Genomic DNA, 57671 nt, shown 5'->3' with positions numbered 1-57671 from the left:
CGCCGGACAACGTGGCGCTGCGCGAGGTGGTGCTGGAGAAGATCCAGGGCGTGAAGGGCGTGCGCGGCACCCGGACCTGGCTCGTCTTCGAGGAGGACCCCGGCCTCGGCCCCCAATGGGCTTAACAAAAGCAAACGCCACATGCGCTTCCTATGTGGCATCTGGGCCCACATGGGAAGCGCATGTGAAAAAAAGGGAGGGAGTTAGGCGGGGAGCTCGGCCTCGACCAGGCGGGTGAGGCGGGGCACCAGGAGCGCCTTGAGGCCGATCAGGAACAGCGCGAACAGGCCGATCACCGGGAGCTGGGAGGCGAGGCTGGAGGCGGCCACGTCGTCGGCGCCGAACTGGAAGGCCAGCACGACCCGCAGCACGGCCTCGGCCAGCAGCACCAGGCCCAGGGCGGCGGTGCCGATCCGTTCGAGGCGGCGGAATTCGGCCGAGTTCCGCCAGGCCTGGTCGTAGGCGAGGTCGCGTTTGGGGTCGCCGGCGACGGCCATCGGCCGGGCCACGACGTACAGGAAGGCCTTGCCCCGGAACACCGTCGCGAAGACGTAGACGGCGGCGACGAAGGTGTAGAAGGCGGGGCGGGCGACCAGGAAGCGCGGGTCGCCGCTGGAGACGAAGCTGAGCGCGACGCCGAGGGCCAGTTCGGTCAGCACCAGCACGGCGAAGCCGTCCAGCCGGCGGCGGCGGATGATCGAGATGGCGACGCCGATGCCTTGCACCACAACGCCGGCGACCATGGCGACCACGGCGCCGGCGCCGGCGGCGTAGAGGCCGAACAGCACCGCCAGCGAGGCGATGGTGCTGGCCAGCAGCAGCACGGTGTCGCGGTCAGTGCTGTCGGACAGCTTGCCGAAGGCGGCCTTGCCGCCGACGAGGATGCCGCCGGCGGTCAGCGACAGCACCGATGGGACGCCGAGTGGTTGCAGGACAAGGTAAACCACCGTCGGCAGGACGATGTCGACCGCCATGTCCAGCAGTGCCACGAGTAAGATCCGGGCCTTGTTCATTCGTTCCCCCTGGCTCTGCGGCGGCCACGCTCGGGCCGCGATTCCTGTTCTTGTTCGCTCACGGCGGCCTTGCCGCGCTCGAACTTCCACAGCAGGCGGGTGAGCTCCCGGACCTCGGCCGGATCCCAGTCCGCGACGAACTTCTCGAAGCGGCGCATGCCGAACTCGGTCAGCTCGGCGATCTGCCGGCGGCCCGGCTCGGTCAGCTCGGCGACGAACGCCCGGCCGTCGCGCGGGTCGGGCCGGACCGCGACCTTGCCCTCGTCCTCCAGGTCGCGCAGCTGCCGGGTGACCAGCGACCGGTCCACGCCCAGCAGCTCGGCCAGCTCCGACGGCCGGCTGCCCTCGTTCATGGCGACGGCCTGCAACAGCCGCAGTTCACTGGCCTTGGGCCGCTGCTTGGCCGCCCGCGTCATGCCGTTGTTGACCGTGAACAGGGCGGCGACCAGGCCTTCGACATCCTTGCGGTCCACCATGCCGATCAGCGTACACGTAGTTGACGGAGTCCATCAACTAGATTCAGCCGACAGGGTGACCCGCCTCACAAGGTTGGTTAGTCCTACTAAGTGATACGTTCCGTGCACAACTGACTACGCGATGTCGGGAGGGGTCACCGATGACGCAGCAGGCCGACTGGGACATCGTCACCGATGTGGGCATCACCGCGCTGGGCGTCGCCGCCGCGCGGGCCATCGAGAGCCACCGCGAGAACCGGCTGATGTCGGATCCGTACGCCGAGCTCTTCGTAGCCGCGGCGCGGCCGCCGACGCCGATGCCGACCAGCCCGAAGGAGACGACCGCGGACGGGCCGTGGTCGGCGATGGCCGACTACCTGGCCGTGCGGTCCCGCTACTTCGACGAGTTCTTCGCCGCCGGGCCGACCGCCCAGACCGTGCTGCTGGCCTCCGGCCTCGACGTGCGCGGCTACCGGCTGGACTGGCCGGCCGACACCGTCGTCTACGAGCTGGACGTGCCCAAGGTATTGCAGTTCAAGCAGAACGTCCTCAGCGACAACGGCGTCTCGGCCCGGGCCGAGATCAGGCCGGTCGCCGTGGACCTGCGCGACGACTGGCCCACCGCGTTGCTGGGGGCCGGTTTCGACCGGTCCACGCCGGCAGCCTGGCTGGCCGAGGGGCTGCTGCCGTTCCTGCCCGACGACGCGGTCGAGCGGCTGTTCGGCATCGTCGACCGGCTCTCCGCGCCCGGCAGCCGGTTCGCCATCGAGCACGTCGACGCCGACCCGCGGGAACTGGCCACCCTGCCGCCGATGAACACCATGGCCGGGGAGATGGGCCTGACCGTCACCGACATGTGGCCGGCGGACAAGGTCTTCCCGCCGGTGAGCTGGCTGGCCGACCACGGCTGGCGGGTCACCAGCTCACCGATCGGGCCGGTCGCCGAGGGCTACGGTCGCCAGTTCGGGCCCAACAGCGCCGGCCTCCGCCACACCGTCCTGATCACCGCCACCAAGGGCTGAGCGATGCCAGGAAAGGCCCGATACCGGCGCAGTGAAAGGGCCTTTCCTGGCGTTTTTTGTGTCATGAAGGGCCCCATACTGACGTTCAGCGTGAGGAAGGGCCCCTTCATGACACCAGACGTCATGATGGGGCCCTTCCTGACGTTGAACGTGAGGATCGGTCCCTTGATCTTGAGGAGTCAGGCCCGGTAGCGGGCCACACCGTCCACTGTGGACGAACGCAGTCGGCCGTCGCGCACGAGAACGTCGAGGTGCGCCGAGGTCTCGCCGATCGCCAGCATCCGGTTGAAGCCGTCCATCTCGGACAGCTTGCGGTTGTGGCGGGTCCAGCCCAGCCGGCCGGCCACGTCCGCCGCCGTCGCCTCGTCCGAGCCGAGCGCCCGCTCGGTCTCGTCCAGGCGGCGGCGGTGGTGGTCGAGCAGCTCGTCGACCCGGACGTGCGTGGAGTCGGTGACGGGGCCGTGCGCCGGCAGCAGCCGCATGTCCGGGTGCTCGCGCACCAGGCGCAGCGAGGCCAGGTAGTCCCCCAGCGGCAGCTCCTGGCGGACCAGCTCGAAGCCGATCGACGGCGTGATGTGCGGCAGGATGTGGTCGCCCGCGAACAACAGGGACGATTCCTGGTCCAGGAACACCACGTGGCCGGCCGTGTGGCCCGGCGTCGGCAGCGCCAGCAAGGTCCGGCTGTTCAGCCGGATCTCCGTCGTGCCGCGAATCCACTCGTCCGGCTGCTCGTAGCCCTCGCGCCGGGCCCCGTCGCGTTCGCCCGCGCGCTCGGCCTTCTCGAACGCCCGACGCATCCGGTCGGCCATGTCCTGCGCGCCCCAGCGCACCAGGTCGGCGAGCTGGCCCTGCACCCGGCCGTTGAGGATCGCCTCAAGCGACGGCTGCTCTCCGATGCCCAGGCTCACCCGCATGCCGAACGTGCGGCGCAGCTGGACGCCCAGCGTGTAGTGGTCGCGGTGCACGTGGGTGACCAGGAACCGGCTGATGCTCTCGAAACCCCGGCCGATGCTGCCCAGCGCCTGTTCCAGCTGGTCGCGGGCCTCGTCGAGGGCCCAGCCCGAGTCGATCAGCACCAGCTCCTCGCCGTCGGCCACCGCGTACACGTTCACCGCGCGCAGGCCGTCGTTGGGCAGCGGCAGCGGAATCCGGTACACGCCCGGCGCCACCTCGAACGCCCCCGGCTCCATCCACGCCGACCGAGCCTCAGCGATATCAGTTGCCAAAGCCAACCTCCCTTTTCGGGAGTGTGCCACAGGGGCCCGGTCGGCCTCTTGCGGCTGTGACGGATATCCGTGTACCAGTACGGAGGAAAGCGCTCCCACAACGATGTCGGGCCGCCGCCGGGCTCGGGGTGGAGGAACAACCATGTCCAGCTCGATCTCCAGGCGTGCCTTCGGCCGCCTGGCCGTGTTGACCGGCGGGGCCCTGGCCGCCACCGGCGCGGCCGCCGCCACCGACTGGTCCAAGGCCGTCGTGGACTCGACCATCGCCCGCAACCCCGACCCCAAGTCGCTCGGCGGCTGGGGCTACACCCAGGGCCTGTTCCTGTACGCCACGTACCTCGTCTACCAGCGGCTGCGCACGCCGTCCTACCTGGCGTACATCAAGAAGTGGGTGGACTACTCGGTCGACGCCAACGGGCACATCAACGACCCGTTCAACAGCCTCGACGCCATGCAGGCCGGCAACCTGCTGCTGATCCTGCACCAGGAGACCGGGGACGCCCGCTACCGCACCGCCGCGCAGCAGATTCGCACCCGTGTCACCAGTTACCCCCGGACGAGTGACGGCGCCATGTGGCACTCCACCTCGTTCACCCAACAGCTGTGGTGCGACGGCCTGTACATGGCGCAGCCGTTCATCGCCCGCTACGGGCAGCGCTACAACGACCAGACCTTCTGCTTCCAGGAGGCCACCCACAACCTGACCACCTACTTCGGGCACCTCACCTCGTCCACCGGCCTGCTCTTCCACGCCTACTCCTCCGACGGCCGCGCCTCGTGGGCCAACGCCACCACCCACACCTCGCCCTACTTCTGGGCCCGCGCCATCGGCTGGGTCGCCCTGGCCCACTTCGACGTGCTCGACGTCCTGCCCGCCGCCGACTCCCGCCGGGCCGCCCTGATCAAGAACGTCCAGCAGCTCGTCAACGCCTTCGTGAAGTACCAGGACCCGGCCACCGGCCGCTGGTTCCAGATCGTCGACAAGGGCTCCGATCCCAACAACTGGACCGAGACCTCCGCGTCCTCGATGTACACCTACGCCATCTCCCGCGCGGTCCGCGCCGGCTACGTCCCCGCCACCCTCCAGTCCGCCGCCCAGAAGGGCTATGCCGGCGTCCTGGCCAAGGTCACCCTCGGCTCCGACGGCCGCACCAACATCGCCGACATCTGCCCGGGCACCGCCGTCACCAACTCCCTCTCCGGCTACTACAGCCGCCCCCGCACCGCCAACGACCAACACGGCCTTGGCACCTTCCTCCTGATGAACGAGGAGCTCACCCGCCCGTCCTGACCAGCGCATCCACCTGTGTCAACCGGGGATTTCCTCGGCTGACCGCCAACCTGGTCCCGTACCTGTCCCCGAGCTTCGGCCCGGTCCGCCACCGTCTCCAGCCGTGACGACAACCGAGCCGCCAGACGGCCGGACGGCATCGGTGACCCCTACCGTGTCAACTATTGGACGGTACTGTGCGCTGACCTGCGGAAACACAACTTCCACAGGTCAGCGCCGGTCCGTTCAGAGTCGTTGAATGCAGTTCAGAGCCGTTGGCCGCGTCCGCCTGCTCCCCATTTGCTCCCCAACGCTGCTCCCCAACGCCGCCATCACCTACCGGTAGCTCCCCTCTGTGGCCAAGTACCCTTCGACCGGGAGGCGCGCTGCCGGACTGGCTTGCGCCGACCATGGGCGAGGTTGGGCTCTGATCTGATCACGGCCTGACGCGACGAAACAGGCCACCGTTCTTCAGCATGTTGATGGTCAACGGCGGTTGGCACGACCGCCCGCCGGGTCAGAACGGCGAGTCGCTTCTCGTCCGGTGGAGCGAAGCCATCAGGCTGATGCGGTCGGACAGCGTCGTCGCGGACGAGGTGGACGCCTTGTTCGCGGAGGTGCCCTTCCCGGATGGCGTCCCGCGCACGATCGCCTACCAACTCGCCACTGCGGCAGGTGCTGACGACATCGGCATTCGCCTGAAGAGCGATCTTCTCGACCATCTGCGGGCCGTGGCGCCCGACCACGCCGCCACGGCCGCTGCGCAGCACCTCGTCGACGCCGCCGCGCAGGTGGCGAAGCGCATCCTGCTCACGTCCGGCAACCTGCTCCTGCTCGACAACGACCGATGGGGACACGGCCTTGAATCCGTCGTGGGCCGCCAAAGGCGCGACGACGGCACGATGCGCCTCAACCCGCGGGAACTATGGAGTGTGACGATCGGGTGAGCGCACGACCCCGGCAGTGCGCGAGCACAGCTGGGGGTGCCGGTCGCGGGCCCGGCCAAGTCGGTCACGATTCGCATGCTGGGCGGGAGATACGGGCCAGCCTGGCATTGGCGACGAACAGGTAGTCGCGAACCGCCAAGGCGATCGACCGATCGAGGCGGGCCGCATTGAAGTAGATCATCTCGTGGTCGAGCAGGCGCACGTCGACGAGCAGGTCGAGGTCGGCGTCGAAGGTGAACGGCGGGATCGAACCCACGACGCCGCGACCGTAGCGCTCGGCCAGGTCCGGTGGGGCAAGTGTGGCATCGTGGCGGCCATAGAGCCGTTTGATCGCCTTGAAGTCGACCCGTCGGTGACCCTCCACCACGGCGAGGACGAAGCGCGGCCGATCGACGCCCCTCACCTCAGTGATCATGCATTTGGCCGCGCTGCGAACCTCGTGTCCTCGGACACGGCTGGCCCGTTCGGTGTTGCCGACCGGGGAATGCCTCAACACTCTGTAGGGCACGCCGTGCAGATCCAACAGGTGCAGCAACGCCGGGAACCCATCGCCGTGGTCCGTCGATGGTTGGTCAGTAGACACATTCGACCTCGTTCATCGCCCAGGCGACCTCGTCCAGAACCTCCTCAAGGCCCGTCAATTTGCCGAGGTCGCCGTCCGTGGTGATCAGGCCTGCGCGAAACGCCTCGCCGGGCATGAGTTCTCGGCGGGCGATCCGGGCCGCGGTGTCGTAGTCGTACGACAGCCGCACGTCGGGATCGCTGTCCGGCCCTGGCCGTAACACGACGCCGTCGGGCGTGATCCGCAGGTTCATTCGGGCTGTGTCGGTGTCTGAGCTGGTCACGTCGATGTTCAGCCGGCAGTCGGTGCCCTCAGCGGAATCGAGGATATCGGTGTTCTCCGCGAGCACAGCTGCGACCTCGGCGGTCCATTCCGGGCTGAGGAATCGCATGGTGGTCACTTCCTTTGTCAAAGGTACTGCTCGACGACGGAGAGGATCGACCGGGCCTGGGCGCGCACATCGTGCTGCGTCCGTACGTACTCGGCGGCCTTGGCCCCTTTGCCATTGCCGTCGCGCCATGCGGTGCGGGCGGCACGAAGCTGCCGAATCCCGTCCTGCTCATCCACGAGCCAGTAGTTCCCGGCCGGTCCGTAGTTGGCGACGAAATCGGCGACGAACTCTTCGCCCGGCGCGTCCGCCGGCACGGTCTCCGAGCAACGGATCGGCCACGCCCATTCGTCATCGAGGTAGTCGAGCATGCCGGAGTTGCTGGCGCACACCAGTTCCATGCCTGATGCCATGGCCTCCATCGGTGGCAGGCCCACGCCCTCCGCCTTGGACGGCCAGAGGAAGCAGTCATGAGAGCGGTAGAGGTCGGCCACATCGGTCGGGCTGTCATCCGCGCGCCGGATGGAGATGCGCTGATCACCGGCGGCCGCGGCCTTGATCGCATGCTCGAGCTTGCCACGGTTGTGGATGGTCAACTGCCAGGACGGATCACCTTCGCTCGCCGCCTGGAAAATGCGGATCGCGCTCTCCACGTTCTTACGCGGTGTCAGCGCGCCGAGGATCAAGACCTTGAACACGTCGGCCGGCTGACGGTCGACGGGCGTGAAGACGTCGGTGTCCACACCGGACACCAGCACCGAGATCGGCACGGTCACGCCGGCCCGCGTCCAGGTCTCCCGTTGGAAGCTCGATGTCACGATCAGATGTGTGCACCGGTTGACCCGTTCGGCGAAGCACGCCGGCACGGTGTCGGTGTCGTGCTGGGTGATCGCGATCTTGATCGGGGACGGGTTCTCGTACAGGACCGGATCGAACGGCGGTGTCATCGCGACGGCGATTCGGGTCGGAGGCGCGGTGTGCCGAGCCTGCTCGATGACGAACTGGTCGACGTACTGGCATTCGGCCTGGTACTGCACCGAGTGCTGGTACTGGCTGGGGTGCAGGCGCGCTTCGACGCCCAGGTCGCGTAGGCCGTGCCACATGTCGGTGGACTGCCGTCCGTATCCACGGACTGCGTCGATCGCGCCCCACCAGTCGATCAGCGGCCGGCCGTCCGGCGTCCTGGTCGGCAAATCGTCGCTGATGGCGGACAGGTCGAGTTGCAGGTTGTGCTCGGCGCCGCGTGTTGCCAACGCGCCGGCCGGCAGTTCGGTCCACGCGCCCGGCTCGAGGACATGACCGTCCAATGTGGCCGGATGTGAGTTGCGGTTGCGTGCCCGGATGGTGCGACCGGCGGGCAGGCCGGTGAACGAAAGCCCGTCGCCGAAGGGCGCGTCGTGCTGCCGCCAGCCCAGTCGCGGTCGGTCCCAGTAGTACCAGAGCGGGCCGGCGGATGTCGTCGTGGTGGTCATGGAATCTCCTCGTGGTCGGTCATGGTGTGCCGGCACCGGTTGAGGAATTGGCTGACCTCCCGGCCGGTGGTGACGCGGTGGTCGAAGGTCGCCGTGATGGTGATCGGCTCGCCCGGTAGGACGCGGTCGCCGCCGAGGCCGATGGCCAGTGCCTGGCCGTCGTTGAGCAACGGTTGGAAGAACAGCACGTCTTCCATGGACAGATCGCTGACCGTGACACCACCACCGGTGACGTCCGACACGGTCAGCGCGCCGTTGAGATACCGGCTGATCAGCTCACCGACACGCGCCTCGGTCGCCGCCAGGTCGAGTTTGTCGGCGTTGTGCACCACGCCGACTTTCAGGCCGTCGTCGAGATCGATCGCGATGCCTACCTCAATCGTGGAATGGGCGCGCACACCGTCGTCGAACCACGCGTTGAGCGCTGGAAACTCCCGCAGGGCGCTCGCGATCGCGTGCACGACGATCGCGAGCAGACGCATCGACGGCACCGGTGCGCCCGCCGCGCGTTTGCGTACGGCGGCACCGTCGAACTGCACGGTGATCGACGCATTGAGCACGTTGGCCTTGGTGAGCCGCTCGACCTCAAGGGCCTTCGCTCGGCCCAGCGGTTCCGCGGCGGCAGAGGTCAGAGCCTTGGCTGCGGCCTCTGCGTCGCGAAGGGTCACCACGGAGGTGCCGTCGAAGGCGTCCAGCGGAATGCTGTGCTCCTGGACGTAGTCCAACGCGGCCGGAGAGAACCGTTGAGCACCGGCGTCGGACGGTTCAGCGGCGGCAGGCCGGACACGTCGTGTGCGAGCCTCGTCAAGGTCGTCGTCGTTCGCGCAAACGAACGCGACGACGTCGCCGACCTGCGCCTCGTGCCGCACGGGCACCGCGGGCACCACGTAACCGTCGCCCGGCGCGGTGATCTCCACCGTGACCTTGGAAGTCTCGATCTCCAGTAATGCGTCGCCCTCGGTCACACGCTGGCCGTCCACGACGAACCACGCCGTGACGGTCGCGCACGCGTCGTTCACGCCCTCCTGCTCAAGACGAATCTCGCTGATCATCCGTCCATCACCGCCAATGCGGCCGCCACGATGTCCTCGACCTGAGGAATCGCGTCACGCTCCAACTCCCGCGCGGCCGGGATAGGGGTCTGTTTGGGCAACACCCGACGGCATTGCAATGGGCTGTCCGGCCGTGCTTCCACGAGCTGCGCCAGCAGTTCGGCGCCGAAACCAGCGAAGCCCGGCCCTTCCTCGGCGACCACGACACCGCGGCCCTGCGTGATCAGCTCCAGCAGGCCCGCCCACTGCATCGGAAAGATCTGCATGGGACACAAGACCTGGGCCAGCACGTCGTACCGGGTGAACAACGTGTCGCAGGCTTCGAGCAACTGGTCGCACATGCCTCCGTAGCCGACCAGTGCGACATCGGCACGACCGTCAGCCGATACCCGAGCGAGCGGGAAAGGATCATCGGAGTGCTCCACCGTGAACCCCTTGGGAGCGGTCGATCCGATTCGACGGCCGTAAAGCAGCTTGTTCTCCAGCAGGATCGTCGGGCCGTAGCCGCCGCGTCCCAAGGTGGCCACGAGATCGGCCGGATCGACCAGACTGTTGGCCGCCACGACACGTAGTCCGGGGGTGCCGAGGAACAACCGGTCGAGGGTCTGGCTGTGGGTGGGACCGTAGCCGCGGCGGCCGCCCATCGGCGTGCGTACGACGACGTCGACGGGTTCGGCATCCAAGCCACGGAGAAAGGCGATCTTGCTGGCCTGGTTGACCAGTTGGTCGGTCGCGAGTGTCATGAAGTCGCCGAACATGATCTCGACGAACGCGCGCATACCGCGCAGGGCGAGCCCGGTGCCGACGCCGACGATCGCCGCCTCGGAGATCGGAGTGTTGCGGACTTTGCCGGGGTGGTCGTCGGACAGTTCACGGGTGACCTTGAACGCGCCGCCGTAGGGTGCCTCGATGTCCTCGCCGAGCAGCATCAGCTCGGGGTGGGTGCGCATGGCGGCGGCCAGCGCGTCGTGCAGCGAGTCGACGAACCGTCGGCCGTCCAGCTCGACCGGATGTAGCCGGAGCTCACGTGTCGGCTCGTCAGCCGGAACAGGCCTCGGCCTTGGCGCAATGCGGGCGGCGGTGGTGGCGTCGTCCACCTGGTGCTGCGCTTCGGCGCGAAGCCGTTCGATGTCGGACCGTCCGGTGGCGACGAGCCGATTGAGCGGGTCACGCCTTTCGTAGTGCGCCACCTCGGCCGCACATCGGTCGTCGTCCCCCTTGGAGTGCGCACGAAGCCGGTAGGTCGCCACCCGCAGGAAGTAGGGACCCCGACCGTTGCGGGCGGCGTCGATCGCAAGCCCGGCTCGTCGCCACAGCGTCTCCCAGTCCCATGTGTCGGCTTCTCCGGTGGGCACACCGAACGCCGACGCCCGCGCGGCAACGTCGCCGGCAAGAGCGTCGGACTGCGGCGTGGACTGGGCATAGCCGTTGTCCTCCAACACGAACACGATCGGCAGACGCCACAGCGACGCGATATTGAGCACCTCGTACAGGATGCCTTCGCCGAGGGTGCCATCACCGATGAAGGCGACTGACACCTGGTGACCGCCGCGTACCTTCGCGGCCAGCGCCGCACCGGCCGCGATCGGCAAGCCGCCGCCGAGGATGCCGGTGGACAGGAAACCGTCGCGGCACAGGTGCTGGCTTCCACCTCTGCCCTGGCACGTGCCGGTCGCGCGCCCCATCACCTCGGCGATCAGGCCGGCGACGTCACCGGTCGCGGCGATGTAGTGACCGTGGCAGCGGTGATTGGAGAAGACCAGGTCGCCGCCGCGCAGGTGGTCGCCGATCGCCGCGGCGCTGAACTCCTGGCCGATGCACGTGTGCACGGTACCGACCAGCTCACCCTCGGCGAACAGGTCGAGCAGGCGTTCCTCCACGGCACGGATGAGGAACGCGGTGCGGATGATGTCGCTGCGGTTGGGTGGACCCGATCCGTTGCTTCGTAAAGGCGTCGGGTCATGCCGGGCGGGGGTGGCAACCTCGGGCACGCGTGTCACCCCGCCTCCGTGGATCGGGCGGCCATCCGCTCCCGCAGGCTTCGTGGACGCATGTCCGTCCACACGCGATCAATGTGCGCCAGGCACTCGGCCTTCACACCGCTTGTGCCCTCCGCGCGCCAGCCGGCGGGGATCTCTTGATCGCTGGGCCAGATCGAGTACTGCTCCTCATGGTTGACGACGACGTGATAGCTGGCGCTGCCGTTGTCGGGCATGGTGAAAATCCTTTCGCTCGGGCCGCCGCCGAACCCGCCACGTCATGGCGTGGAACGGCGACCTGTCGTTTCCTCAGTTGGTGGCACCGACATCTGCGCGGAGGGGCACAGCGCGGCGTACGGCGACAGCTAGGACGGCAGTGGACAGACAGGCAAGGGACAGCACAACGGGCAATGCGAACGCGGCGCCACCGAGCAGCAAGCCGGCCAGCGCCGGCCCGACGATCTGCCCGATCTGGGTGGACAGGTTGAACACGGCGTTGTAGCGGCCACGCAAATGGTCGGGCGCAAGGTCGTTGATCAGCGCCGGCAGCGTGGGCGCGAGCAACGCCTCGCCCAACGCGAACACCGCGAGCATCAACACCAACACCATCGCAAGGTGAGAGCCGCCGTGCCAGGTCGTCAGGAGCAGCAGCCAGGACACCCCGAAGGCGATGCCGGCAGCGGCCGCTCCCGTGGTGCGCTTGCGGCCCCGCAACCACCGGATGACGAACAGTTGGCTCAGCGCGATCACCGCGGTGTTCACCGCGAACGCGACGCCGACGACGGTCGTCGAACTGCCGGCCGGCCCGGTGGCCCATGCGGGGAAGGCCACGGTGCTCTGGCTCAGCGCGGCGGTCCAGAACAGGGTGTTGAGCAGGAACGAGGCCAGCAACGCACGATCGGACAGAACCTTTCGATAGCCGACTGTCGCGACGGCCCGATCCCGTGCGACTCGGGGCGCCCGGGACTCAAGCATCACCAACGCGACGGCGAACAACAGGAAGGACACGCCGTCGGCGAGGAACACGATCGCATACGCATGCGGCGAACCTGCGACGACCACGAAGCCCGCGGTGAGTGCGCCGAGGCCGATACCCACGTTGTACGTCGTGTAGCCCAGCCCGAACACGGCACCGCGCTGGCCGGGCGGCACGATCACGGCGAGCAGGCTGGACAGGCCGTTCGTCGTGATGCCACCGGACATGCCCAGCAGGACGCAAGCCGCCAACGCACTGATCGGAGATGCCGCCAGCACGAACGCCGCGGTGCCGACTCCGCCGATCACCTGCCCGACGGCAAAAGTCTTGAACGGACCGATCCGGTCGATCAGGATGCCGGCGACGGGCATCGTGGCCAACCCGGCCACGCCGATCGAACCGAGTAGGACACCAGACGTCGCCAGGTCGATCCCGCGTACCGCGTGCAGATAGACGATCAGGAACGGCCGCGTCAGGCCGCTGCCGAGGCAGGAAAGGGTGTTCAGGCCGAGCACCAGCCACGCGGTGCGGCCGATCGCCGGCACCAGCCGCCGCATGCCGGCACCGGTTGTCGTGGTGTCAGCGGGCATCGAGCGATTCCAGGATCTCATCGTCAAGGCCGAGATCGTCGAACTCCGGTCGGGACCACAGGTCCAGTGCCGCCTGTCGACCGCGGCTGCGATAGGTGTCGATCAGTTCCGCGAACCCGGCGACCGACGGCGACTTCAGCCATTCGGCCGTCGGCAGGTCCAGCTGGTAGGCCCGGATGAGGCGTGCGACGAGCCGCGCGGCCAGAAGCGAGTTGCCGCCCAGTTCGAAGAAGCTCACTTCGACGTCCACGTCCCGCTCGTCAAGAAGGTCCGCGAAGATCTCGGCCACGGCCTCCTCCAGCGGCGTCCTCGGACCGGTTCCGGTGCGCCGTGAGGTTTCGGCTGGTCGGTCGAGCGCGGCCCGATCGACCTTGCCCTGTGGGGTCAGGGGCAGCGCCTCGAGGACGCGGATGCGGGCGGGCACCATGTGTGCTGGCAGACGTTCCGCGGCAAAGGCGGTGAGGTCCGTGTCGAGGCTCGTGCTGGAGGCCACCACGTGCGCCACGAGCGCGGCTCGGCCGGTGCCCCTGTCGTGCACGGTCACGGCGGCCGCGTGCACATCCGGATGGCTGCGCAGCACGCCCTCGATCTCCCCTAGCTCGACCCGGTAGCCACGCAGTTTCACCTGGTCGTCGGCGCGACCGTGGAACATCAGCCGGCCGACGGCGTCCCGGTGGACGAGGTCGCCGGTGCGGTAGAGTCGCGCGCCATCGCCGGACCAGGGATCGGGCACGAACGCGGCCGCGGTCAGCCCGGGGCGGCCGAGGTAGCCGCGGGCGACCCCTGCTCCTCCGATGTACAGCTCGCCGACCTCGCCGTCCGGCACCAGGTTCAGCTCGCTGTCCATCACATGCAGTCGAGCGCCCGCGATCGCGGTGCCGATCGGTACGGGTCCTTCGCCGGACTCGCCGGCCGGGAACTCGTAGGCGCAGCAGGCAACGGTGGTCTCTGTCGGCCCATATTCGTTGACCACCGCGACCTCCGGCGCATGAACGCGCCAGAACGCGACGGTCGGATAATGCAACGCGTCACCGCCCACCACCAGGCGGTGCGCCGCGGTCGGTGCCTGGCCCGGGGCAAGCGCATCACCGAGTATTTCCAGGTGCGCCGGAGTGAGCTTGACGAATCGGAAGCCACCGGCAGCCAGTGCTCGAGGTAGCGCGTTGACCGGTGGGTCCTCCTCGGGCAGCACGACGACCGGCTGGCCGGCCAGGAGTGGGACGAACAGCGACGTGACGCTCAGGTCGGTGTTGACCGGCGAGTGCAGCGGCACACCGCCGCCACCTTCCGCGCCGTAGGCATTCCTGGCCCAGCACAAGTAGTTGACCATGGAGTTGTGCGTAACCATGACGCCCTTGGGCGTTCCGGTCGAGCCGGAGGTGTAGATGACGTAGGCCAGGCTCGCCGGGTCTATCGGCACGCCGGGATCCGTGTCCGGCTGCGCGAGGATGGCCGACCGATCCTGGGCAAGGCGTTCCGTGGTGAGCGTCCGCAGCACGTCGGCGTCGCGCAGGATGAACCGCTTGCGTTCCGGGGCTTCCGCCGGATCGACCGGCAGGTAGGCCGCACCGGATTTCAGCACGCCGAGCAGAGTGACGACGAGAGCCGCCGTGCGCGGCAGGCACACACCGATCACGGCCTCCGGACCGGCGCCGAGACCGATCAGGTAATGCGCCAACTGGTTGGCCTGGCGGTCGAGTTCGGCGAAGCTGATCCGCCGGTCGCCATAGACGGCGGCGACGCCGTCGGGATCGCGCGCGGCACATGCCGCGATCAGCTCGTGCACGCCGCATGCGGTGGTGGCGTCGGTCATCGGTGGTCTCCTTCCGGCTGGGTGGTCGCAGGCTGGTCGGCCGGCCTGTTCTCGTGTCGCCACATGGATTCGATGTCGACGCGAATGCCTTCTGAGTCCGGGGTGCCGGCCAGAATCTCCGGCGCCTCTATGGCCTCGGCGAGTTGCTCGACCGAGGTGAGGGCGAAGATCGTCTCCACCGGTACGGCGACCCGCATCGCGCGCCGGATCTGGCGCATGGCCCGGACCGCGAGCAGCGAGTTGCCGCCGAGGTCGAAAAAGCTGGCGCGGATGTCGAGCTCATCGCGACCAAGGAGTGTGCAGAAAATCGCCGCCAGTTCGGCTTCCAAGGGTGTTCGTGGTCCGCGCGGCCTGTCATCGCCTGCCGCAGTGGCGGTCGCCGGACGTGTGGGTGCGGTCAGGGCAGCTCGGTCGAACCTCACCTTGGCATCCGGCTCGTCGAGCAGTTCCTCGACGATGTCGAGCCACTCGATCGCCATGCGCCGTGCGGTGTCCTCGTCGAACAGGTCGGCGTTGAACTCCAACCAGCCGTCGAGCGCGTCGCCGTCGGGGCGCAGCGCCAGCCGCAAATCGAACATGGCCGTGTCCCTGGGGACCTCACGTGCCGTCAAGCGCGCGCCCGGCAACTCGACAACGGGCGCCGGCGTGTTCTGCATCGCGAAGAACACCTGGAACAACGCGGACCTGCGCAGGTCTCGGTCCGGCGCCACCTGCGCGACCACCTGTTCGAACGGCACATCCTGGTGGGCGAAGTCGTCCAGGCTGGCGTCGCGGACCCGCCGCACAAGTTCGCGGTACGTGGGGTCGCCGGACAGGTCGGCTCGCAGCACCACGGTGTTGACGAACACCCCGATGCCACGTTCCAGCTCGGGCCGGCCGCGTCCGGCCACCGGAGTGCCGATGCCGAAGTCCGGCTGGCCCGACCGGCGGGCGAACAGCACCTGGTAGGCCGAGAGCAACACCTGGAAGGGCGTCGCCCGCTCGGTGGAAGCGAACCGGGCCACTGCGGCGGCCAACGGTGCTGGTAGGTGGACAGGTATCCGGCCACCGCGGAAGGACGGCAGGGGCGGACGTTCCCGATCGCTGGGCAACGCGAGCGGCGGTGTGTCGGCCAGCCGGGTCCGCCAGTAGGCCAGGTCCTCGATCAGCCCATCCGTCTGCTCGCGCTGCCACTCCGAGAAGTCCACGTATTGCAGGGCCGCAGCGGGCAATCCCGGCGGCCGGCCGGCCGCAATCGCACCATAGACAGTGGCGAGTTCGTCGAAGAAGACCGCGACGGACCAGCCGTCACACACGATGTGGTGCGCGGTGAACTGAAGCATCTGCTGGCCGCTGCTGTCGGTGAGCAGTCGCATCCGCGCCAGTGGAAGGGCATCCAGGTCGAGCGGTGGGTCGTCGGCGAGTTCTGCTTCCCACTGCCCGTCCGGAACGGCAACTGTGTCGACGGGCAGGCTTCCTTCAGGTTCCACGACCTGGCAGAGCTCACCGCCGAGCTGGCGCTCATCCTCATCGAACAGCACGAACCGGGTCCGCAGGACCTCGTGCCGCTCGACCAGGATCTCGGCCGCCGCACGGAGGACGTCGACGTCGAGCGTGCCGTCCACGTCGAACGCCCCGGACATGTGGTACGCGCGATGCGCCCGTGGATTGAGCTGGCACATGAACCACATCCGCTGCTGCGCGAACGAGGCCGGGAAGACGTACGCCTCGCTGCTCACGGCCAGGCGCCCGTTGCTGACGCTCATCGGGTTTCTCCCTCCGCCATTGCCACTCGATACGGGACACGACGCCGTCGGGTGATAGCCGGCGTACTGCCCCTGGACGCCTGCTGCCCACGGAGTGCCTCGGCGAGTTGGGCCACCGTCGGGTGGTCGAACAACGTCCGCAGGGTCGCCGGCAGGTGCAGCGATTCGGTGATTCCGCTGACCACGGCCGTGGCGGTCAGCGAATGGCCGCCCAGTTCGAAGAAGTCGTCGTGACGGCCGATCTCATCGCGGCCCAGGGCAGCCCGCCAGATGGCCGCGATGCCCCGTTCCAGTTCTGACGATGGCGGTTCGCTGCTCCGGCCACCGGTCCAGTCGGGCTCGGGAAGGCGGCTGCGGTCGAGCTTGCCGGTACGGGTGCGCGGTAGGTCTGACACCGGCAGCACACGGTCGGGCACCAGGTGCGCCGGAAGTTCGTTCCGCAGTTCGGCTCGTAGGGCGTCGGGGTCGATGTCGCGTGCGGCGACCACATAGGCCACGAGATGGTCCTCGCCACTCGGATCGGCACGAATGCCGACTCCGACGTCCACGATGCCCTTACCGGTGCGCAGGTGTGCCTCGACCTCAGCCGGCGCTACCCGACGGCCCCTCAGGTTGACCAGGTCCGTGCTCCGACCGATGAACTCCAGCGTCCCGTCCGGCCGCCGCCGGGCGACATCGCCGCGGCAGGCCGGCGACGCGCTGCCGCCCTGCCAGTAGCCGACGGCGACCTGCGGTCCCCGGCAGGCGAGTTGGCCGAACGGCTCGGTCGGTCGACCGTCCGGTCCGGTGAGGCCGATCTCGACGCCGGGCACGGCGGTGCCGATGGGCACCGCAGCGCGAAGCTGGTCGGCACGGTCGACTCGATGCAGGGCGGCGAGCGTGCATTCGGTGGCACCGAACAGGTTCCACAGCGTGCACCCGGCGTCGAAGCCGTCGGCGAACAGTCGTACGTCCGCCGGCCGGGTCTCCTCGCCGCCGAGCACGACGCTCCTGACCGGCACCGTCGGCCAGGCGTCATTGCCGTCCCGCAACAGGTACCGAAACACGGTCGGCGTCGAGTGGTACACAGTGACGCCCGCTTCGCCCAGGAACTGCGCGATGGTGGCCGCGCCGTCGTCCCGCACGTCCATCGGGCATAGCCGGGCGCCGGTCAGTAGGGCGCCGAAGATGTCCAGCACAGCCGCGTCGAACGTGATCGAGCTGAGCTGTGTCAGCCGGTCGTCAGGTCCGATGCCCAGCGCGGCAACGTAGTTGCGCACGTGGTGGAGTACATTGCGATGGTTCTGCAGGACCCCTTTGGGCGTCCCTTCCGAGCCGGACGTGTGCAGCAGGTAGGCGATGTCGTCCGGATGGCCACCGCTCAGCTGCGCGGCAACCGCTTCGAGCTGATCCAGCACCACCACCGGCAACCCCGGCGGTGTAGGACGGTCGACATGGTCGATAACGACGGCATCGAGTCGGGCTTCCCGGGCGCGCTGTGCCTGTCGCGCGGGCGGGTCGGCTGGATCCAGCGGCACATAGGCGTGGCCGGCGGCCAACACGCCCAGCAGCGCGGCCGGCATATCGGCGCCAGGGGTGCACAGGATACCGATCCGGCCTGCCGTGGGCATGGCGACGGCCGCGGCGACAGATCGTGCCCGGTCCGCGAGTTCGGAGTAGCTGAACGCGCGTGTAGGAGTCCAGACCGCGGTCCGCTCCCCATGATCGGCGACGACCTGCCGGAACCGATCGATGATCGACTGTTCGATGGGGAAGAGCGGATCTGCTGGCTCGGGACCAGGCTCCGGTGGCGTGCGAAGGGTCAGCTCCGCGATCTCTCGGTCGGCACCGGCCGGCAGTTGACGCAGCAGGGTCTCGAAGTCCGCCACCAATTGCCGGATGGTGGCCGGCTCGAACAGGTCACGATCGTACTCAACGAGCAGGTCGAGCCCGCCGTCTGTGCGATCGGAGAGGTAGACGTCGAGATCGAACTTGGTCGCCAGGCGTGGCGTGCTCAACGGCGTCGCGGTGACGCCCGCCAGCACTGGGCTTGTGACGGGTAGGTCGAGGTAGTTGAACATCACCTGCGGGAACGGGATACGGCCACTCGCCTCCAGTTCGCTTGCCACCCGCTCGAACGGGCAGTCCTGGTGTGCCAGGGCGTCCACCAGGATCCGACGTGTCCGGTCGACGACGTCGCGCACGGTGTCCTTCGGGGCGATCGAGGCCCGGATCACCGACACGGTGACGAACAAGCCGATCGCACGGTCGAAATCCGGACGGTCACGGCCGGCGGTCGGTACACCGACGGCGATGTCGTCCTGCCCGCTGTGTCGGTGGGCCAACACCAGGAACGCGGCCAGCAGCGTCATGAACGGCGTGGCGCCGGAAGCCGCGGCAAACGAACGGATCGAGCTCATCGTCGTCGCGGCCAGCTGTGTGCGCTCGACCCCGGAGGCGTAGCCGCGTTTCGGGCGCCGCGGCCGGTCCGTCGGCAGATCAAGCGGTAGCAGGCCGGTCAACTGGTGCCGCCAGTACTCCAGGTGCCGGTCGGCGTGCGCACGCTGCCACTGAGCGAAGTCTGCGTGCTGGATGACCGGTGCTGGCGGCACGCCCGTCGCAGAGTACAAGGTGGACAGTTCGGCCACGAACGCCGGCAGGGACCAACCGTCGCACACGAGATGGTGCGCTGTCAGCAGCAAAACCGACTGGTCCGGACCGGAACGGGCCAGCGTGGCCCGCAGCAGCGGCGGCCGCTCCAGGTCGAACGGCACGCCATCGGCTGTGGCCAGCTCCGCGACGCCTTCAATGCCGGCCACGGCTGATCTGGTCAACCGGAAGTCCACATCGGACAGTATTCGTTGCGTGATCAGGCCGTTGGCGTTCTCGAAACCGGTACGCAACGGTTCGTGCCGGCGGACGATCTCGCACAATGCCCGCTCGAGGCGATCGGCGTCCACCTCGCCGTCCAACCGCCATGCGGCCTGGACGGTGTAAGCCGTGTTCGCCGCCGGATCCAGTTGGGCCGCCAACCACACCCGCTCCTGTGCGTACGATGCCGGCAGGCGAACCACGCCATCGTCGCCGGCGGGCCGGTCGGCGTGTGGGATGCGGTCCGACCCGTCGTTCGGCCGGTCTCGCAGGGCCGCCGCCAGTCCGGCGACGGTCGGGTGGTCGAACACGAGCCGCACCGGCACATCCACGTCGAGCACCTCGTGCAACTGGGTGGCTGCGCGGGCCGCAGCGACGGAGTGGCCGCCGAGCCCAAAGAAGTCGTCGTCCCGGCCGACAGCGTCGAGCCCGAGCACCTGCCCCCACACCGATGCGATCATCTTCTCGTCGGCGGACCGGAAGGGTGCACCGGTCGGGTTCGCAGGCTTGGGCGGCACCGGATCGGGTAGAGCGGCACGATCCAGTTTGCCGTTGGGCGTGCGCGGCAGCTGGTCGAGCACGGTGATCACCGACGGCACCATGTAATGCGGCAGGTGGTCGCGTACCCAGTCCTGAGCTTGGTGCGGATCGACGGTGCCGACGACGTAGCCGAGCAGTTGGTCGCCCCTGGCGATCACCGCGGACTGTTCGACACCGGCAAGGCGGCACAGGCAGGACTCGACCTCGCCCGGCTCGACACGGAAGCCGCGCACCTTCACCTGGGCGTCGGTGCGGCCGAGAAAACCCAGCACACCATCGCCGTTGAAACGCGCCAGGTCGCCGGTGCGGTACAACCGCGCGCCTTCGGACGAACTCGGGTCAGGGACGAAGTGGTCGGCGGTCAGTCCCGGCCGCGCGTGATAGCCGCGGGCCAGGCCGACACCGCCGACGCACAACTCACCGACCGCCCCCGTGGGAACCTGGCGGCCAGCAGGGTTGAGCAGCACGATGTGCTCACCGGCCAATGGCCGGCCCAGTGAGATCGAGTCGGCATGCCCAAGAAGTCCATGGGTTGACCAGATTGTGGTTTCGGTCGGGCCGTAGACATGATGGACCTCTACTCCCGTGGCCAGAAGCTCATTGGCCAGGTCGGGTGGCAGCGCCTCTCCGCCGCACAGGCAGCGGATGCCGGCCGGGCGCCACGGCGTGCCGAGCAGCATCCGCCAGGTGGTGGGGGTGGCCTGAACGACGGTCGCGCCTACTTCGTCGAGACGCCGCCCGAGTGTCCACGGATCGGCAGCCACCTCGTTGTCGAGCAACGCGACCACCGCACCATGGCACAGCGGAAAAAACAGCTCCACGGCTGCGATGTCGAACGAGACAGTGGTGATAGCGGCGACCGTGTCGGCGGCCGATAGCGGGACCTCGGAGGCCAACGCGGTCAGGAACGCCGTCAGCGAACGGTGCGTGACGGCGACTCCCTTTGGCGTTCCGGTCGATCCCGAGGTGTAGATCAGGTAGGCGAGATTGTCCGGATGCACGTCGACGCCGATCGGATCCGTCGGTTCGTCCACGGTGCTCGCCACGTACTCGTCATCCACGACGAGCACCGCACCGGAGTCGGTCAACACGAAGCCGGTGCGCTCCGTCGGCTGCGTCATGTCGAGCGGCAGGTATGCCGCACCCGCCTTGAGCACGCCAAGCAGGGCGATCATCAGCCCCGACGACCGGGACATTCGCACAGCGACCACGTCTTCCGGCCCGATCCCGGAGTCGCGCAACCGGTGCGCGAGCTGATTGGACCGACGGTTCAGTTCGCCGTAGGTCAGCACCCGGTCGATCGCGACCACCGCCTGCGCCTGCGGTGCGCGGTCGACCTGCTCGCCGATCAGGACCGGCAGAGAGCGGTCGATGTCGCCGATGGCCGGGCCGGTCCCCCAATCATGGAGCAAGGCCTGTCGTTCCGCCGCACTCATGATGTCCAATTCAGACACTCGGCGGTCGGGCTGGGCGACGGCGGCGCGCAACAACGTGCACAGGTGAGTGACCAGCCGACCGGCGGTCGCGCGGTCGAACAGGTCGCTGTTGTACTCCAGCCATCCCTCGGCGCCGTCCTCGACAGGGGTGACCGACAGCCACAGGTCGAACTTGGCGGTCTTCGACGGTGGTTCGGTGACGGTCGCCGCCACGTCCGCGAAGTCCAGTCGCCATCGGGGCGTGTTCTGCAGCGCGAAGAAGACCTGGAACAGCGGCGTCCTGCTGTCCGCCGCAGCATCCGCTTCGGCGACGACGCGTTCGAAGGGCACGTCAGACCGGGAGAACGCGGCAAGGCTGGTCGCCCGCACGCGGCGGACGAGTTCGCGGAAGGTGGGCTCTCCGCTGAGGTCGGCTCGCAACACCACGGTCTCGATGAACAGGCCGATGGCGTGCTCGAGGTCGGAGTTGCCGCGGCCGGCGACCGGTGTTCCCACACCGAAGTCGACGCGGCCGGACCACCCGGACAGCACCGACTGGAAACCGGCCAGCAGCACCATGAACAGCGTCGCACCGGCCGACAGTGCGAGCTCGTCCAGCGCGGCAACCAGATCGGACGGGAGCCGTAGCGGAACTCGATCGCCGCGATAGGTCTGGTGGACGGGCCGTGGTCGGTCCGTGGGCAGGTCGATCGGCTCGAGTCCGGCGAGCTGGGTTCGCCAGTAAGCGATATCCGCCGCGATTTCGGCCTGGCTTGCCCGCTGCCATCCGGCGAAGTCGGCATGCTGGACGCGCAGTGCCGGCAAGGCTTCCGGATCGTCGATCTGGTACAGAGTGGACAGTTCTTCGAACAGCACGGACAGCGACCATCCGTCGCAGATCGCGTGGTGCGCGGTCAGTAGCAGGACGTGCGTGTCCGGGGCGAGCTTCGCCAAGGTGGCTCGGAACAGCGGCGGCACGTCGAGGTCGAACGGGCGCCGCTCGGCTGCCACCAGCCCATCGAGCTCGGCCGCGCCAGCAAGCGTAACCCGCACGACGACAAGGTCGCAGGACGGCAGTATGTGTTGCTGCAGCTGCCCGGCACGGTAGACGAGGCCGGTACGCAGCGGCTCGTGCCGGTCGACTACTGCCCGGAGCGCACGGACGAGTCGGTCGCCGTCGAGCGGTCCGGTCAGTTCCAGCGCACCCTGCATCAGGTAAGCCCGATGAGCATCGTCGTCGACGGTGCTGAGAAACCAGAGCCGTTCTTGGGCAAAGGACGCGGGCACCGAGTCGCGAGGCACCGGAGCCGGCGCAGTCCGAGCGTCGCGGGCGCGGGTGGTCAGCGCCGCAGTCAGCGTGCGGACGGTCGGATGCTCGAACAACAGCCGCATGGAGACGTCGACGTCCAGTGTCTCCCGGAGCCTTGAAGCAACCCTGGCGGCAGCGAGGGAGTGCCCACCGAGGCGGAAGAAGTCATCGTCCACGCCGAGCGAGCCGAGGCCGAGCACCTGTGCCCAGACAGCGGCGACCACCTCCTCGACGCCAGTGCGCGCAGACGACGGGCCCGCGTCCGATCGGGCACACATGGGCTCGGGCAGGGCGCTACGGTCGATCTTCCCGTTCGGTGTCTCGGGCAACGCATCGATCACCAGCACATCACCGGGCACCATGAACGCCGGCAACCGTTCCCTGGCGAACGCCAGCACCGTCTCGGCATCGACATCCCCGGTCACGTAGCCGACGAGCGCGGCGCCGCGCACGACCACAGCCGACCGGCGGACGCCGGAACACCGCGACAGACACGTTTCGATCTCCCCGAGTTCCACCCGGAAACCACGCACCTTGACCTGCGTGTCCGTGCGGCCGACGAAGGACAGCTGACCATCCGGCCGGTAGCGCACGAGGTCACCGGTCCGATAGAGCCGGTGACCGCCGGGCCTGAACGGATCCGGCACGAAGCTCTCTGCGGTTCGGCCAGGACGGCCGTGGTAACCGCGCGTCACACCCACACCGCCGATGCACAGTTCTCCGACGGCGCCGGGAGGCACCAGCCGCAGCGCGCCGTCCACGACATAGACCCGCTCGCCGGTCAGGGGCTGCCCGATGGGCGGCGGGTCGTCGGCCGCGGTGACCAGGGTCCCGGTGGAGTAGGTCGTCGTTTCGGATGGGCCATAGAGGTTCCGGACGCGAATCGCCGGATCCTGAGCCTGCACCGCGGCGACGAGCCGATGGGAAAGTGGTTCCCCGGCCAGGTTGACCGCACGCAGGGTGGCCGGCAGAGCTCCCGCGGCGAGCAGTTCGTCCAACACGGACGGAACCGTGTTGAGCAGGGTCACGTCGTGATGCTGCCCCGCGGTGAGAGCCCGCACGGCGTCCGTGTCGGCGAACACGACGGTGTGCCCACGGGACAGCGGCACGAAGCACTCGAAGACCGACAGGTCGAAGCAGACTGATGTGGTGGCGAGCACCCGGCGCGTGTCGTCCGTGTCGAAGCACTCCTGCGCCCAATCGACCATCGCGCTGGCATTTCGGTGAGTTATCGCCACGCCCTTGGGCCGGCCGGTCGATCCCGAGGTGTAGATCAAGTAAGCCAGGTTGTCCGGCAACGCGCCAACGGCCACCGGCCCGGCCGGATACCGATCCAGGGCGTCGCTCGTCACGTCCTCATCACCGAGGACCAACCGCGCACCGGCGTCCGCGGTCATGAAGTCGATTCGCTCGGCCGGATAAGCCGGATCGATCGGCAGGTACGCCGCCCCGGCCTTCAGGACGCCCAACAAGGCAACCAGGAGCCAGGACGACCTGCTCATCCGGACACCGATGACGTCCTCCGCCGCCACCCCGGCCGTCCGCAGGCGGTGGGCCAGTCGGTTGGCCCAGCGATCCAGCTCGTCGTAGGTCAGCGTGGCATCGGCCGCCTCGACCGCCACTGCAGCCGGTGTGAGGGCTACCTGTCGGGTGAACGAATCTGTCAGGCACTTGCCATCACCAGCGAGCTGTGCGCCGCTGCCCCAGGTGTCGACGAGACGGTGTCGTTCGGCACCGGACAGCAGGTCCACTTCTGACAGTGGGCGATCCGGCGCGGTGGTCATCGAGCGCAACGCCTGCACCAGGTGCCCGAGCAGGCTCTCGACCACGAGGTGATCCAGCAGGTCACGGTTGAACTCGGCCTCGATCCGCAAGCCGTCCTGCCACGGCCACACGTGTAGCTCGACGGGATGGCGCACCTCCGCGCGCGGAAAGGGAACCGACTCCAGCACTCCATCGGCGAACGGGAGTTCATCCCTCGGGTAGGTGTGCATGACGAGCAGTGCTTCGAACAGCGGCTGCTCCGGGCGCAGCACCTTGACCACCTGCTCGTACGGACAGCTCTGGTGGCGGAAGGCGGCGAACGTCGAAGCACGGACCCGGCCCAGCAGCTCCCGTATGGTGGGTGCACCGGTCAGGTCGGTCGGCAGCGCCAGCGTTCTCGCGAAAAGGCCCACCGCCCGGCGACGATCGGCGCGTGTCCGACCGGTCACCGCACAGCCGACGGTGAACCTCTGTCGGCCCGACCAGATCGACAACACCCAGTCCAGCGCCGCCATCATGATCACGAATCGAGTCACGCCCTCGGCGTCCGCCAACTCGGCCATGCCATCGACCACATTGGCGGGTACCTCGATCTCGGCAGTGCTGGCCGAGAACCCGCGCGCCGCTGCGCCGTTGCTCGGCGGACCCGCCGGCGCGCTGTCCGCCAGCAGGTCGCACCAGTACGCCAGATCGCGCTCCGCCACTGGCTCCGATCGCTCCTCGGAGCCCTCGGCGGCGTCGGCGGCGTCGGCGGCGTCGACACCGGCTCGGTACAACGACGCCAACTCGTGCATGGCGATGTCGAGGGAGGCCCCGTCGCACACGAGATGGTGAGCTCTCAGGAGCACGAAATAGTCGTCAACCGCGACCTGATAGACGGTCAGGCCAGCCAGGGGGCCGTGTTCGAGGTAGAACGGAGCGGCCGCGGCGGCCGCGGCCACGTGCACAGCTGTCTCGACCGGATCGCCGGCGTCGCGCAGGTCTTCCCACACAACGTGGATGGGATCGTCCCGTGCGACCCGGCGGGGCCCGTGCGGTCCCGACTCGAATGTGCTGCGCAACGACTTGTGCCGGGCGGTGAGCGAGGCGAAGGACCTGTCGAGCACCGCGCGGTCGAGTGGGCCGCTGAATCGCCCGAAATGGGCCAGCGTGAAAACCGACGTGCCCGGGTTGAGCTGCTCGAACAGCCAGATCCCCTCCTGCGCCGAACTCAGTGTGCTCGCGTGCGCCCGAGCGCCCGCAGCATGGTCGGTCCGCTCCGTCATATCGATCTCCATTGGTGACGCCAATTCCCGGAACGTCGGTCAAAGCCGCGAAAACTGTCCATTGTGGACGGCATGAGGCGGGCCAGCCGTGGAAACGCTGCAAGGAAGCAGTTCGACCAGCTACAGAAACGTGTGATTGACATGCCTCACCGACTGCGGAAGGCCTCCTCTCACAGCGCCCTTCCCCAGTACTGGCAACACGTTCAGGTCATGTCGGTACCGTGTCTCGATTGCTACCGGCACGAAGCGTCTGCCCCCATGTCAACCTCCCATGACCATACGACTCCGATCAAAGGTGTCAACCCGGCCAAGATCGGGACATTAATTGTCAAGATCTTCTTGAGGCGGCCCGCGTTCACCGCAACAGGCTAGTTTGAACAGACCGAGGCCGTGACCCACACCACAGCGCGCAATCAAGTCACTCCGCCGTTCGGGTTAAAGATCGATCCAATGGACACCATCCGTGGCGGCAGACACTGATCGAGTGCGGCACATGTTCACTCGATCAGCCCATTGCCGAGTTGACATTCCCCGTATCGAGGGATTTCCTCGATACGGGTCTCCTCTCACTCCGCCGTCCGGCGTCGCTCGGCGCCGGCGAGGCAAGGGGTGGGCAGATGACGGAAACCGCCGCGAGAACCGATGCCGACGGACAGATCCGTGGCCGCATCGAGGAACTCATGTCGGCGCACGACGTTCCCGGCGCGAGCATCGGTGCGCTCGCCCACGATGCAGAACACTACTGGGCGTCGGGTGACCGAGGCGGACGCCATCCAGGTCCCATACGACCGGACACGCCGTTCCGAGCGGCATCACTGAGCAAGACCGTCGTCGCGACTGCCCTGATGCGACTGTCCGAAGTGGACGAAGTCGACCTCGACCGGCCTGTCCGCGCTTACCTGCCGGACTTCGCCGTCCGCGATCCTGCCGCCACCAGCGCCGTCACCTTGCACCACCTCGTCACGCATCGGGCTGGATGGTCGCCCAACCTGGACGAACGGCGGCCGCCGAACGAATGTGACGCAGGCGCACTCGCCAGGGCTGTCGCCGATCTGGCCAATGCCGACCAGATCAGTCCGCCCGGTCGCTTCTACTCGTACAGCAACACCGGATTCACCGTGGCGGGCCGGATCATCGAGGTCATCACCGGCATGTCGTTCGAGGACGCGGCGGACGAACTCGTGTTCAGACCGGCCGGGATGACCGACACGCACTACCCTACCGACGCCGCGCCACCCTCCGGCCTGGCCGCCGGCCACACCGGCAACCCGGCTGCCATGTTCGAGCCGTGGAGCCGATCACGCGCACGATCGCCCTCTGGTGGCCTGGTCACCACTGCGGCCGACCTGCTGCTCTTCGCTCGCGCACTGCTGGACACGACTGTGATCGGCAGGCATACGGTCACCGAGATGTGGCGGCCACGGGCCGAAGCGGTCGGTTTCGCCGAGCGGATCGCGGTCGGGTGGAACGTCGACCACCTTTGCGATGGCACGGAATACGTGGGCCATGCCGGCAACAGCGACGGGTACCTGGCCGTGCTGTCGGTCGTGCCCGCCCGCCGGTTCGCGGTCGCGGTGCTGCTGAACTCCACGTCATTCCCACCTCTGGCCGGCATTGCGCAGGACCTCGTCACGCAGCAGTTTCTGGGCGCAGCGCGGCCAGAAGCGGCCTCCGTACCGTTCTTGCCCAAACCGGACGTACTGCCATATCTCGGCGACTACACCGACGGACTGGCCAACGCCACCGTCGCCGACGCGCCCGACGGCGTGCTGCTGAGTTCGGCTCCGGGCTTGCCGACCGCACCGGTCTTGTTCACCGGCCCGGACGAGGGCGTCGCCCACGTCGGTGGTGCTGACCTGGTGGTCCGGTTTCTCCGCGACGCGGGCGCGGTCCGTTGGCTGCGGGTCTCCGGCCTGGTGTTCCGGCGAAAGGACACCACGTGATCACGATGGACTATCGCGACTACCGACAGCACGACGCACTCGGATTGGCGGCGCTGGTCCGAGCAGGCGAGGTCTCACCGGCAGAGCTGCTGGCCGTCGCGATGCAGCGCGCACGCGACGTCAACCCGACGATCAACGCGATCACCAGCTATCTCACCGAACCGGCCGGCGAACGCGCCTCAGGGCCCCTGGGCGGGCCATTCGCCGGCGTGCCCTTCTTGATCAAGGATCTCAACCAGGACTACTCGGGTACGCCGACCTCCCGGGGAAGTGGGGCGTGGCGACATCATGTCGCCGACGAGCACTCGGATGTGGTGACACGCTGGCTGGACGCGGGTCTCGTTGTGTTCGGCAAGACCAACACGCCCGAGTTCGGTGCCAAGGCGACCACCGAGCCCACAGCGTTCGGCCCGACCCGCAATCCCTGGGCTCCGGATCGCACTCCGGGTGGTTCGTCCGGGGGCGCGGCCGCCGCGGTCGCGGCCGGCATCGTGCCGGTCGCGGGTGCCAGCGACGGCGGCGGCTCGATTCGTATCCCGGCAGCGTGTTGTGGGCTGTTCGGGCTGAAGCCCGGCCGTGGCCTGGTACCGGCCGGCCCCGCCCACGCCGAGTTGGCACACGGCGCAACCACGCACGGCGTCATCTCGCGCAGCGTGCGCGACACCGCCGCCATGCTGGACTGCTTGGTTCGGCCGCGCGAGTCGTATCTCGAAGCGCTGCACGGTACCTTGCCGCGTCAGCGGATCGGCTATACCGACACGTCATTCCGCGGCCAACCGTGCGACCCGACCGTGGTCACAGCAGTGCGCGGCGCGGCCGAGCTGCTCACCGGCCTCGGACACGACGTCGAACAAGTAGATCCCGGCATCGACGGGGACGCACTCGCCGCCGACTTTCTCACCGTCTGGTACGCCCGGATCGCCGCCACGGTCGCGGAGACACGGCGTCGCGTGGGCAGTGTCCGCGGGCTGGAAATAGACACGATCCTTGCGGCGGCCATCGGGCGTGCCATTCCCGCGCCGGCTTATGTTGCCGCACACGGGCGCTGGCACGACCACACGAGGGCCATGACCTGCTTCCACCGCCGATACGACTTGCTACTCACGCCGACGACGGCAGCACCACCGGTCCCACTCGGCGCACTCGAACCACCTACTTGGATGCGTGCTGTGGGTCGGACCATGCACCTGCTCGGCCTGACCAGAACAGCTGTTCGCAGCGGCCTGGTCGACCGGATCGCCCGCACGACACTGCGGTGGGCGCCGTTCACCCAGCTCGCCAACATCACCGGCAACCCAGCGATGTCCGTGCCGGTGCACTGGTCACCGGACGGACTCCCCATCGGTGTCCACCTGATGGCGCCGCCGGCCGGTGAGATCACGCTGCTCCATCTGGCCTCACAGCTCGAACAAGCAAGGCCCTGGGCCGATCGGCAGCCACCCGAGGCGCCAGCCGCCCAGCCCTCAACCGAGGTCCCCACCGCACCAGAACCCGGAGGAGCCCATGCCGGCCGATGACCAGTCCCATCCCGCCCCACGAACCCTGTTCCTGACCGGAGCAACCGGTTTCCTCGGGGCCTTCATCCTGGCGGAACTGCTGGGACGCACTGCCGACACCGTGCATTGCCTGGTACGCGCGAAAGACGATGCCCATGGCATCGAGCGCATCCGTGACGGCCTGACCGGGTTCGGAATCTGGCGTGACGAGTACCAACCTCGGATCCGGCCGGTGCCCGGCGACCTGACGCGGCCGCTGCTCGGCATGTCGGAGCAGACGTTCTCCCGACTCGCCTCGGACATCGACGTCATCTACCACGCCGGTGCCCAGGTCAACTTCGTCTACCCGTACGCGGCACTCAAAGCCGCGAACGTCGGTGGCACACAGGAAGTCATCCGCCTGGCCGTACGCCACCACGTGAAGCCCGTGCACTACGTTTCCGCCATCGACGCGATGGTGAAACTCGGCGAGGTGCGGGTCAAGGAGGACGATCCGCTGCCCCTCAGCCCGATCCCACACGGCTATGTGCAAAGCAAATGGGCGGCGGAGCGCGCGGTCGCCGCCGCACAGGCCAAAGGCCTCCAGGTGTCCATCTATCGACCGTGGCTCATCGGGGCGCACTCACAGACCGGTGTCTGCCATACCAGCGACTACGTGCTGCGATTGCTGCACGGCTGCCTCGAGGCCGGAATCGTGCCCTCTCACGAGGAGTCGCTCAACATCAGCACGGTCGACTTCTTCAGCAGTGCTCTGGTGCACATCTCGCTGAACGACGAGAACATCGGCAAGCCCTATCACTTGGCCAATCCCCGAGGCGAGCCGTTGCCGGACCTCTACGAGCGCATCAGGTCTTTCGGCTACCGCCTCGACGAACTGCCGTACGAGGTGTGGCGGGACCGTCTCAACCGGACTCTGCCGCCAGCCAGCGCGGCCTACTCCGTGCTGCCGTTGATACCGGAGCACCCGGCGCCCGAGGGAGCCCGCCACCCCTCGATCGACTGCACCCGTTCGCTCGCGGCGCTGGAGGGGACCGGTATCACGTGCGCCCCACTCGACGAACGACTTGTCCACCTGCAACTCGGTTACCTGGTGGACGTCGGTTTCCTGCCGCCGCCCGAACACACCGGCCGCGCCGAGCTGACCACCACCTCCACCGCGCGGGCGTGACGAGAGCAGGGAGATGATCGCCATGAACGGCCCGGAACTCACCCTGACGGCGCGCACCGACGCCGGCGCGAAGTTCGTCTCACGATGTGAGGAGCACGCAGATGATTTCCGCACCCGTGCGGACCAGCATGACCGGGAAGCGTCCTTCCCACACGAGAACTTCGCGGCGATGCGGGAAAGCGGCGTGCTCGCCGCCGTCGTGCCGGCAGAACTGGGCGGCCTCGGCATCACGTCGATCGAGGACATGGTCACCGGCATGAGCCGGATCGCCGGGGGCGACGCGTCCACCGCGATCGCACTGTCCATGCACTTCGGGCCCAGCTGGTCGATCAGCAGGGCTCGGCGCCAGCCCGAAGCCGACCCCGCCGCGACCGATGCCTACCTCCGGTTGATCGCCGAGGGCCAGCTGGTCCTCTGTGGCGCGGGCACCGAAGCGGGTACGCACACCCGATTCCCACTCAGCGAGTTGACCCGCACCGAGCAGGGTTGGCGGCTGAACGGCAACAAGATCTTCGCCACGCTCTCGCCTGCCGCCACCGCATTCCACGTATTCTGCCGCACCCGCCGCACGGACGGGTCGTGGGCCGGCGCGAGGGTTTGGCTCGCGCGTGACACCCCGGGGTTGGAGATCGTGGAGAACTGGGACGCTATGGGCATGCGCGCTTCCGGCAGCCACGGCCTGTGCATGCGCGACTGTCCGGTGCCGGACGAACTGGTGAGCGTCCGCGGCGACTGGGGCGACTGGAGTTCGGCGGAACTCGTGCACTCAGCCGCCGGCAATCTCACGTTGCTGTCCACGTACCTCGGCATTGCCGAGGAGGCCCGCGACCAGATCCGACGCTCGCTCATCAAGCGTCGCAAGGCGCCGAGCGACCGCCTGTTGGCCGATCGTCATGCGATCCAGACGCTGTTCGCCCGCATCGAGGCCCGGCTGTTGGTGTGCCGGTCCGTGTTGCAGCGTGTGAGCCGCCTGTGGGACGATTATCTTGACACGCATACCGACACCGATGCGTCTCTCGCGGACGCACACGAGTTGATGGCGGAGTACCAGTGCGCCAAGGCAATCGTGGAGCAGAACGCGATCGGCGCTGTGGATATCGCACTGACGGCGTCAGGCGGTTCCGGCTACCTGTCGGCGAATCCGCTGTCCCGGTTGTACCGAGACGTTCGCGCCGGCCCCTTCATGCAACCTTTCTCACCGGTGGAGCTCTACGAATACGTAGGCAAAGTTCGACTTGACAGGGAGCCCGTCGTTGACCTCTGACGATGTGCGGGCGCTGATCGCGGCGACCGGACTGTGCAAGCGGTTCGGTCGCCGGGTCGCGGTCGACGGGATCGGCTTCGCCGTACAGTCCGGTGAGGCCTTCGGGTTCCTCGGCCCGAACGGTGCCGGCAAGACCACCACGATGCGCATGATCTCGTGCGTCTCGCCGCGCAGCGGCGGTTCGCTGCGCATGCTCGGCCTCGATCCCGACACCGACGGCCCGGCGATCCGGGCGCGGCTGGGCGTCGTGCCACAGCGTGACGCACTCGACCGCGAGCTGACCGTGTTGGAGAACCTGATCATCTACGCCAGGTACTTCGACATTCCCTGGCGGGCGGCCAAAGATCGGGCCAGGGAGCTGCTCGACTTCGTACGGCTGGCGGACCGCATGGACGAAGGGGTCGACGGCCTGTCCGGGGGTATGAAACGCCGGCTGGTGATCGCTCGCGCGCTGATCAATGAGCCGGACGTGATCATCCTCGACGAGCCGACGACCGGGCTGGATCCACAGGCTCGGCACCTGATCTGGGACCGCCTCTACGCACTCAAGCAACGTGGCGTGACGCTGCTGCTGACCACGCACTACATGGACGAGGCCGAACAGCTGTGCGATCGCATCGTGATCATGGACGGCGGTCGGATCATCGCCGAGGACTCCCCGGCCGCACTGATCCGCGAGCACTGCACCCGCGAAGTCGTGGAGCTGCGGTTTCCAGTAGGCCAGCGGCCGAACATCGACGGCCAGTTCACCGGCCTGACCGACTGGACGGAGCAGCTGCCGGACCGCGTGCTGCTCTACACCGATGACGGCGACGCACTGTGCGCCCACGTGGCGAGCCGCGGCTATCGACCGGAGAACACCGTGGTACGAAGGGGAAACCTGGAGGACGTGTTCCTGCGCCTGACCGGGCGAGAGCTGGTGAGGTGACCGTGACACTGCCCGCCATCCGCGTCGTCCAGCACAACCTTCACACATTTCGGCATATCTGGCGCTCCTACCTGAGTTCCGTGGTCGGCCCGCTGTTGTTCCTGATCGCCCTCGGCGCCGGTGTCGGTCAACTGATCGATCAGCGGGGCGGGGTGGACGGCTTGTCCTACTTGAATTTCCTGGCGCCGGGGCTGATGGTCGGTGTCGCGATGCAGACCGGCGCGCTCGCGGGCTTCGGGCCGATCCTCGGGCGCATCCGATGGGACCCCGTGTACGAGTCCATGCTGCATTCACCGTTGCGGGTCCCCGATGTGTTGCTCGGCGAACTCCTCTGGATCGGCCTGCGCCTGACCGCGACCTCATCCGTGTTCCTCGCCGCCATGGCCGCGCTCGGCGCGACGTCGTCTTGGTGGAGTGTGCTCACTCTGCCGGTCGCCGTCCTGACCGGACTGTCCGTTGCCGCTGTGTTCGCGACCATCGCCGCGCTGTCTCCCAACGGATACACCTATGACGTCGTGTCGCGGGTCGTGATCGTGCCGCTGTTGCTGTTCGGCGGTGTGTTCTTTCCGTTCGATCGGTTGCCGTCGTTCGTACGCGTGGTTTTCGACCTGACACCGCTCCCCCATGGCGTCATGCTCGCCAGGGAACTGGCCGCCGGCACGTCGATGCTCATTCCGAGCCTCGGGCACCTCGCCGTGCTGGTCGCCTATCTGGTCGGCGGGTTTCTTCTGGCGAGGCACGCCTTCCAAAGGCGGTTGGTGCCATGATGCTCCTCAGCACGCGCTGGTTGCGGCTCGTCGAACGCAATGCGCTGGTATACCGCCATGTCTGGCCGGTGTTGGTCGCCGGCTTGGTCGAGCCGTTTCTGTACCTGCTCAGCATCGGTTACGGCATCGGCGGATTGGTCGGCTCGGTTCAGGTCGGCAACCAGGCCCTGCCGTACGCCGTCTTCGTTGCGCCGGCGCTGGTCGCGACCGCGGCGATGAACGGGGCGATCTACGACACGACGTTCTCGGTGTTGCACAAACTCCGCTACGAGCGCATCTACGACACGATGCTCACCACCTCGCTGAGCCCGCGTGACATCGCGGTCGGCGAGGTGTCGTGGGCGATGGTCCGCGGATGCATCTACACGGCAGCCATGCTGGTCATCACCACCGCATTCGGTCTGACACCCCTGCCCTGGGCCCTGTCGATGTTGCCCGCCGCGTTGTTGATCACCTTCTGTTTCGCCGCCATCGGCTGTGCGGTCACCACCTTCCTGCGAAGTTGGCAGGACATCGAGAACGTCTACCTCGTCCAGACGGTGATCTTCCTCTTCTCGGGCACATTCCTGCCCGTCGACCGGTACCCCACCGCGATCCGCTGGCTGACCGAGCTCAGCCCGCTCACCCGCGGCACCGACCTGCTCCGCGGCCTGAACACCGGCGCACCAGGTGTCGCCCTGTCCGTCGTCGACGTCCTGTTCCTCGCGATCATCGGCGTCATCGGCCTCCGCATCGCGATTCGACGCCTCGGTCGACTCATCCTCACCTGAGGGTTTCGACATGACGTCCACGGAGGAACCAACGCGAGGAAAGATCACCGTCAACGACGTTGAGGAAGCCGAGACGAACCGCCGAGGTGTACAGCCGACACGTATGTGATCGCCGGCAGAAGCAAGATCGGCACTACGCCGTCAACGTGGGTTTTGCCATCTGGATCCCCCAACCCAGCTCCAGGAGCTCCCGGTGTGACGCCCCCGCTTAGCGGCGGGCCTATTTCCGGGACCACTGGTCCAGTGGCGCGATGACCTCAACGACGAGCCTGGCACCGCCGCCTGGTTCGCAAGAAGTGGACGTTTCCGCACCGGACAGGTCGCCCGCCGATCGCCGAGGAGATCCGTGAGCTGGTGACGCGTCTGGCGCGCGAGAATCCGACCTGCGGGCACCGGCGGATCCTGGGGAACTGGCTCGACTTGGTCATCAGGTTGGCGCCGTGGCAGTCCGTCGGATCCTGACCCGTGACCGAACAGGCCCGCCACCACGAGGCGTGGACACGACGTGGCGGGCATTCCTGCGCAATCAAGCCTCGGGCTTGCTGGCCTGCGACTTCTTCCACATCGACACCACCGGGTTACGCAGGCTCTACGTCCTGTTCGTGCTGGAGGTCCGAACCCCCAGAGTGCATATCCTCGGTGTCACGGCCAATCCGACCGCATCATGGGTCACCCAGCAGGCGCGCAACCTGCTGGAGGGGCTGGGCGAGCGGGTCGCCTCGTTCCGGTTTCTCATCCGCGACCGAGACACGAAGTTCACTACAGGATTCGACGCTGTATTCGTCGGTGAAGGGATCGAGCCCGTCAAGATCCCGCCACGGACACCTCAAGCGAACTGCTACGCCGAGAGGTTCGTACGCAGCGTCCGAGCGGAGTGCACCGATCGGATGCTGATCTACAACGAGCGCCACGCCGTCGCCATCCTGGGCGAGTACGCGCGGCACTTCAACGACCACCGACCACATCAGAGCCTCGATCAGCGGCCACCGAACCATGATCCGGCGGTCGTCATCCCCCTGGAAGCTCCGATCACGCGCCGGAAGGTCCTCGGCGGCGTGATCAACGAGTACCGGCGTACCGCCTGACCTGACTGCCAAAACACCTGGTCACAGCCTGCGCATCGACTTTTGGCGCGGTACTACGGTTAGCAGTCCACCTTCCACGCGCATAATCGGTCAGCTACATCCATTCCCCGCGCAAACGGTCGACTACGTTTCGCAACCCAGGGAGGGAGCCTGAAATCTTCTTCCTCTTTGCGTACGATTCTGCACGGTCAACCGACATCTCGAGCAGTTTGAAAAGGTCACGGTTCAGATCCGCGCTCACCTCTTTCGGTACGGCAGCCTGTACCACCAAGAGCGCTTCGTCGCTAGAGTAACTTCCCGTTCGCACACCCACAAATTTAGGCGCAACCCAGTCGCCCGCTATATGAAAAACCACATTCAGCCTCAAAGGCGACTCGTCATCACCCAAAACTTCACGAACCTTACCCGTTAGAGCTATTGCAGCCTTGTCCCAAGCATTTCCCGAGGCCGTGCCGTCAACGACAATACCTATACTAAGCACTGGAATATTACCGGCTTCGGTCGACACTACCTATTCTCCTCGTCCGCCATGGCCGCCACGAACGCCGCCCAACCTTTGTCGTTTTTTCGGCACCCACATAGTGACACACAGCAACCTCCGCCGCCGACGGCCTGACCGGGGCTAGAGCAGCCTGGCCAGGGCGTCGGCGGAGGGGGTGCGCCTGGGTAGCAAAATTGTATCCAGGTGGGTACTGTGACGGCCATGGACATCAAGGGAGCAGTCGCGCTGGTCACGGGCGCGAGCCGGGGCATCGGGCGGGCGTTCGCGCGGGCGCTGCTGGAGCAGGGGGCGGCCAAGGTGTACGCCGGGGTGCGGGATCCGGCGACGGTCACGGACCCGGATCTGGTGCCGCTACAGCTGGACGTCACCAATCCCGACCACATCGCCGTCGCCGCGGCGGCGGCCGGCGACGTGGACATCGTCGTCAACAACGCCGGGATTCTGGGTGACCGGGGCAACCTGCTGGCCGGCGACCTCGACGTGGCGCGGCAGGTCATGGAGGCCAACTTCTTCGGCACCTGGGCGGTCTCCCGGGCCTTCGCCCCGGTCCTGGCCCGCAACGGCGGCGGCGCGCTGGTCACCATGCTGTCCGTGGCCTCGTGGCGCGGCTCGGCGCTGACGCCCGGCTACTCCGCGTCCAAGGCCGCCCAGTGGTCGCTCACCCAGGCGCTGCGGGATGGCTTGCGGGAACAGGGAACCCTCGTCGTCGGCGTGCACGTCGGCTTCGTCGACACCGACGGCGCCGCCTGGGCCGACGGCCCCAAGGTGTCCGCCGCCGAGGTGGCCGAAGCCACACTGAAGGCGTTGCGGGACAACCAGGTCGAGGTCCTGGTCGACGAACGCGCCCGTCAGCTCAAGGCCGCCCTCTCCCAGCCGCTCTGAGCCGGCCCTTGGTGCCACACGCGCTTGCCGTGACGCAAGCGCATGTGACCCAAACTCAGATGTTGCGGCGGTACTGGCCGCCGACCTCGAAGAAGGCCTCGGTGATCTGGCCGAGGGTGCAGACCCGGGCGGCGTCCATGAGGACCGCGAAGACGTTCTCGCCGGTGGTGGCGGCGGAGCGCAGGCGGGCCAGGGCGTCGGCGGCGTCGGAGCGGTGGCGCTGCTGGAAGTCGAGGGTGCGCGAGACCTGGGACTCCTTCTCCTGCTCGGTGGCGCGGGCCAGCTCGATCTCCACCGGGCCCTCGTCGGCTTGCGGGGCAAGGAAGGTGTTGACGCCGATCAGGGGCAGCGAGCCGTTGTGCTTGCGCTGCTCGTACAGCATCGACTCGTCCTGGATGCGGCCCCGCTGGTAGCCGGTCTCCATGGCGCCGAGCACGCCGCCGCGCTCGGAGATGCGGTCGAACTCGGCCAGCACGGCCTCCTCGACCAGGTCGGTCAGCTCGTCGATGACAAACGAGCCCTGCAACGGGTTCTCGTTCATCGACAGGCCCCACTCCTTGTTGATGATGAGCTGGATGGCCATGGCCCGGCGCACGGAGCTCTCGGTGGGAGTGGTGACGGCCTCGTCGTAGGCGTTGGTGTGCAGGCTGTTGCAGTTGTCATACAAGGCGCACAGGGCCTGGAGGGTGGTGCGGATGTCGTTGAAGTTCATCTCCTGCGCGTGCAGCGAACGACCCGAGGTCTGCACGTGGTACTTGAACTTCTGCGAACGGTCGTTGGCGCCGTAGCGGTCCCGCATGGCCACGGCCCAGATCCGCCGGGCGACCCGGCCGATGACGCTGTACTCGGCGTCCATGCCGTTGGAGAAGAAGAACGACAGGTTGGCCGCGAAGTCGTCGATGTCCATGCCCCGGGCCAGGTAGGACTCCACGTAGGTGAAGCCGTTGGCCAGGGTGAAGGCCAGCTGGCTGATCGGGTTGGCCCCGGCCTCGGCGATGTGGTAGCCGGAGATCGACACCGAGTAGAAGTTGCGCACCCTGTTGGCGATGAACCATTCCTGGATGTCGGCCATCATGCGCAGGCTGAACTCGGTGGAGAAGATGCAGGTGTTCTGGCCCTGGTCCTCCTTGAGGATGTCGGCCTGCACGGTGCCCCGCACGTTGGCCAGCGCCCACGCCCGCAGCTCGTCGTGCTCGGCGGGCGAGGGCTCCCGCCCGTGCTCGGCACGGAAGGCGTCGACGCGCTGGTCGATGGCGGTGTTGAGGAAGTAGGCCAGGATCGTCGGCGCCGGGCCGTTGATCGTCATCGACACCGAGGTGGTCGGGGAGGTGAGGTCGAAGCCGGCGTAGAGGGCCTTCATGTCCTCCAGCGACGCGATCGAGACGCCGGAGGTGCCGATCTTGCCGTAGACGTCCGGCGGGGTGTCGGGGTCGCGCCCGTACAGCGTCACCGAGTCGAACGCGGTGGACAGCCGGGTCGCGGCCGAGCCCTCGGACAGCAGCTTGAACCGCTTGTTGGTGCGGAACGCGTCGCCCTCGCCGGCGAACATGCGGGCCGGGTCCTCGCCGTCCCGCTTGAACGGGAAAACACCGGCGGTGTAAGGGAACCGGCCGGGCAGGTTCTCGTTGCGCAGCCAGCGCAGCAGGGTGCCCTCGTCGTCGAACCGGGGCAGGCTGACCCGGCGGACCTTGTTGCCGGACAGGGTCTCCCGGGTCAGCGCGGTGCGGATCTCCTTGTCCCGTACGGTGAACACCAGCTCGTCGCCGGAGTACTGCTCGACCGTGCGTGGCCAGTCGGCCAGCAGGTCGGCGCTGTCCCGGTCCACCTCGCGCTCGCTGGCGTCGACCAGCTCGGCGATGTCCGAAGTGGACTTGTCAGCGGCGTCCAGGGCCTTCTGCGCGGCCACCAGATGCGCGTGCTTGCGGACGGCCTCGACCTGCTCGTCGGTCCGCTTGTGGTACGCGCGAACGGTGTCGGCGATGTCGGAGAGGTAGCGGGCCCGCGCGGCCGGCACGATGGTCGACGCCGAGGTGGACGTCTTGCCTTCCACCACCGGCAGAACACCGTGCTCGAACCCGAGCGAGGTGACCAGGTGCTGGTACAGCGCGGTGACGCCGTCGTCGTTGAAGGTGGCGGCGCTGGTGCCGTAGACCGGCATGTCCTGCCAGGTGGCGCCGAAGGCCTCGCGGTTGCGCACCAGCTGGCGGGCCACGTCCCGGCGGGCGTCCTCGGCGCCGCGGCGCTCGAACTTGTTGATCGCCACCGCGTCGGCGAAGTCCAGCATGTCGATCTTCTCCAGCTGCGACGCGGCGCCGAACTCCGGCGTCATCACGTACAGCGAGTGGTCGACGAAGGGCACGATCGCGGCGTCGCCCTGGCCGATGCCGGGCGTCTCCACGACGATCAGGTCCGCGCCGGCGGCCTTGCAGGCCAGGATGGCGTCGGCCAGGCCGTCGGGCACCTCGGCCCCGGCCCGGCGGGTGGCCATGGACCGGAAGAACACCCGCTCGCGGTCGAGGCAGTTCATCCGGATCCGGTCGCCCAGCAGCGCGCCGCCGCCGCGGCGGCGGGTCGGGTCAACGGCCAGCACCGCGATGTGCAGTTTGTCCTGCTGGTCCATGCGGAATCGGCGGACCAGCTCGTCGGTCAGCGAGGACTTGCCGGAGCCGCCGGTGCCGGTGATGCCCAGGACCGGCACGTGCCGGTCGCCGACCGCGTCGGTCATGGCCGACCGCAACTCCGCGGGCAGGTTGCCGGCCTCGATCACCGTGATGGCCCGGGACAGCACGTCCTGCGCGCCCGTGAACAGGCCGTCCCAGCTGCTCGGCACCTGCGTGGACAGGTCGTAGTCGCAGGCCTCGACCATGGTGTTGATCATCTGGGCCAGGCCCATGTGCTGGCCGTCGGCCGGGGAGAAGATCCGCGCCACGCCCCGGGAGTGCAGCAGCTCGATCTCACGCGGCACGATCACGCCGCCCCCGCCGCCGTAGACCTTGACGTGCCCCGCGCCGCGCTCGTTGAGCAGCTGCACCAGATAGGTGAAGTACTCCACGTGGCCGCCCTGGTAGGCGCTGATGGCCACGCCCTGGGCGTCCTCCTGGATCGCGGCCGTGACGACCTCGTCCACGGACCGGTTGTGGCCCAGGTGGATCACCTCGGCCCCCTGCGACTGCAGGATGCGCCGCATGATGTTGATCGCGGCGTCGTGCCCGTCGAACAGGCTGGCGGCGGTGATGAACCGGACCGGGTTGCTCGGCGTGTGGAGAGCAACGCTTCCGTTCGCTGCGGGCGTCTCGCTGGCGCTCGCCGTCCGCGCTCGCGGACGCTCTGCGTTGAATGGTTCGCTCGCAAGCTCGCTCACGGTCGACTCCTCAGGGGTGGCCTCTCCAAATACTTTGCCTTCCTACTATCGGGAGTGCAACCAACTCGGGATGCGGCCCCGCTCACATGCCGCCCCGACCTGGGCAAATGCACCGCAAACGGCATCAGGGACAGCCGAGGAGGCCGCGTGGTTAACGGCGTTCATCCATCTGGCTACCGTGACACTGCGGTTATCGGTGGAGACTGTCGCCGCGTGCCTACCCGCCCGTAGGGTCCATGCCGGGTGCCGCCACACCCCGGTGATCACATGAGGACTGAGGAGATCGCTATGCGGGTGAGCAAGGTGGCGGTGGCGGTGCTGGCGCTGCTGGGACTGACCGCCGGGACCGCGACGGCCGACGGCACGGGATCGCTGCGGCTGTCCGAGGCCACCACCGTGGGCATCCACAACACCTATGACACGGCCGCCTACCAGTACCTGGCCCAGTCGCTGGACGCCGGGGCCAACCTGGTCGAGCTGGACGCCTGGTTCAACGTCTTCACGCACAAGTGGAACGTCAGCCACAGCAACCCGATCGGCAGCGACAACAACTGCGTGCAGGCCAAGACGCCCACGGCGAACCTATACACCGGCACGCGCAACCAGAACCTCAACGACTGCCTGGACGACATCAACGTGTGGCTGGGCCAGCACCCGACCGCCGGGCCGCTGACCGTGAAGATCGAGCTCAAGGCCGGCTTCGACCAGACCATCGGCATGGGCCCGGCCAGCCTCGACAGCTACGTGCAGACCAGCCTGGGCAGCCGGGTGTTCCGGCCCGTCGACCTGCTCGGCTCGTACCCGACGCTCGACGACGCCGCCAAGGCCAACAACTGGCCGACCCGGGCCGCGATGACCGGCAAGGTGCTGGTGGAGATCATCCCGGGCACGGTCGAGGAGCAGAACCCGACCGACCACCTGTGGACCGACGTCGAGTACGCGCAGTACCTCAAGGGGCTGGCCGCCAGCGGCAACCTGGCCCAGGCGCAGATCTTCCCGGCCGTGCACAACGCCGCCGCCGGCGACCCGCGCACCCGCTACGCCGACACCACCCTGCGGCCCTGGTTCGTCGTCTTCGACGGCGACGCCAGCGCCTACATCGACGGCGGCATCGACACCTCGTTCTACGTCGCCAACCACTACTACCTGATCATGACCGACGCCGAGAACGTCAAGCCGGCCATCGACGACGTCAACCCGACCGTGCAGCAGGCCCAGGACCGGGTCGCCCTGATGGCCGGCAAGGGGGCCAGCGTCGTCGGCACCGACTGGCGGCAGCTCACCACCGTGCTGCCCGAGGTGCTCCCCCGCGGCTGACGTGCGGTTCCCGCCGGACGCGCCTTCCACCCGGGAGGCGCGTCCGGCGTGTTCAGGGAAAGGCTGTAGAGCGGCGGCCACCGACACTGAACAACGCGCATCAGCTAGACCTGCGCTCTCGGATACTCGACGAGAGGCTTCGGCATGCGTGGATGGAAAGTTCTGGCCGCCGGGATCGCGCTGGCGCTGACGGCGTTCACCGCCGGCACCGCCCAGGCGGCGCCGCTGCGGGGTCAGCTGATCCAGAACCACAACGGGTTGTGCATCGACATCGGCTCCAACGCGCCCGGCACGATCATCGGCATCACCGCCTGCAACGCCAACCTGACCAGCCAGTGGTGGTACCTCGTCGGCGACTCGATCAAGAACTACAACAACCTGTGCATGGACATCGGCTCCAACGCCCCCGGCACGCTGGTGGGCATCACCGGCTGCAACTCCAACCTGACCAGCCAGCGGTGGTCCCAGGTCGGCCTGGCGATCCAGAACTACAACGACCTGTGCATGGACATCCGGTCCAACGCCCCCGGCACCAAGGTCGGCATCACCGGCTGCAACCTCCAGCTGTCCAGCCAGTGGTGGAGCTTCATCTGACCTAGAACGCGTCGTGATCCTCACGGAGGGCGGCGGCCTCGACTCGTAGGGCCGTCGCCTCCGCGGGGTCGACGAGGTCAGCCAGCGATTCGACACATTCGATGACGAACCGCGGATCACCTTGCGTGGCAATGCCTTCACGGAACCGGGCGGCGGCCTCCGCGTCGGCTCCCCGGCGGAGGGCGACCCGGCCCAGGCCGGTCAGGGCGTGGGCCATGCCGGCGTTGTGGCTGATCCGGCGGAACAGGCCCAGGCCTTCCTCGTAGCAGGCAGCGGCGGCGTCGAGGTCGCCCCGTGCGCACTCGACGTCGCCGAGCGACACCAGCCCGAAAGGCACGCCGTAGCCGCTGTTGCTGGCCCGCGCCTGAACCAGCGTCCGGCGTTCCAACTCGGCGGCCCGCGCGTAGTCGCCTTCCTCGTAATACGTGACGCCGAGGTTGTGCTCGGCCGCCACCCTGGTTGCCGACAGGGTCGAGTCGCACCTGGTCATGCACGCCCGGAACAGGTTCTTGGCGGTGTCGTGGTCACCATGAGCACGGGCGACCATGCCGGCCCAGAGGCACAGCTCGGGATCGTGTCCGACCACGTCGATCATCCGCGGCAGCCACCGGTTCAGCGGTCGATACCGCCACAGTCGACGGCCGAAAGCCATGCAGGCGGCGGCATCCTTCTGCTCGACGACGTGACCGAGAGCCCGGTGGATGTTCGCCCGCTCGCGGTCCAGCAGCTCCCGGTGCGCCAGCTCGTCGGGACCGACCAGCTCGACGCCGTCGACGAGCTCACGGTAGTAGCCGGCATGCCGGTCCGGTGCGGTGCGCCCGAGCCGGGTCGCGAAGTCGCGGACGGTCTCCAGCATGTCGAACCGACCGGCGGACACTGTCAGCAGACTCATGTCCGCCAACGAGGTCAGCTCGGCCAGGGTCGCGTCGCACACGGCGGCGGCCGCCCGTTCGGTGAAACCGCCGGCGAAAACGGCGAGGGTGGCGAACAGCTCGCGTTGCCTCGGGTCGAGCAGCTCGTAGCTCCACCGAAGCGTCGCCGCCAACGTGCGCTGCCGGGGCGGGCTGTCGTGGGGTCCACCGGTGAGCAGGGCGTGGCAGCGGTCCAGCAGCTCGTGCGGCGGCAAGACCCGCAGCCACGGCGCGGCCAGCTCGATGGCCAACGGCAGGCCGTCCAAGCGATGGCAGATCGGCCCGACAGCGGCGTCCGTGGTGAAGCCGGGCACGACCGCACGGGCCCGTTGCTCGAACAGCGCGACGGCGGTCGACGCCGGTAGGCAGGCGACTTCATAGCGGTGCTCGCCGGTCAGGTTGAGGGGGGTGCGGCTGGTGACCAGAACCTTGGTCTCGCCCAGGAGATCCGGCACGACGCACCGGGCTGCCAGCAGATGCTCGAAGTTGTCCAGCACGAGCAGCCCGGGCCGATGCCGGCGTACCCGTTCCACCTCGGAGGCCACCTGAGCCGGTTCGGACAGCTCGGCCAGCGAGACGAAGGCGGCCCCGAACCGGGCCGCCACCGCCAGCGCGAGCCGGGTCTTGCCCACTCCCCCGGGTCCGGTCAGGGTGACCAGCCGGGCCTCGGACAGCAGCTGCTCGATCTCCGCCAGCTCGCGGTCCCGGCCGAGCAACGGCGTCGGTGGCGTCGGCAACGGGAACGCCGGCCGTCCACGGGCGATCTGCCGGAACGTCCCGGCGTCATCACCGGCCAGGCCGAGCGCCGTCACGAGCTGGTCGACGGTGTGGCGTTGCGGCCGGCGCCGCTCGCCCCGCTCGATCAGGCCGATGGCGTCCACGCTCAGACCGGCACGTTCGGCCAGTTCCTCCTGGGTGAGGCCGGTGCGGACGCGGTGCGCGCGCAGCAGGCCGGCCAGGTCCATGCCGGCACGGTAGCGGTTTGTCGGGGCGGTTGTCGGTGGTTCGGCCGCCCGCCACCGGGCAGCGTGACGGGCATGGACGAAGTGCGGAAGCTGATCCGGTACTACCTGACCGGCGAGGAGTCGCTGCTGGCCGACGACCACCACGACCACGTGAGCGGCCTGCGCGGCCCCGGCATCTACCGCACCGTCCGAGGATGGCTCGCCACCACCTTCGCCGACCTGGCCATCGACCTGCACGCGGTCGGCGTCGACCAGGATCTGGTGCTGGCCTGGTGGACGGTCAGCGGACGGCACGTCGGCAACACGTTCCCTCAGCTGGCCTCGCGCCGGAAAGCCGGTGGTCGGGCGGTGACGTGGCCGGCGGTGCACGTGTTCCGGTTGGCCGACGGCAAGTTCACCGAACACTGGGCGGTCCGCGACGATCTCGGTCTGCTCCAGCAACTCTGATCAGCCGAACGTCCACTTCGCCCGGTCACGCCACGAGGCCGGCGCGCCCGGGATCCGGTTCCACAGCTGGAGATAGAGGGTCGCCGGCGGCCCGGCGATCAGCCGGCCCTCGAAGCGCACGCCGTCATCGGTCGGCCAGACGTCCAGCCCGCGGACGCGACGCAGGTACGTCGCCAGCTCGTCGATCCCGTCGGCCGCGAACGCCTCGTCCGGCTCGGTGACGGGCAGACCCGCCGCCAGCTCCAGGTCGACCCGGTGGATCGTCAGCTCGTGGGCGTGCCGGCGCGACCAGAACTCCAGCGGCGACGCGCTCGGCCACACCGTCCAGCATCGCGGGCCGGGTTGGGCCGTGGCCAGGACGTCGTCGACGCGCCGCAGCTCGTCGAGGTCGTAGGGCGCGAACCAGTCGGCGATCTGGGCCGGCGTGGGCGGGCTCGGGCTGCCGGTACGGATGTACCAGCCGGCGCCGCGGGCCAGGCCCACCACGTGCGCCACCAGCTCCGCGACCGTCCAGCCGGGGCAGGCCGGCACCGCCGCCGAGGGTGGAACACGGGTGGCGGCGGCGATGAAACGTTCGGTCTCCAGTCGGGCGATCCCCAGGTGATCCATGAGCCGATCCTGGGCGCGGGGCCGCCCGGCGACCACCGACAACCGCACCGACAAAAGGGCTAGGGGCGTTTGGCCGCGCGGCGGGCGGCGCGGCGGAGTTGGAGGATGCGGCCGTAGCCGGGGATGGCGACCAGGAGCACGCCGCAGATCGCGGCGGCGAGCAGGGCGACGCCGAGGGGCAGGGCGAAGGACCAGCCGAAGAAGTAGATGGTGGCGTCGGTGTTGTTCTGCACGATGAAGACGAGCAGGAGCAGCAGCACGACGGCGGCGACGGTGACGCCGATCCAGAGGCCGCTGATGCGGGTGCGCTTGAGCAGCGCGAGTTCGGCGGCGGGCTCGGGTTTGCCGGTGTGGGCGGGGTCGGTGGCGCGGGGGTCGACGACGGCGCCGCCGCCGGGCATGGCGGGACCGCCGGCGACAGCCGCGGGCTCGCCGGACGTGACGCCGCCAGCGACCGACCCGCCAGGTGTGTCGGAACCGGCGTCGCGCATGGGCGGGACCGAGGGCTTGTCGCGCTCGGCGGCGGTGCTGGGCCGGTGGCTGTGGGACGGCTCGGTCATGGGGCCCACCTCCTCGCAGGAGTGTTCCCACTGTTGGTACCCGCGAACCGGCCCGGGCGCGAGGGGAGGCTAGCCCGTTCGGGTGTCGCAGACGGTGAAGTGGCTGACGACCCGGTTGCGGCCGCCGCGTTTGGCCCGGTAGAGGGCGGCGTCGGCGGCGTGCACGAGTTCGTCGATGCCGGCGGCGGCCGAGGGATGGGTGGCGACGCCGATGGAGGCGGACAGGGTGGACAGCACGGTGGGGCCGCCGGCCAGCGGCACCCGGAGCTCGGCGATGGCCCGCCGGATGCGTTCGGCGACGGCCAGCACGTCGGCGCTGGGCAGGCCGGGCACCAGCACCACGAACTCCTCGCCGCCGAAGCGCCCGACGCAGTCGTAGTCGCGGACGGACCGCCGGACGGTGGCGGCGACGGCCTTGAGCACCTCGTCGCCGGCCAGGTGGCCGTGGGTGTCGTTGACCCGCTTGAAGTGGTCGAGGTCGACCATGAGCACGCCGGCGGTGTCGGCGGCGGCCAGCTCCCGGGCGGCGACCTCGCGCCAGGTGGCGGCGTTGAGCAGCCCGGTCTTCTGGTCCTTGGTGGCCAGCTCCCGGAACTGGGTGACCAGCACGCCCCGGTGCAGCACGAACAGCGGCACGAACAGGAACACCAGGGCGATCGGCTGGTAGACGAGCACCAGGCCGATGACCGCGCCGAGGCAGATGGTGGCCAGCTCCAACGCGTTGTCGTCGGCCGAGCCGAACAGGTCGGCCATGGTGCGCTGCCGCTCGTCGTCGACCAGCAGGCTGACGGCGATCAGCAGGGCGTCGACGGCGAAGAACACCACCGCGGCCAGCGCGACGACGGCGATGGGCGCCGCGGTCAGCTGGGTGGCCTGCGTCAGCACCGGCACGTCGCCGGTGTCGAGCACCAGGTGCGCGGCCCCGGCCGCCAGCAGCATGGCGGCGGCGTTCATGATCTTGCGGTGTGGGAAGCCGCGCTGGCTGCGCAGCGTGTCGTGCAGGGACAGCAGCACGGTCAGCACCGCCACCCAGGCCAGCGGCAGCGTCAGCACGGCCGCGAACACCCACATCGAGATCATGTTGATTCGCACGGACCCGTTGCGGATCCGCCGCGCCCGCTCGATCCGGCGCGAGGCCTCCACCTGCACGGCCGCGGCGGCCAGGATCGCCACCGCCACCGCGGGCGGCACGATGTCCACCCCGGGCCGCACGAACTCGGCGGTCGTCAACGCGACCGCCGCCAGATCCACAACCAGCACGTACCAGACCGACAGCGCCGGCCGCTCCCACAATGGCCATTTCCCGACCCGGGCCAGGCCGAGATCACTCCCCCGAGTAATCGCCATGGCACTCCCCCCACGGTTCACACCGAGTATGGGGGGACGCCGCGTGACCGTTCCGGTGAATTGATCGAGACCACCCGGCTAGCGCAATGACCGCCGAACGCTGCGTGGCGCGACCACCTGATCAGGGCAAGGCCAGCCCGCCGTTCGGGCCGTGACCGGCGGCCGTTCGTCGCCCATCGTGCCCGGCGGGGTCAGCCACCGTACCGTGTCCCGGCCAGATCCGTCACCGCCGCCTCGGAGCCGAGCCGCCGCAGCACGTCGGCGATGTCGGCCTCGGCGTGCCGGCAGGCGGCCTCGAACACCGCCAGCCGGGCGTCGTAGCGGTCGTCGTCGTACGGCTCGACGTCATCGGCCAGCCGGTGCACGGCGTCGGCCTTGTCGAACACGATGCGCTCCACCGCGTCGCAGGCCACCCGCAGGGTGTCGGCGAAGCCGCCGATCCGCTGCCACACCGCCCGCTGCCACGGATCGTGCCGCACGTCGAGCATGTCCGAGCAGAGCGACTCCAACTGCTCGGCGTCGGCCCGCAGCTCGGCCAGCGGAATGCCGCGCTGGGTGGCATAGCGGCGGCCGATCTCGGCCTCGAAGTCGAACTCGCGGTGCTGCCGCCGGGCCCGCTCCGGACCGTGCCGGCGGAAGTACTCCAGGCCGTCCGCGCCGGCGTCGAGAATGGGCGTCGAGGACGGTTCCCCGGCGCTGCCGAACACCTCCAGCCGCGCGGCGATCTCGGCCAGGTAGCCGCTGCGGCCGCCGGCGACGGCGCAGTGCGCGAGCAGTTCCGCCAGCTCGGCCCGGGAATCCCCGATCCGCTCGTCGAACACCACCCGCATGCGCACCGATGAGTCGTCCATGGCCGTGCCCCCCAAACGTGAACGTGCCCCATCACCATGGCATGACGGGCCCGCGGCTGGTAGGACCTTTCAGACAGGTCCGAAAGGTGTGGCCGCAGGCAACGGCCGTCCGGTCGAGGACATGTCACTGTCAGGGGGTGGGGACCATGGCCGGCACGCTGCGGGTGCACTTCACGGCCGAGGATCTGCTGCGCACCCGGGTGCTCACCGAGCCGGACCCGATGTGGGAGCTGGTGTTGAGCCTCCATCACCTCGTGCCGGCCGGCGAGCCGGACCGGCACGCGGCGTGGCGGCGCGACGTGGGCCCGCGATTCGCCGATCCCGAGACGGCGCACGCCTTCCGGCTGCTGCGCCGCCTGGTGCCGGCGCGCGGCAACTTCCCGGACTTTCTCACGCCGCTGCCCACCGGGGACGGTGTCGACGGCGCGTTCGACTTCATCCGCTCGACCCCGCGTTCCCGGCTGGCGCTGGACCTGAGCCCGGCTCGGCTGCGCCGGGTCGAGGACTCCCGGTTCTGTCACGGCCTGGCCGACGGCGGCGCCGAGTCGATGGCCGACCTGCTCGGCGCGCTGCGCCGCTATCACGACAACGCGATCGCGCCGATCTGGGACGAGGTCGGGGACCGGGTCCGGGCCGACGGCGAGAGCCGCGTCCGCGAGGTGCTCGACGGCGGCCTTGGCGGCATGTTCGCCCGGTTGGGGCCGTCTTTCCGCTGGCGCTGGCCCTGGTTGGAGACGGACTATCCGCGCTCGCACGAGATCCGGCTGGGCGGCCGCGGGCTCACGCTGGTGCCGTCGTTCTTCTGCGTCGGCGATCCCGTCACGCTGATCGACGAGGAACTGCCGCCGATGCTGGTGTTCCCGGCCCGGCCGCTGCGGCGCGATCCGGCGGCCGAGGACCGGATGCTGTTCCACCTCTCGCAGGTCATCGGCCGCACCCGGGCCCGGATCCTGGTGGCGTTGCGGACCCCGCGGTCTACCTCGGAGCTGGCCGAGACGATCGGCATGTCGCTGGCCTCGGCCAGCCAGCAGGTGACGCTGCTGCGCAACGCCGGCTTCGTGGCCAGCCGCCGGGACGGACAGGCAGTGCGCCACTCCGTCACCCGAAAGGGTAAGGCCCTGCTGGAGTCGAACTAACGAATCCGCCCGGCGGTACGACTATGCGTAGGTCCCTGACGACGAAGCCGGGAGAGAGATGACCCACGTGGTCGACGACGCCGTGCAGGCTGGGCCGCTGTCCGAACAGGCCGAGTCGGCAGCGCTCGACGGGGACCTGGACGCCGCCTCCCTGCTCGCCGACCAGGCGATCCTCGACGGGGACAAGCGGGGCGCGGAGGTCGCGGCGGCGGTGTTGGCCCAGCGCGGCATGCTCGGCGACAGCGTCGCGCTGTACCGGTGGGCGGAGAGTGTGGACGGCTCGGTCTCGGGTTTCGCCGTGGCGGCGCTGCTGGGGACCGGGGGCCTGCCGCAGGCCCAGGCCCAGCTGGCCGCCTTCGACCGGGCCGTGCGCACGCCCACTTCGCTGTCCACTGTCGAATCCCTTGTGGCGCATGCCTTGCACGAGTCGGTGACCGGAGCGCCGGTGGCGGCGCTTTCGCAGCTGGTGCAGGCGGCCGCGGTGCTGGAACCCCACGCCGGCAAGGTGTTACTGCCGGACACACCGTCGGCGTTGGCCGGCCTGATCGCGCTGCACCTGGGGCAGCTGGACATGGCGGAATCGGCCGTCGGCGACGATTCCACCCGTCATGCGCTGCTGCGGGCCTGGATTTCGTTGCAGCGCGGCGATTTGGCCGCTGCCGACGTGCCGGCGCAGTGCCCCCGGCCCCGGGACGAGCTGTTCGCGGCGGCGATCGCGATCGGCGTGGCACGGCGGCGTTCCGACCTGGCCGGCCTGCTCGACGCGTGGCCGCGGGCGCGGGACGCGGTGATCGCGCACCCGGTCGACCTGTTCGTGCTGCAACCGCTCGGGGAGATCGCCGTCGCCGCCGCGCGCCTGCACGAGGACGAGTGGCTCGCGCCCCGGCTGGCCGAGGCCGAGGACCTGCTGGCCCGGCTGGACCGGCCGGCGCTGTGGTCGGTGCCGCTGCACTGGTTCGGGTTGCAGGCCGCCGTCGCCTCCGAGTCTCCCTCAGCCGCCGCCCGGCACGCCGCCGCCCTCTCGACGATGGCCCGCAGCTCCCGCTACGCCGCCGCGCTGGCCGGCTGCGCGCGGGCGTGGCTGCGGGTGCTGGCCGGCGACGTGCAGGTGGACCAGGTGGTGGCCGCCGCCCGCGAGCTACGGGCGGTCGGGCTGGGCTGGGACGGCGCCCGACTGGCCGGGCAGGCCGCCATCCGCACCGCCGACCGCAACGAGATGACCACCCTGCTCACCTGCGCCCGGGCCCTGCACGGGGCCCCGCACAGCGCCGACGAGTCCCCCGCGCCCCAGCTGTCGGCCCGCGAGATCGAGGTGGCCGAACTGCTGGTCGGCGGCATGACGTACAAGCAGATCGGCGAACGCCTGTTCATCTCGGCCAAGACCGTGGAGCACCACGTGGCCCGGATCCGGCAGCGTCTCGGCTCGAACTCCCGCCGAGAGCTGCTGGTCCGGCTCCGCTCCCTGGTCGCCGGCCAGTAACCACCCCCCTTTTCCCCACATGCGCTTCCCATTTGCGTTCAGATGCCACATGGGAAGCGCATGTGGCGTTCCCCCCGGCGCTTACGCCACATGCGCTTCCCATTTGCGTTCAGGCGCCACATGGGAAGCGCATGTGGCGTTACCGGGTGGTAGCTAGGAGACGAGGGCGAAGGCGCTGTAGTACTCGCCGGCCGGCGTGCGGGTGCCGCTGCGGTCGGGACTGACCTCGGCCCCGACCCAGCCCTGGAACGCGCCGGAGTCGTCGATCACCTGTAGCAGCGGCCGCACATGGCTGTTGCCGATGTAGCACTGGTCGTAGGACAGGCACTCGCACCAGAACTCATAGCTGTTGCGACGGCCGCCGAGATCGCCGGTCAGGTAGTAGAACCGCCGGTCGCCGGTGTCGGTGATCTTCTTGACGCAGGCGTCGTAGTTGCCGTCCTTGGGGCAGCAGGAGCTCGGGTCGCAGCCCGAGCCGGTCTGCACGTAGCCGAGGCAGGAGCCGTCGTCGCAGATGTTCCAGGTCGGGCCGACGGTGAGCGCGCCGCTGTGGCCCCGGGTCCAGTTGGTGATCTGGCGGCCGTTCTCGGCCTGGCCCTCCAGCTGGTAGCCGTGCGAGGTGGCCCGCACCGTGCTCATCGGGGCCTTGCTGGTCTGGGCCAGCGAGGCGTTGCTGCCGTAGCCGATGCCGCCAGTGATCGAGTACGTGTCGCCGGTCAGCTCCATCCGGCCCAGGCCAGGCCGCAGCTCGGAGACCGCCCAGGTCTCGCCCAGGTTGACCGTGGTGGTGGAGCCGTTGATGGTGCTGCTGGTCCAGGTGATGCTCACCTGCCCGCTGGCCGCGTTGTAGGCGTACGTGCCGGTGAAGTGGCCGTTCGGGTCGCCGGTGAAGCCCGGCGCGGTCTTGATCGGACAGTTGTTGCGCGGGTTGGCGTTGTCGTGCTGCTGGCCGCAGTAGTAGACGTCGCCGCTGTTGACCGGGACCGGGAACGCGGTCTGGCTCCAGGTCCAGAAGTTGTGCTGGACGGCGTTGCTGGCCGGGTCGAACACGATGTAGCCGAGCCGCAGGTAGTTGTTGTCGGCGGTGGTGGAGAAGCCGGCGACGCTCACCACCCAGTTGGTCTTGCCCAGCGGCGTGGCCGCGTAGGCCGAGCCGCCCAGCGCCAGGGTGGAGGCGAGGACGGACAGGACAACTGCTGCGAATGCCGCCATGCGGCGCAAAACCCCCATCTTCATGGGGGCAGGGTAGCGCCGTTCAGGCGAGTTCGTCGGCCATTCCCTCGCACGTGCGGACCACCACTCGGGCGACGTCGATGGTGGCCTTTCGGGCCAACGGGTTCTCGGCCTGACGCTGCCAGCGGGCCAGGGCGTCGAGCACGGCGGCGCGCTGTTCGGGGCGGCCGGTGTCGGGGGCGAGGCCGAGACGCGACCACGGCAGCGCGCCGCCGGCGCCGAGCAGGCGTTCGGCCTCGTCCATGGCGGATTCGGCGAGATCGGTGACGCCGGAGCGCAGCGCGCCGAGGACCCGCAGCTCGGTGAACTCGTGCGCGCCGGCCAGTATCCGCTCGACCTCGTCCCGCAGCAGTTCGGTGCCGGGGCGGAAGTCCTTGCGCAGCAAGGCCTCCACCGCGAGCAGGGCGGAGCGGGACTTGAGCAGGTCGCGGCGCTGGGTGAACTGGGCGGCGAACACGGCCCGCAGCTCGTCGATGCCGCTGCGCCGGGTCAGCTCGGCGGCCAGCCGGCCGGGATCGCCGAAACCCTGGCGGATCAGCGCCAGCGACAGCCGCACGCCGAACAGCCCGAACCGGTCCAGCAGCCCGAAACCGCCGGCGTAGCTGGCGAACCGGTCGGCCGAGAGCAGGGCCGCCTCGACCTCGGCCCGGGGTTTGGCCGCCATGCCGGCCAACAGGTCGAACTCGTGCTGGTGCAGGGATCGCGCCGTCTCGGCGAGCAGCCCGGCCACCGGCACCACGCCCTGGCACAGCCGCCGCAGCCGCGGATCGGACCGGTACCGGCGCGCGATCTTGCCGGCCGACATCAGGGCGTCGATCCGGCCCACGCCGATCTCGTCGGCCCGGGACAGCACGGCGATGGTGTTGACCGGGTTGGCCCGGGCGATTCCGTTGTCGTGGAACGATTCCAGCAGCCGCAGGTCGGCGCTGTGCAGGTGCCGCATCAGGTACACCACGGCGTCGGCCTCGCTGGGCTCGTCCTCGGGCGCCAGGAAACCGTTGGCCCGCGCGGAAACGTCGGTGGACAGCGAGGCGATGCCGGGCGTGTCGATGAGGATCGTGTCGGTCAGGCCGCGGGTCGGCCAGTCCACCACCAGCCGTTCGACGTGGGCGGGGCTGAGGCCCTCCAGGTCGATGCGCAGCGCCCCGTCCTCGCGGTCCACCCGGAGCTGGCGCGGGCCGCCGGTGATCGGGTGCGCGCAGACGCGCGGCCGGTGGCCCTGCCGGTACCAGGTGACGATCCGGGTGCACTCGCCGGCGTCGGTCGGGGCCAGCCGCTCCCCCACCAACGCGTTGAGCAGCGTGGACTTGCCGGCCTTGATCTGCCCGGCGATCGCCACCCGCAGCGGCCCGTCGAGGCGGTCGAGGTGGTCCCGCAACGACTGTGCGATGTCCGGCGTCTCACGGAACACGTCGACGGCGTCCCGGAGCAGCGTGCGGACCTGGCCGCCGAGCCGGCTCACTGCCGCACCTCGCTAGCGCTCGGTGTCCGCGTTCGCGGACGCTCCGCGTTGAATGATTCGCTCGCAAGCTCGCTCATCGGGCCAGCTCCCGGGCCATCGAGGCCAGGTGCTCGACCCGGGCCAGCTCGGCGGTGAGGTCCTTGATCCGCTCGTCCCGGCTGCCGGTGTCGGCCTTCACGGCCTGCTGCGCGGCGCTGAGCGCCTCCTGCACGGACCGGGACAACTCCTGGGCGTAGGTGGTGAAATGGTCGCGCAGGGTGCGCTGCAACTGCCGCAGCAGATCCCGGGATTCCTTGCCCACTTGGAAAATCAGGTCGTCCACGAATCGTCGCGCCGCCGCCTTGGCCTCGCTCTGCCGCCGCTGCACCTGGCGCTTGCGCTCGTCCTTCACGGTTTTGCGGCCCAGCAGCACGCCGGCCGCCACCGACACCGGGTTGAGCAGGGTCAGCCCCGCGACCGTGCTCAGCATGCCGATCATGATCGTGCCGCCGTAGCCGCCGCGCATGCCGGTGATCACCTTCTGTCCCACGCCGAAATGCTCGGCCACCGGCATCTCGAAGGTGCTGGTGGCCTGGGGGACGTGCAGGCTCAGGTCGGGCAGGGCGTGGTCGCCGGCGTCGCCGAAGTGCTCGGCCACCTGCCGGGCCAGCCACTGGGCCCGCTGGTGGGTCCAGACGAAGTTGGCCGAGGCGGCGGCCGCGCCCCGCTGGTGCAGCCACAGCGTGAACTCTTCGTCCACAGTGGCCGGATCGACCAGCTCCAGCTCCTCCTCGGCCTCCCGCAGCAGGTGCCGCATCCGGTCGCGCAGGTCGTACTCGATGTCGGCGATCAGGTCGCCGACCCCGTCGTTGAGAGTCTGTTGCCAGCGCGCCGACCTCTCCTTGAGCGCGTCGGCCCGGCCGCGGGCCCGGGTCAGCTCGGCGATGAGTTCCTCGGCGTGATCGGGGTCGCGGTGGGCGGCCAGCTCGGCCTGCATGGACGCGGACAGCTGGGTGGTCACCGACACCACGTCGTTGGCCACCGAACGATCGGCGAGCGCGGCCGCCTGGCCGAGAATGTCATTGCGTAGCCGGGCAATCAGCTCCGGGAAGCCCGACTCGTCATTCATGGAGGCGTCCTGGGTGCGGATGGCGTGCTGGCGCAGGGTCGAGGAGACGGCGATCAGATCGGCGTCCACGTCGGCCGCGGCCAGGTGCCCGCGGTTGAGCTCGGCGATCCGCCGCCACTGCGGGTACAGGTCGGTCTTGGTCAGCACACACAGGACGTTCGGGCACATCTTCATGGCCTGCCGCAGGAAATCCAGCTCCGGCCCGGTGTACTCCTGGGCCGCGTCGGACACCAGGATCACCGCGTCGGCGGTGGGCAGCACGGCCATGGTGCTGGCCCCGTGGGCCGAGTCGAGGCCGCCGACCCCGGGCGTGTCGACCAGGCACAGGCCGCCCGACAGCACAGTGCGAGGAACCCCGACCTCCGCGTAGCGCAGGCGCTCGCGGTTGCCGGGGTTCCCCGCCTCCGAGACATGGTGTGCCAGCTGGTCGATCGGCACCGTTCGGCGCTGGTGCTCGTCGTCGCCGACCAGCACCACCGAAGGCTCCGGCGCGAACCGGACCAGGGTGGGCACCGCGGTCGCCAGGTCGTCGTCGACCGGGCAGACCGGGGCGTCCACCAACGAGTTCACCAGCAGGCTCTTGCCCTGCTTGAACTCGCCGACCACGAGCACCCGGACCTCGGGGTCCCGCAGCCGGCCCTGCGCCACCGCCAGCCGCTCGCCGAGGTCCTCCCTGCGGTAGGCCGTGGTGGCCCGGATCGCGAGGGCGAGCAGCTCGGCGGCGGTCGGCGGCATGGCGGCAGCTCCAGGTCAGATGTGGACGATGCTGTGGTCGACGTCGTTGTTGGACGCGATGTCGTTGTGCGAGGCGATATCGGTGTGGTCGTGCGAGTCGAGCTCGGTCAGGCTGGTGTCGTGCGAGTCGTTGCCCGAGCCGACGGCCAGGTTGTTGTCCGACGCGACCGTGTCGTGCGAGTCGGTCGGGTTGTTGGAGTCGGTGGTGTCGTGCGAGTCGGTCGTGTCGTGCGAGTCGTTCCCGGACCCGACGGCGGTGTTGTCGTGGCTGTCGTTGCCGGACCCGATCGCGGTGTTGTCGTGGCTGTCGGTGGTGTCGTGCGAGTCGTTCCCGGACCCCACGGCGGTGGTGTTGTTGGAGGCCGTGGTGTTGCCGGAGGCGACCGTGTCGTGCGAGTCGGTCGTGTTGTGGCTGTCGGTGGAGTTGTGGCTGTCCGTGCTGTTGTGCGAGTCGCTCTGGCTGGTGCTGCTGCCGTTGCTGGCCACGGCCACGTTCCCGCTGCCGTAGGCGTGCACGTCGGTGGAGTAGTCGTCGGCCGAGCCCGTGGCGCTACCTCCGACCGCCACCGCGCCGCCGTGGTCGGCGTTGACGTTGCCGTTGTTGACCGTGTTGTCGTCGCCGACGACGTTGTGGTCGCCGGTGGTGACCGTGGAGTGGTTGTCGAAGCTTTGGAAGACGTCGCGGGCCCAGATGTTCTGGTTCACCGAGTTGTCGACCACGGTGTTGTGGCTGTCGACGGTGCTCGTGTACGAGTAGTTCTGCGTGATGTAGCGGATCTGCTCGATGGCGTGCTCCACGCCGCCGCCGGGGTGCACCGGCGGGGGCGGCGGCGGGGTCACCACGTGGCTGGGGCCGCCCGCGTCGTAGGTTCTGTCGAACGACTGCGCGGCGTCGATCACCAGCGGCATCGCGTCGTGCACGTCGGCCGCGCACAGGTGGCCGAAGCCGTGGTCGTCCAGCGTCTGCTGGGGGTGGGACTCGAACTGGTCGCGGGCGGTCTGGTCGCCCAGCAGCTCCATGATGAAGTCCAGCAGGCTGATTCCGGTCGCCATGGGGATCATCTCCTCCTCGGTCGGCGTGATGCCAATGACGCTAGGTAGCGATCACCGCCGGGTGCATCGGGTGCGGCCCCCTGTCCTGGATCCCCGGCGTTGGGGGATTCGATGCGGGGGTCGATTGGGGGATTGTTGGGGGTTTTGGGAGCTAATGACCACCCAGAGTGTCGCGATGAGTCCGGCGTGGGTTATCTGCTCGGTTTGGACCTTGGGACCACGTTCACCGCGGCCGCCATTCGGCGTCGAGGCGGACCTCCGGAAATGGTCACCCTGGGTAACAGGAGCACGTGCGTGCCCTCGGTGCTGCACATCGGCCGCGACGGCGCCGTGCTGGTCGGCGACGCGGCCGAGCGGCGGGCCGTCGGCGACCCGTCGGGGGTGGCGCGGGAGTTCAAGCGGCGTGTCGGCGACGAGACGCCGATCCTGCTGGGCGACGGCGGCCACACCGCGCACGAGCTGACCGCGCGGCTGGCCCGCTGGGTCGTGGACCTGGTGCGGTCCCGCGAGGGCGGTGAGCCCGAGCAGATCTCCATCACGCACCCGGCCGGCTGGGGCGGGCACAAGACCTCGTTGCTGGGCAAGGCGTTGGCCGCGGTCGGCCTCGGTGACTCGCTGTTGCTGAGCGAGCCCGCGGCGGCGGCCATCGCCTACGCCGCGACCGAGCGGCTGTCCCCCGGCGCCACCGTCGGCGTCTACGACCTGGGCGGCGGCACCGTGGACATCGCCGTGCTGCGCAAGGACTCCATCGGCTCGTTCGAGCTGGTCGGCGAGCCGACCGGGGACGACCACTTCGGCGGCGTGGACTTCGACGAGCTGCTGTTCGAGCGGATCCGCAACCAGTTCCCGGAGCTGATGCGGGGCCTGCGGTCCGACGACACGCTGGCACTGAGCGCGGTGTACCGGCTGCGGCGGGAGATCACCGAGGCCAAGGAGGCCCTGTCGCTGGACACCGAGGCCGACATCCCAGTGCTGCTGCCGTCCGGGCAGCGGCAGGCCCGGCTGATCCGCGCCGAGTTCGAGGCGATGATCCGGCCGGCGCTGGAGGAGACCGTCGACCTGATGCGGCGGACCATCCACGCGGCCGGACTGACCGAGGCCGACCTGGCGGCCGTGCTGCTGGTCGGCGGCTCGTCGCGGATTCCCCTGGTCACCGAGCTGCTGTCGGCCGGGCTGGGGAGGCCGGTGGCCGTGGACGCCGATCCCAAGGCCACCGTGGCCATCGGCGCGGCACTGTCGGCGTCCCTGGACACTGTGGTCGAGCCGGTGCCGGCCATCGTCGCCACCGCCATGACCTCCCCGCCGTCACGGCCGTCCGAGCCGGACATCCCCCTGCACCTGCCGGTCCCGGCCAGCCGGCATCGTCGCGTCGTGCGGCCGAAGATGTTCGCCGGGGCCACCGGGCTGGCGGTCGTCGCGATGGCCGGCGGCGCGCTGTTCTACAGCGCCCAGACCTCCGACCTCGGCAACGCCCCGGCCCAGGCCGCGACTCCCGGCAGCTCCCCGACCCTCGCCCAGCCCCCGGCCGCCGGCGGCAACACCTCGTCGTCGCACAAGCCGACCACGACCACCGGGCGCAGCACGACCTCGACCACTTCGGGCACCTCGTCCTCCGGCTCGCCGTCGGCCCAGGCCGCCGACCAACCCGGGCCGACCACCACCACCTCCGACGAGGCCCGCGCCGCCGGCCCCATGCTCGGCCCGCCCGCCTCCGATCCGCCCTCGTCGTCCGATCCGTCCTCGTCCTCGTCGTCACCCTCGGACACGCCGCCGACCACGACGACCAACGCCGGCGACCCGCACGTGGCCCCGCCGCCGGAAACGACCACGACCATCTCCTCGGCCCCGGCCGACCCCACGACCACGTCGTTCAGCGGCACCCTCACCACCGACCCGACCCCGGCCCCGACGACCACCACCGCCTGACCCGCCGCCGCAAGATCAAGGGACCGAATCTCTCGCCCAACGCCAGGAAGGGCCCCTTCATGACGTCCGGTGTCATGAAGGGGCCCTTCCTCACGTTCAACCTGGATCCACCGAAAATCTTGATGGTGTGACCGTGTCCTAGACACACAGATGCCCTCTGACTTGGGACGATTGTTCT

Annotated in this window: 43 protein-coding genes (1 of these 43 running past the window's edge); 19 read left to right on the top strand and 24 right to left on the bottom strand. The window is 68.9% G+C overall.

Annotated features, from left to right (window positions below; all coding sequences use genetic code 11):
- Positions 1-125: the 3' portion of an Lrp/AsnC family transcriptional regulator gene (locus tag ACIG5F_RS44705; RefSeq protein WP_396526338.1), read on the top strand. Its footprint begins 373 nt before the window's first position; the window shows 125 of its 498 coding nt (coding positions 374-498); its start codon lies off the left edge, out of view; it ends in the stop codon at positions 123-125.
- A 78-nt stretch (positions 126-203) separates the two neighbouring features.
- Here the strand turns inward: ACIG5F_RS44705 and ACIG5F_RS44700 are convergent, their stop codons facing one another.
- Both ACIG5F_RS44700 and ACIG5F_RS44695 read right to left on the bottom strand, forming a co-directional pair.
- A complete protein-coding gene (locus ACIG5F_RS44700; RefSeq protein ID WP_396526337.1) occupies positions 204-1013 on the bottom strand; it encodes a VC0807 family protein in 810 nt (269 codons plus the stop codon).
- On the bottom strand, positions 1010-1489 hold the full coding sequence (locus ACIG5F_RS44695; protein ID WP_396526336.1) for a MarR family winged helix-turn-helix transcriptional regulator: 480 nt from the start codon (positions 1487-1489) through the stop codon (positions 1010-1012). The genes ACIG5F_RS44700 and ACIG5F_RS44695 overlap by 4 nt, the downstream gene beginning before the upstream one ends.
- 140 nt (positions 1490-1629) lie before the next feature.
- Here ACIG5F_RS44695 and ACIG5F_RS44690 point away from each other — a divergent pair, with 140 nt between their 5' ends.
- Complete coding sequence (locus tag ACIG5F_RS44690) at positions 1630-2490, top strand: SAM-dependent methyltransferase (RefSeq protein WP_396526335.1); 861 nt, start codon at positions 1630-1632, stop codon at positions 2488-2490.
- 179 nt (positions 2491-2669) lie between these two features.
- Here ACIG5F_RS44690 and ACIG5F_RS44685 read toward each other — a convergent pair whose 3' ends face one another.
- The gene (locus tag ACIG5F_RS44685) at positions 2670-3680 is read right to left on the bottom strand and encodes an MBL fold metallo-hydrolase (protein ID WP_396526351.1); all 1011 of its coding nucleotides are present in this window, start codon (positions 3678-3680) and stop codon (positions 2670-2672) included.
- A gap of 178 nt (positions 3681-3858) precedes the next feature.
- On the opposite strand from ACIG5F_RS44685, the gene ACIG5F_RS44680 reads away from it, so the two are divergent.
- A complete protein-coding gene (locus ACIG5F_RS44680; RefSeq protein ID WP_396526334.1) occupies positions 3859-5007 on the top strand; it encodes a glycoside hydrolase family 105 protein in 1149 nt (382 codons plus the stop codon).
- A 455-nt stretch (positions 5008-5462) separates the two neighbouring features.
- A complete protein-coding gene (locus ACIG5F_RS44675; protein ID WP_396526333.1) occupies positions 5463-5933 on the top strand; it encodes a hypothetical protein in 471 nt (156 codons plus the stop codon).
- A gap of 64 nt (positions 5934-5997) precedes the next feature.
- On the opposite strand, the gene ACIG5F_RS44670 is transcribed toward ACIG5F_RS44675, so the two are convergent.
- The 10 genes from ACIG5F_RS44670 to ACIG5F_RS44625 form a co-directional block, all read right to left on the bottom strand.
- Complete coding sequence (locus ACIG5F_RS44670) at positions 5998-6468, bottom strand: YbaK/EbsC family protein (RefSeq protein WP_396526332.1); 471 nt, start codon at positions 6466-6468, stop codon at positions 5998-6000.
- Positions 6469-6505: 37 nt separating this feature from the next.
- Entirely contained in the window at positions 6506-6886 is a 381-nt protein-coding gene (locus ACIG5F_RS44665; protein ID WP_396526331.1) for an SCP2 sterol-binding domain-containing protein, read from the bottom strand.
- Between the two features lie 17 nt (positions 6887-6903).
- Positions 6904-8295, bottom strand: coding sequence for a glycosyltransferase family 4 protein (locus tag ACIG5F_RS44660; RefSeq protein WP_396526330.1), 1392 nt, complete (start codon positions 8293-8295; stop codon positions 6904-6906).
- Entirely contained in the window at positions 8292-9347 is a 1056-nt protein-coding gene (locus tag ACIG5F_RS44655; RefSeq protein WP_396526329.1) for a 2-oxo acid dehydrogenase subunit E2, read from the bottom strand. Before ACIG5F_RS44655 ends, ACIG5F_RS44660 begins: the two co-directional genes overlap by 4 nt.
- Positions 9344-11338 carry a dehydrogenase E1 component subunit alpha/beta gene (locus tag ACIG5F_RS44650; RefSeq protein ID WP_396526328.1) on the bottom strand — a complete coding sequence of 665 codons (1995 nt, stop codon included), beginning with the start codon at positions 11336-11338 and terminating at the stop codon, positions 9344-9346. Before ACIG5F_RS44650 ends, ACIG5F_RS44655 begins: the two co-directional genes overlap by 4 nt.
- Before the next feature lie 5 nt (positions 11339-11343).
- Positions 11344-11562, bottom strand: coding sequence for an MbtH family protein (locus ACIG5F_RS44645; protein WP_396526327.1), 219 nt, complete (start codon positions 11560-11562; stop codon positions 11344-11346).
- A gap of 73 nt (positions 11563-11635) precedes the next feature.
- Positions 11636-12847: an MFS transporter gene (locus ACIG5F_RS44640; RefSeq protein WP_396526326.1), complete on the bottom strand. Its 1212-nt coding sequence runs from the start codon at positions 12845-12847 to the stop codon at positions 11636-11638.
- Between the two features lie 34 nt (positions 12848-12881).
- The gene (locus ACIG5F_RS44635) at positions 12882-14705 is read right to left on the bottom strand and encodes an amino acid adenylation domain-containing protein (protein ID WP_396526325.1); all 1824 of its coding nucleotides are present in this window, start codon (positions 14703-14705) and stop codon (positions 12882-12884) included.
- Positions 14702-16450 (bottom strand): condensation domain-containing protein, encoded by a 1749-nt coding sequence (locus ACIG5F_RS44630; protein ID WP_396526324.1) that lies wholly within the window; start codon positions 16448-16450, stop codon positions 14702-14704. Before ACIG5F_RS44630 ends, ACIG5F_RS44635 begins: the two co-directional genes overlap by 4 nt.
- A complete protein-coding gene (locus ACIG5F_RS44625) occupies positions 16447-25593 on the bottom strand; it encodes an amino acid adenylation domain-containing protein (RefSeq protein ID WP_396526323.1) in 9147 nt (3048 codons plus the stop codon). Before ACIG5F_RS44625 ends, ACIG5F_RS44630 begins: the two co-directional genes overlap by 4 nt.
- Positions 25594-26210: 617 nt before the next feature.
- On the opposite strand from ACIG5F_RS44625, the gene ACIG5F_RS44620 reads away from it, so the two are divergent.
- The 8 genes from ACIG5F_RS44620 to ACIG5F_RS44585 all read left to right on the top strand — a co-directional run bounded on the left by ACIG5F_RS44620 (position 26211) and on the right by ACIG5F_RS44585 (position 35014).
- Positions 26211-27536 carry a serine hydrolase domain-containing protein gene (locus ACIG5F_RS44620; protein WP_396526322.1) on the top strand — a complete coding sequence of 442 codons (1326 nt, stop codon included), beginning with the start codon at positions 26211-26213 and terminating at the stop codon, positions 27534-27536.
- A 5-nt stretch (positions 27537-27541) separates the two neighbouring features.
- Positions 27542-29053: an amidase gene (locus ACIG5F_RS44615; RefSeq protein ID WP_396526350.1), complete on the top strand. Its 1512-nt coding sequence runs from the start codon at positions 27542-27544 to the stop codon at positions 29051-29053.
- On the top strand, positions 29040-30200 hold the full coding sequence (locus ACIG5F_RS44610; protein ID WP_396526321.1) for a thioester reductase domain-containing protein: 1161 nt from the start codon (positions 29040-29042) through the stop codon (positions 30198-30200). The genes ACIG5F_RS44615 and ACIG5F_RS44610 overlap by 14 nt, the downstream gene beginning before the upstream one ends.
- A gap of 13 nt (positions 30201-30213) precedes the next feature.
- Entirely contained in the window at positions 30214-31464 is a 1251-nt protein-coding gene (locus ACIG5F_RS44605; RefSeq protein ID WP_396526320.1) for an acyl-CoA dehydrogenase family protein, read from the top strand.
- A complete protein-coding gene (locus ACIG5F_RS44600) occupies positions 31454-32392 on the top strand; it encodes an ABC transporter ATP-binding protein (protein WP_396526319.1) in 939 nt (312 codons plus the stop codon). The genes ACIG5F_RS44605 and ACIG5F_RS44600 overlap by 11 nt, the downstream gene beginning before the upstream one ends.
- Positions 32389-33159, top strand: a complete 771-nt coding sequence (locus ACIG5F_RS44595; RefSeq protein ID WP_396526318.1) for an ABC transporter permease — start codon at positions 32389-32391, stop codon at positions 33157-33159. The genes ACIG5F_RS44600 and ACIG5F_RS44595 overlap by 4 nt, the downstream gene beginning before the upstream one ends.
- Entirely contained in the window at positions 33159-33929 is a 771-nt protein-coding gene (locus ACIG5F_RS44590) for an ABC transporter permease (RefSeq protein WP_396526317.1), read from the top strand. Before ACIG5F_RS44595 ends, ACIG5F_RS44590 begins: the two co-directional genes overlap by 1 nt.
- A 494-nt stretch (positions 33930-34423) precedes the next feature.
- Entirely contained in the window at positions 34424-35014 is a 591-nt protein-coding gene (locus tag ACIG5F_RS44585; RefSeq protein WP_396526316.1) for an integrase core domain-containing protein, read from the top strand.
- 94 nt (positions 35015-35108) lie between these two features.
- On the opposite strand, the gene ACIG5F_RS44580 is transcribed toward ACIG5F_RS44585, so the two are convergent.
- Positions 35109-35522: a hypothetical protein gene (locus tag ACIG5F_RS44580; RefSeq protein WP_396526315.1), complete on the bottom strand. Its 414-nt coding sequence runs from the start codon at positions 35520-35522 to the stop codon at positions 35109-35111.
- A gap of 195 nt (positions 35523-35717) precedes the next feature.
- Between ACIG5F_RS44580 and ACIG5F_RS44575 the strand changes: the two genes are divergently transcribed.
- Complete coding sequence (locus ACIG5F_RS44575) at positions 35718-36398, top strand: SDR family oxidoreductase (RefSeq protein ID WP_396526314.1); 681 nt, start codon at positions 35718-35720, stop codon at positions 36396-36398.
- 55 nt (positions 36399-36453) lie between these two features.
- Here ACIG5F_RS44575 and icmF read toward each other — a convergent pair whose 3' ends face one another.
- Positions 36454-39633 (bottom strand): fused isobutyryl-CoA mutase/GTPase IcmF, encoded by a 3180-nt coding sequence (gene icmF, locus ACIG5F_RS44570; RefSeq protein WP_396526349.1) that lies wholly within the window; start codon positions 39631-39633, stop codon positions 36454-36456.
- A gap of 414 nt (positions 39634-40047) precedes the next feature.
- On the opposite strand from icmF, the gene ACIG5F_RS44565 reads away from it, so the two are divergent.
- A complete protein-coding gene (locus ACIG5F_RS44565) occupies positions 40048-41076 on the top strand; it encodes a phosphatidylinositol-specific phospholipase C domain-containing protein (RefSeq protein WP_396526313.1) in 1029 nt (342 codons plus the stop codon).
- Between the two features lie 144 nt (positions 41077-41220).
- Positions 41221-41670, top strand: a complete 450-nt coding sequence (locus tag ACIG5F_RS44560; RefSeq protein ID WP_396526312.1) for an RICIN domain-containing protein — start codon at positions 41221-41223, stop codon at positions 41668-41670.
- Position 41671: 1 nt separating this feature from the next.
- Here ACIG5F_RS44560 and ACIG5F_RS44555 read toward each other — a convergent pair whose 3' ends face one another.
- Positions 41672-43546 (bottom strand): ATP-binding protein, encoded by a 1875-nt coding sequence (locus ACIG5F_RS44555; protein WP_396526311.1) that lies wholly within the window; start codon positions 43544-43546, stop codon positions 41672-41674.
- Between the two features lie 72 nt (positions 43547-43618).
- On the opposite strand from ACIG5F_RS44555, the gene ACIG5F_RS44550 reads away from it, so the two are divergent.
- Positions 43619-43993 carry an ester cyclase gene (locus tag ACIG5F_RS44550; RefSeq protein WP_396526310.1) on the top strand — a complete coding sequence of 125 codons (375 nt, stop codon included), beginning with the start codon at positions 43619-43621 and terminating at the stop codon, positions 43991-43993.
- On the opposite strand, the gene ACIG5F_RS44545 is transcribed toward ACIG5F_RS44550, so the two are convergent.
- From ACIG5F_RS44545 to ACIG5F_RS44530, 4 genes are all read right to left on the bottom strand, one after another.
- Positions 43994-44602, bottom strand: a complete 609-nt coding sequence (locus ACIG5F_RS44545) for a maleylpyruvate isomerase family mycothiol-dependent enzyme (protein ID WP_396526309.1) — start codon at positions 44600-44602, stop codon at positions 43994-43996.
- A gap of 59 nt (positions 44603-44661) precedes the next feature.
- A complete protein-coding gene (locus tag ACIG5F_RS44540) occupies positions 44662-45162 on the bottom strand; it encodes a lipopolysaccharide assembly LapA domain-containing protein (protein WP_396526308.1) in 501 nt (166 codons plus the stop codon).
- A gap of 69 nt (positions 45163-45231) precedes the next feature.
- Positions 45232-46509 carry a GGDEF domain-containing protein gene (locus tag ACIG5F_RS44535; protein WP_396526307.1) on the bottom strand — a complete coding sequence of 426 codons (1278 nt, stop codon included), beginning with the start codon at positions 46507-46509 and terminating at the stop codon, positions 45232-45234.
- Positions 46510-46700: 191 nt separating this feature from the next.
- Entirely contained in the window at positions 46701-47360 is a 660-nt protein-coding gene (locus ACIG5F_RS44530) for a hypothetical protein (protein ID WP_396526306.1), read from the bottom strand.
- A 146-nt stretch (positions 47361-47506) separates the two neighbouring features.
- On the opposite strand from ACIG5F_RS44530, the gene ACIG5F_RS44525 reads away from it, so the two are divergent.
- Positions 47507-48496 carry an ArsR/SmtB family transcription factor gene (locus ACIG5F_RS44525; protein ID WP_396526305.1) on the top strand — a complete coding sequence of 330 codons (990 nt, stop codon included), beginning with the start codon at positions 47507-47509 and terminating at the stop codon, positions 48494-48496.
- A 58-nt stretch (positions 48497-48554) separates the two neighbouring features.
- Positions 48555-49976 carry a LuxR C-terminal-related transcriptional regulator gene (locus ACIG5F_RS44520; RefSeq protein ID WP_396526304.1) on the top strand — a complete coding sequence of 474 codons (1422 nt, stop codon included), beginning with the start codon at positions 48555-48557 and terminating at the stop codon, positions 49974-49976.
- 153 nt (positions 49977-50129) lie between these two features.
- On the opposite strand, the gene ACIG5F_RS44515 is transcribed toward ACIG5F_RS44520, so the two are convergent.
- From ACIG5F_RS44515 to ACIG5F_RS44500, 4 genes are all read right to left on the bottom strand, one after another.
- Positions 50130-51212: a hypothetical protein gene (locus ACIG5F_RS44515; protein ID WP_396526303.1), complete on the bottom strand. Its 1083-nt coding sequence runs from the start codon at positions 51210-51212 to the stop codon at positions 50130-50132.
- 19 nt (positions 51213-51231) lie between these two features.
- On the bottom strand, positions 51232-52671 hold the full coding sequence (locus ACIG5F_RS44510) for a dynamin family protein (RefSeq protein ID WP_396526302.1): 1440 nt from the start codon (positions 52669-52671) through the stop codon (positions 51232-51234).
- 73 nt (positions 52672-52744) lie between these two features.
- Positions 52745-54514, bottom strand: a complete 1770-nt coding sequence (locus ACIG5F_RS44505) for a dynamin family protein (protein WP_396526301.1) — start codon at positions 54512-54514, stop codon at positions 52745-52747.
- Between the two features lie 15 nt (positions 54515-54529).
- Positions 54530-55567, bottom strand: a complete 1038-nt coding sequence (locus ACIG5F_RS44500) for an IniB N-terminal domain-containing protein (RefSeq protein ID WP_396526300.1) — start codon at positions 55565-55567, stop codon at positions 54530-54532.
- 111 nt (positions 55568-55678) lie between these two features.
- On the opposite strand from ACIG5F_RS44500, the gene ACIG5F_RS44495 reads away from it, so the two are divergent.
- A complete protein-coding gene (locus ACIG5F_RS44495; RefSeq protein ID WP_396526299.1) occupies positions 55679-57493 on the top strand; it encodes an Hsp70 family protein in 1815 nt (604 codons plus the stop codon).
- The last annotated feature ends 178 nt before the right edge of the window (positions 57494-57671 follow it).

The sequence above is a fragment of the Kutzneria sp. NPDC052558 genome (assembly GCF_044547355.1).
Lineage (GTDB): Bacteria > Actinomycetota > Actinomycetes > Mycobacteriales > Pseudonocardiaceae > Kutzneria.
Note: the sequence above shows the minus strand (reverse complement) of the source record. Positions and strands in the feature narration are given on the sequence as shown.

Excerpts from the sequence above, each read along its gene's own strand:
- ACIG5F_RS44665 (WP_396526331.1), bottom strand. The coding sequence starts at position 6,886 with ATGCGATTCCTCAGCCCGGAATGGACCGCCGAGGTCGCAGCTGTGCTC.
- ACIG5F_RS44680 (WP_396526334.1), top strand. The coding sequence starts at position 3,859 with ATGTCCAGCTCGATCTCCAGGCGTGCCTTCGGCCGCCTGGCCGTGTTG.
- ACIG5F_RS44535 (WP_396526307.1), bottom strand. The coding sequence starts at position 46,509 with ATGGCGATTACTCGGGGGAGTGATCTCGGCCTGGCCCGGGTCGGGAAA.
- ACIG5F_RS44610 (WP_396526321.1), top strand. The coding sequence starts at position 29,040 with ATGCCGGCCGATGACCAGTCCCATCCCGCCCCACGAACCCTGTTCCTG.
- ACIG5F_RS44695 (WP_396526336.1), bottom strand. The coding sequence starts at position 1,489 with ATGGTGGACCGCAAGGATGTCGAAGGCCTGGTCGCCGCCCTGTTCACG.
- ACIG5F_RS44675 (WP_396526333.1), top strand. The coding sequence starts at position 5,463 with ATGTTGATGGTCAACGGCGGTTGGCACGACCGCCCGCCGGGTCAGAAC.
- ACIG5F_RS44525 (WP_396526305.1), top strand. The coding sequence starts at position 47,507 with ATGGCCGGCACGCTGCGGGTGCACTTCACGGCCGAGGATCTGCTGCGC.
- ACIG5F_RS44590 (WP_396526317.1), top strand. The coding sequence starts at position 33,159 with ATGCTCCTCAGCACGCGCTGGTTGCGGCTCGTCGAACGCAATGCGCTG.
- ACIG5F_RS44655 (WP_396526329.1), bottom strand. The coding sequence starts at position 9,347 with ATGATCAGCGAGATTCGTCTTGAGCAGGAGGGCGTGAACGACGCGTGC.
- ACIG5F_RS44560 (WP_396526312.1), top strand. The coding sequence starts at position 41,221 with ATGCGTGGATGGAAAGTTCTGGCCGCCGGGATCGCGCTGGCGCTGACG.
- ACIG5F_RS44625 (WP_396526323.1), bottom strand. The coding sequence starts at position 25,593 with ATGACGGAGCGGACCGACCATGCTGCGGGCGCTCGGGCGCACGCGAGC.
- ACIG5F_RS44615 (WP_396526350.1), top strand. The coding sequence starts at position 27,542 with ATGGACTATCGCGACTACCGACAGCACGACGCACTCGGATTGGCGGCG.
- ACIG5F_RS44500 (WP_396526300.1), bottom strand. The coding sequence starts at position 55,567 with ATGGCGACCGGAATCAGCCTGCTGGACTTCATCATGGAGCTGCTGGGC.
- ACIG5F_RS44635 (WP_396526325.1), bottom strand. The coding sequence starts at position 14,705 with ATGACCGACGCCACCACCGCATGCGGCGTGCACGAGCTGATCGCGGCA.
- ACIG5F_RS44645 (WP_396526327.1), bottom strand. The coding sequence starts at position 11,562 with ATGCCCGACAACGGCAGCGCCAGCTATCACGTCGTCGTCAACCATGAG.
- ACIG5F_RS44520 (WP_396526304.1), top strand. The coding sequence starts at position 48,555 with ATGACCCACGTGGTCGACGACGCCGTGCAGGCTGGGCCGCTGTCCGAA.
- ACIG5F_RS44505 (WP_396526301.1), bottom strand. The coding sequence starts at position 54,514 with ATGCCGCCGACCGCCGCCGAGCTGCTCGCCCTCGCGATCCGGGCCACC.
- ACIG5F_RS44620 (WP_396526322.1), top strand. The coding sequence starts at position 26,211 with ATGACGGAAACCGCCGCGAGAACCGATGCCGACGGACAGATCCGTGGC.
- ACIG5F_RS44530 (WP_396526306.1), bottom strand. The coding sequence starts at position 47,360 with ATGGACGACTCATCGGTGCGCATGCGGGTGGTGTTCGACGAGCGGATC.
- ACIG5F_RS44605 (WP_396526320.1), top strand. The coding sequence starts at position 30,214 with ATGATCGCCATGAACGGCCCGGAACTCACCCTGACGGCGCGCACCGAC.
- ACIG5F_RS44690 (WP_396526335.1), top strand. The coding sequence starts at position 1,630 with ATGACGCAGCAGGCCGACTGGGACATCGTCACCGATGTGGGCATCACC.
- ACIG5F_RS44515 (WP_396526303.1), bottom strand. The coding sequence starts at position 51,212 with ATGAAGATGGGGGTTTTGCGCCGCATGGCGGCATTCGCAGCAGTTGTC.
- ACIG5F_RS44550 (WP_396526310.1), top strand. The coding sequence starts at position 43,619 with ATGGACGAAGTGCGGAAGCTGATCCGGTACTACCTGACCGGCGAGGAG.
- ACIG5F_RS44545 (WP_396526309.1), bottom strand. The coding sequence starts at position 44,602 with ATGGATCACCTGGGGATCGCCCGACTGGAGACCGAACGTTTCATCGCC.
- ACIG5F_RS44540 (WP_396526308.1), bottom strand. The coding sequence starts at position 45,162 with ATGACCGAGCCGTCCCACAGCCACCGGCCCAGCACCGCCGCCGAGCGC.
- ACIG5F_RS44660 (WP_396526330.1), bottom strand. The coding sequence starts at position 8,295 with ATGACCACCACGACGACATCCGCCGGCCCGCTCTGGTACTACTGGGAC.
- ACIG5F_RS44495 (WP_396526299.1), top strand. The coding sequence starts at position 55,679 with ATGCGGGGGTCGATTGGGGGATTGTTGGGGGTTTTGGGAGCTAATGAC.
- ACIG5F_RS44700 (WP_396526337.1), bottom strand. The coding sequence starts at position 1,013 with ATGAACAAGGCCCGGATCTTACTCGTGGCACTGCTGGACATGGCGGTC.
- ACIG5F_RS44575 (WP_396526314.1), top strand. The coding sequence starts at position 35,718 with ATGGACATCAAGGGAGCAGTCGCGCTGGTCACGGGCGCGAGCCGGGGC.
- ACIG5F_RS44685 (WP_396526351.1), bottom strand. The coding sequence starts at position 3,680 with ATGGAGCCGGGGGCGTTCGAGGTGGCGCCGGGCGTGTACCGGATTCCG.
- ACIG5F_RS44565 (WP_396526313.1), top strand. The coding sequence starts at position 40,048 with ATGCGGGTGAGCAAGGTGGCGGTGGCGGTGCTGGCGCTGCTGGGACTG.
- ACIG5F_RS44555 (WP_396526311.1), bottom strand. The coding sequence starts at position 43,546 with ATGGACCTGGCCGGCCTGCTGCGCGCGCACCGCGTCCGCACCGGCCTC.
- ACIG5F_RS44630 (WP_396526324.1), bottom strand. The coding sequence starts at position 16,450 with ATGAGCGTCAGCAACGGGCGCCTGGCCGTGAGCAGCGAGGCGTACGTC.